The organism is Streptomyces sp. WAC03905 (genome assembly GCF_057371075.1).
Map to the genome: position 1 here is coordinate 1 of NZ_JBXYDZ010000005.1, position 45,834 is coordinate 45,834.

The 45,834-nt window shown below is 71.8% G+C and carries 54 protein-coding genes and 1 pseudogene; 17 read left to right on the top strand and 38 right to left on the bottom strand.

Annotated elements, in window-relative coordinates:
- The 3 genes from AC2RP6_RS38140 to AC2RP6_RS38150 form a co-directional block, all read left to right on the top strand.
- A partial coding sequence (locus AC2RP6_RS38140) for a ParA family protein (RefSeq protein ID WP_392630134.1) occupies positions 1 to 819 on the top strand: 819 nt, incomplete at its 5' end.
- Positions 816 to 1,184 carry a hypothetical protein gene (locus tag AC2RP6_RS38145; RefSeq protein WP_392630132.1) on the top strand — a complete coding sequence of 123 codons (369 nt, stop codon included), beginning with the start codon at positions 816 to 818 and terminating at the stop codon, positions 1,182 to 1,184. The genes AC2RP6_RS38140 and AC2RP6_RS38145, both read left to right, overlap by 4 nt.
- Before the next feature lie 266 nt (positions 1,185 to 1,450).
- A complete protein-coding gene (locus AC2RP6_RS38150) occupies positions 1,451 to 2,974 on the top strand; it encodes a hypothetical protein (protein WP_486450717.1) in 1,524 nt (507 codons plus the stop codon).
- Between the two features lie 190 nt (positions 2,975 to 3,164).
- Here the strand turns inward: AC2RP6_RS38150 and AC2RP6_RS38155 are convergent, their stop codons facing one another.
- The 3 genes from AC2RP6_RS38155 to AC2RP6_RS38165 form a co-directional block, all read right to left on the bottom strand.
- Positions 3,165 to 4,184 (bottom strand): hypothetical protein, encoded by a 1,020-nt coding sequence (locus AC2RP6_RS38155; RefSeq protein ID WP_486450718.1) that lies wholly within the window; start codon positions 4,182 to 4,184, stop codon positions 3,165 to 3,167.
- 401 nt (positions 4,185 to 4,585) lie between these two features.
- A complete protein-coding gene (locus AC2RP6_RS38160; protein ID WP_392630127.1) occupies positions 4,586 to 4,948 on the bottom strand; it encodes a hypothetical protein in 363 nt (120 codons plus the stop codon).
- A 73-nt stretch (positions 4,949 to 5,021) separates the two neighbouring features.
- A complete protein-coding gene (locus tag AC2RP6_RS38165; RefSeq protein WP_392630126.1) occupies positions 5,022 to 5,225 on the bottom strand; it encodes a hypothetical protein in 204 nt (67 codons plus the stop codon).
- A 130-nt stretch (positions 5,226 to 5,355) separates the two neighbouring features.
- Here AC2RP6_RS38165 and AC2RP6_RS38170 point away from each other — a divergent pair, with 130 nt between their 5' ends.
- Together AC2RP6_RS38170 and AC2RP6_RS38175 are read left to right on the top strand one after the other, a co-directional pair.
- Positions 5,356 to 6,147, top strand: a complete 792-nt coding sequence (locus tag AC2RP6_RS38170; RefSeq protein WP_486450719.1) for a replication-relaxation family protein — start codon at positions 5,356 to 5,358, stop codon at positions 6,145 to 6,147.
- Positions 6,148 to 6,207: 60 nt separating this feature from the next.
- Positions 6,208 to 6,393, top strand: a complete 186-nt coding sequence (locus AC2RP6_RS38175) for a hypothetical protein (RefSeq protein WP_362614570.1) — start codon at positions 6,208 to 6,210, stop codon at positions 6,391 to 6,393.
- A 101-nt stretch (positions 6,394 to 6,494) separates the two neighbouring features.
- Here the strand turns inward: AC2RP6_RS38175 and AC2RP6_RS38180 are convergent, their stop codons facing one another.
- Positions 6,495 to 6,899 (bottom strand): hypothetical protein, encoded by a 405-nt coding sequence (locus AC2RP6_RS38180; protein ID WP_486450720.1) that lies wholly within the window; start codon positions 6,897 to 6,899, stop codon positions 6,495 to 6,497.
- Positions 6,900 to 6,994: 95 nt separating this feature from the next.
- Between AC2RP6_RS38180 and AC2RP6_RS38185 the strand changes: the two genes are divergently transcribed.
- Complete coding sequence (locus AC2RP6_RS38185) at positions 6,995 to 7,180, top strand: hypothetical protein (protein ID WP_392630122.1); 186 nt, start codon at positions 6,995 to 6,997, stop codon at positions 7,178 to 7,180.
- Positions 7,181 to 7,237: 57 nt separating this feature from the next.
- Here AC2RP6_RS38185 and AC2RP6_RS38190 read toward each other — a convergent pair whose 3' ends face one another.
- Complete coding sequence (locus AC2RP6_RS38190) at positions 7,238 to 8,212, bottom strand: tyrosine-type recombinase/integrase (RefSeq protein WP_486450721.1); 975 nt, start codon at positions 8,210 to 8,212, stop codon at positions 7,238 to 7,240.
- Positions 8,213 to 8,400: 188 nt separating this feature from the next.
- Here AC2RP6_RS38190 and AC2RP6_RS38195 point away from each other — a divergent pair, with 188 nt between their 5' ends.
- Complete coding sequence (locus AC2RP6_RS38195; RefSeq protein WP_486450722.1) at positions 8,401 to 8,670, top strand: hypothetical protein; 270 nt, start codon at positions 8,401 to 8,403, stop codon at positions 8,668 to 8,670.
- An 83-nt stretch (positions 8,671 to 8,753) separates the two neighbouring features.
- Here the strand turns inward: AC2RP6_RS38195 and AC2RP6_RS38200 are convergent, their stop codons facing one another.
- From AC2RP6_RS38200 to AC2RP6_RS38215, 4 genes are all read right to left on the bottom strand, one after another.
- Positions 8,754 to 9,368 carry a hypothetical protein gene (locus AC2RP6_RS38200; RefSeq protein ID WP_486450723.1) on the bottom strand — a complete coding sequence of 205 codons (615 nt, stop codon included), beginning with the start codon at positions 9,366 to 9,368 and terminating at the stop codon, positions 8,754 to 8,756.
- An 89-nt stretch (positions 9,369 to 9,457) separates the two neighbouring features.
- Positions 9,458 to 10,285 (bottom strand): IS5 family transposase, encoded by an 828-nt coding sequence (locus AC2RP6_RS38205; RefSeq protein WP_486450724.1) that lies wholly within the window; start codon positions 10,283 to 10,285, stop codon positions 9,458 to 9,460.
- 79 nt (positions 10,286 to 10,364) lie between these two features.
- Positions 10,365 to 10,784, bottom strand: a complete 420-nt coding sequence (locus tag AC2RP6_RS38210; RefSeq protein WP_486450725.1) for a RacP protein — start codon at positions 10,782 to 10,784, stop codon at positions 10,365 to 10,367.
- A gap of 2 nt (positions 10,785 to 10,786) precedes the next feature.
- Positions 10,787 to 11,788 (bottom strand): DUF6192 family protein, encoded by a 1,002-nt coding sequence (locus tag AC2RP6_RS38215; RefSeq protein ID WP_486450726.1) that lies wholly within the window; start codon positions 11,786 to 11,788, stop codon positions 10,787 to 10,789.
- Between the two features lie 547 nt (positions 11,789 to 12,335).
- Between AC2RP6_RS38215 and AC2RP6_RS38220 the strand changes: the two genes are divergently transcribed.
- Positions 12,336 to 12,518, top strand: a complete 183-nt coding sequence (locus tag AC2RP6_RS38220; RefSeq protein WP_486450727.1) for a hypothetical protein — start codon at positions 12,336 to 12,338, stop codon at positions 12,516 to 12,518.
- Positions 12,519 to 12,801: 283 nt separating this feature from the next.
- On the opposite strand, the gene AC2RP6_RS38225 is transcribed toward AC2RP6_RS38220, so the two are convergent.
- The 27 genes and pseudogenes from AC2RP6_RS38225 to AC2RP6_RS38355 form a co-directional block, all read right to left on the bottom strand.
- On the bottom strand, positions 12,802 to 13,011 hold the full coding sequence (locus tag AC2RP6_RS38225; RefSeq protein WP_392630116.1) for a hypothetical protein: 210 nt from the start codon (positions 13,009 to 13,011) through the stop codon (positions 12,802 to 12,804).
- Positions 13,012 to 13,446: 435 nt separating this feature from the next.
- Positions 13,447 to 14,337, bottom strand: coding sequence for a hypothetical protein (locus AC2RP6_RS38230; protein ID WP_486450728.1), 891 nt, complete (start codon positions 14,335 to 14,337; stop codon positions 13,447 to 13,449).
- A 233-nt stretch (positions 14,338 to 14,570) separates the two neighbouring features.
- Positions 14,571 to 18,815, bottom strand: coding sequence for a MobF family relaxase (gene mobF, locus AC2RP6_RS38235; RefSeq protein ID WP_486450729.1), 4,245 nt, complete (start codon positions 18,813 to 18,815; stop codon positions 14,571 to 14,573).
- Between the two features lie 337 nt (positions 18,816 to 19,152).
- Positions 19,153 to 19,617 (bottom strand): hypothetical protein, encoded by a 465-nt coding sequence (locus tag AC2RP6_RS38240; protein ID WP_486450730.1) that lies wholly within the window; start codon positions 19,615 to 19,617, stop codon positions 19,153 to 19,155.
- 247 nt (positions 19,618 to 19,864) lie between these two features.
- Complete coding sequence (locus AC2RP6_RS38245; protein WP_362614815.1) at positions 19,865 to 20,428, bottom strand: Uma2 family endonuclease; 564 nt, start codon at positions 20,426 to 20,428, stop codon at positions 19,865 to 19,867.
- A 117-nt stretch (positions 20,429 to 20,545) separates the two neighbouring features.
- Positions 20,546 to 21,094, bottom strand: a complete 549-nt coding sequence (locus tag AC2RP6_RS38250) for a hypothetical protein (protein ID WP_486450731.1) — start codon at positions 21,092 to 21,094, stop codon at positions 20,546 to 20,548.
- Between the two features lie 92 nt (positions 21,095 to 21,186).
- The gene (locus AC2RP6_RS38255) at positions 21,187 to 21,747 is read right to left on the bottom strand and encodes a hypothetical protein (protein WP_486450732.1); all 561 of its coding nucleotides are present in this window, start codon (positions 21,745 to 21,747) and stop codon (positions 21,187 to 21,189) included.
- 11 nt (positions 21,748 to 21,758) lie between these two features.
- Complete coding sequence (locus tag AC2RP6_RS38260; RefSeq protein ID WP_486450733.1) at positions 21,759 to 22,037, bottom strand: hypothetical protein; 279 nt, start codon at positions 22,035 to 22,037, stop codon at positions 21,759 to 21,761.
- A 232-nt stretch (positions 22,038 to 22,269) separates the two neighbouring features.
- Complete coding sequence (locus AC2RP6_RS38265; protein WP_486450734.1) at positions 22,270 to 22,716, bottom strand: transcriptional regulator; 447 nt, start codon at positions 22,714 to 22,716, stop codon at positions 22,270 to 22,272.
- Positions 22,717 to 22,802: 86 nt separating this feature from the next.
- Positions 22,803 to 23,030, bottom strand: coding sequence for a hypothetical protein (locus AC2RP6_RS38270; RefSeq protein ID WP_392630104.1), 228 nt, complete (start codon positions 23,028 to 23,030; stop codon positions 22,803 to 22,805).
- Positions 23,031 to 23,132: 102 nt separating this feature from the next.
- Positions 23,133 to 23,915, bottom strand: a complete 783-nt coding sequence (locus AC2RP6_RS38275; RefSeq protein ID WP_486450735.1) for a DUF6919 domain-containing protein — start codon at positions 23,913 to 23,915, stop codon at positions 23,133 to 23,135.
- Between the two features lie 20 nt (positions 23,916 to 23,935).
- Positions 23,936 to 24,127 (bottom strand): hypothetical protein, encoded by a 192-nt coding sequence (locus AC2RP6_RS38280; protein WP_486450736.1) that lies wholly within the window; start codon positions 24,125 to 24,127, stop codon positions 23,936 to 23,938.
- Between the two features lie 44 nt (positions 24,128 to 24,171).
- Positions 24,172 to 24,711, bottom strand: coding sequence for a hypothetical protein (locus AC2RP6_RS38285; protein WP_486450737.1), 540 nt, complete (start codon positions 24,709 to 24,711; stop codon positions 24,172 to 24,174).
- Between the two features lie 17 nt (positions 24,712 to 24,728).
- Positions 24,729 to 25,367, bottom strand: coding sequence for a hypothetical protein (locus tag AC2RP6_RS38290; RefSeq protein WP_486450738.1), 639 nt, complete (start codon positions 25,365 to 25,367; stop codon positions 24,729 to 24,731).
- A gap of 71 nt (positions 25,368 to 25,438) precedes the next feature.
- Entirely contained in the window at positions 25,439 to 25,681 is a 243-nt protein-coding gene (locus tag AC2RP6_RS38295) for a hypothetical protein (protein ID WP_486450739.1), read from the bottom strand.
- Positions 25,682 to 25,799: 118 nt separating this feature from the next.
- A complete protein-coding gene (locus AC2RP6_RS38300) occupies positions 25,800 to 26,750 on the bottom strand; it encodes a DUF4097 family beta strand repeat-containing protein (RefSeq protein WP_486450740.1) in 951 nt (316 codons plus the stop codon).
- 95 nt (positions 26,751 to 26,845) lie between these two features.
- Complete coding sequence (locus AC2RP6_RS38305; protein WP_392630094.1) at positions 26,846 to 27,376, bottom strand: hypothetical protein; 531 nt, start codon at positions 27,374 to 27,376, stop codon at positions 26,846 to 26,848.
- A gap of 125 nt (positions 27,377 to 27,501) precedes the next feature.
- Positions 27,502 to 27,879, bottom strand: a complete 378-nt coding sequence (locus AC2RP6_RS38310) for a hypothetical protein (protein ID WP_362612241.1) — start codon at positions 27,877 to 27,879, stop codon at positions 27,502 to 27,504.
- A gap of 103 nt (positions 27,880 to 27,982) precedes the next feature.
- On the bottom strand, positions 27,983 to 28,162 hold the full coding sequence (locus AC2RP6_RS38315) for a hypothetical protein (protein WP_486450741.1): 180 nt from the start codon (positions 28,160 to 28,162) through the stop codon (positions 27,983 to 27,985).
- A 92-nt stretch (positions 28,163 to 28,254) separates the two neighbouring features.
- Positions 28,255 to 28,479, bottom strand: coding sequence for a hypothetical protein (locus AC2RP6_RS38320; protein WP_486450742.1), 225 nt, complete (start codon positions 28,477 to 28,479; stop codon positions 28,255 to 28,257).
- A 96-nt stretch (positions 28,480 to 28,575) separates the two neighbouring features.
- Complete coding sequence (locus AC2RP6_RS38325; protein ID WP_362612234.1) at positions 28,576 to 28,767, bottom strand: hypothetical protein; 192 nt, start codon at positions 28,765 to 28,767, stop codon at positions 28,576 to 28,578.
- A 25-nt stretch (positions 28,768 to 28,792) separates the two neighbouring features.
- Entirely contained in the window at positions 28,793 to 29,413 is a 621-nt protein-coding gene (locus tag AC2RP6_RS38330; RefSeq protein WP_486450743.1) for a hypothetical protein, read from the bottom strand.
- Positions 29,414 to 29,633: 220 nt separating this feature from the next.
- Positions 29,634 to 31,046: an FtsK/SpoIIIE domain-containing protein gene (locus AC2RP6_RS38335; RefSeq protein ID WP_486450744.1), complete on the bottom strand. Its 1,413-nt coding sequence runs from the start codon at positions 31,044 to 31,046 to the stop codon at positions 29,634 to 29,636.
- Between the two features lie 862 nt (positions 31,047 to 31,908).
- Positions 31,909 to 32,130: pseudogene (locus AC2RP6_RS38340) on the bottom strand (DNA translocase FtsK); the annotation flags it as partial.
- A gap of 255 nt (positions 32,131 to 32,385) precedes the next feature.
- On the bottom strand, positions 32,386 to 33,744 hold the full coding sequence (locus tag AC2RP6_RS38345; protein WP_486450745.1) for a DUF2637 domain-containing protein: 1,359 nt from the start codon (positions 33,742 to 33,744) through the stop codon (positions 32,386 to 32,388).
- Entirely contained in the window at positions 33,744 to 34,148 is a 405-nt protein-coding gene (locus tag AC2RP6_RS38350) for a hypothetical protein (RefSeq protein WP_486450746.1), read from the bottom strand. The genes AC2RP6_RS38345 and AC2RP6_RS38350 overlap by 1 nt, the downstream gene beginning before the upstream one ends.
- On the bottom strand, positions 34,145 to 34,408 hold the full coding sequence (locus AC2RP6_RS38355) for a hypothetical protein (protein ID WP_486450747.1): 264 nt from the start codon (positions 34,406 to 34,408) through the stop codon (positions 34,145 to 34,147). Before AC2RP6_RS38355 ends, AC2RP6_RS38350 begins: the two co-directional genes overlap by 4 nt.
- 463 nt (positions 34,409 to 34,871) lie before the next feature.
- Here AC2RP6_RS38355 and AC2RP6_RS38360 point away from each other — a divergent pair, with 463 nt between their 5' ends.
- From AC2RP6_RS38360 to AC2RP6_RS38400, 9 genes are all read left to right on the top strand, one after another.
- Positions 34,872 to 35,648: a GntR family transcriptional regulator gene (locus AC2RP6_RS38360; protein ID WP_392017000.1), complete on the top strand. Its 777-nt coding sequence runs from the start codon at positions 34,872 to 34,874 to the stop codon at positions 35,646 to 35,648.
- A complete protein-coding gene (locus tag AC2RP6_RS38365) occupies positions 35,645 to 36,208 on the top strand; it encodes a GNAT family N-acetyltransferase (protein ID WP_486450748.1) in 564 nt (187 codons plus the stop codon). The genes AC2RP6_RS38360 and AC2RP6_RS38365 overlap by 4 nt, the downstream gene beginning before the upstream one ends.
- 103 nt (positions 36,209 to 36,311) lie before the next feature.
- Complete coding sequence (locus AC2RP6_RS38370) at positions 36,312 to 37,682, top strand: NsdA family TPR-like regulatory protein (protein WP_486450749.1); 1,371 nt, start codon at positions 36,312 to 36,314, stop codon at positions 37,680 to 37,682.
- 260 nt (positions 37,683 to 37,942) lie between these two features.
- Entirely contained in the window at positions 37,943 to 38,185 is a 243-nt protein-coding gene (locus tag AC2RP6_RS38375) for a hypothetical protein (protein ID WP_392016992.1), read from the top strand.
- The gene (locus tag AC2RP6_RS38380) at positions 38,182 to 39,678 is read left to right on the top strand and encodes a hypothetical protein (protein ID WP_486450750.1); all 1,497 of its coding nucleotides are present in this window, start codon (positions 38,182 to 38,184) and stop codon (positions 39,676 to 39,678) included. The genes AC2RP6_RS38375 and AC2RP6_RS38380 overlap by 4 nt, the downstream gene beginning before the upstream one ends.
- A 267-nt stretch (positions 39,679 to 39,945) precedes the next feature.
- Entirely contained in the window at positions 39,946 to 40,440 is a 495-nt protein-coding gene (locus AC2RP6_RS38385) for a hypothetical protein (protein WP_392016986.1), read from the top strand.
- 1,387 nt (positions 40,441 to 41,827) lie between these two features.
- Positions 41,828 to 42,661 carry a hypothetical protein gene (locus tag AC2RP6_RS38390; RefSeq protein ID WP_392630143.1) on the top strand — a complete coding sequence of 278 codons (834 nt, stop codon included), beginning with the start codon at positions 41,828 to 41,830 and terminating at the stop codon, positions 42,659 to 42,661.
- A complete protein-coding gene (locus AC2RP6_RS38395) occupies positions 42,658 to 42,822 on the top strand; it encodes a hypothetical protein (protein WP_392630141.1) in 165 nt (54 codons plus the stop codon). Before AC2RP6_RS38390 ends, AC2RP6_RS38395 begins: the two co-directional genes overlap by 4 nt.
- On the top strand, positions 42,819 to 43,316 hold the full coding sequence (locus AC2RP6_RS38400; protein WP_486450751.1) for a DUF6420 family protein: 498 nt from the start codon (positions 42,819 to 42,821) through the stop codon (positions 43,314 to 43,316). Before AC2RP6_RS38395 ends, AC2RP6_RS38400 begins: the two co-directional genes overlap by 4 nt.
- Positions 43,317 to 43,468: 152 nt before the next feature.
- On the opposite strand, the gene AC2RP6_RS38405 is transcribed toward AC2RP6_RS38400, so the two are convergent.
- The gene (locus AC2RP6_RS38405) at positions 43,469 to 44,728 is read right to left on the bottom strand and encodes a hypothetical protein (protein WP_486450752.1); all 1,260 of its coding nucleotides are present in this window, start codon (positions 44,726 to 44,728) and stop codon (positions 43,469 to 43,471) included.
- Complete coding sequence (locus AC2RP6_RS38410) at positions 44,725 to 45,504, bottom strand: hypothetical protein (RefSeq protein WP_486450753.1); 780 nt, start codon at positions 45,502 to 45,504, stop codon at positions 44,725 to 44,727. The genes AC2RP6_RS38405 and AC2RP6_RS38410 overlap by 4 nt, the downstream gene beginning before the upstream one ends.
- Positions 45,505 to 45,834 lie beyond the last annotated feature (330 nt).

The following is a 45,834-nucleotide window of genomic DNA, read 5'->3' on the forward strand; positions in this document are numbered from 1 at the left end:
ATGGCCCGACGGGTAGCCATGCTCAACAACAAGGGAGGGGTCGGGAAATCCGGCACCACCATCCGCCTCGCCGAGGGCCTGGCGAAGGCGGGCAAGAGGGTGTTCGTGGTGGACATGGACCCGCAGGGCAACAGCTCGCAGATGCTCGGGTGGCACTACGACCCGCAGCTGAAGCAGCCGACGATCAGCCAGGCCATCAAGGCCAACACGGGGGAGGACGAAGCCCTCGGCTGCGCCCGCGACGTCTTCCAGCCGATCGCCTGGAACTGCGGCTACGCCGAGCGCATCTCGATCGCCCCGGCCCGGCTCCCCCTGGAGAACCGGATGTCGGAAGCCGGGATCGGCGGCGCCTGGCGGCGACTCGACCAGGCCCTGGAGGGCGCCGACGACCACGTCGACTACACGCTGATCGACTGCCCGCCGTCGCTGTTCCACCTCACCCAGCTCGGCCTCGCCGCGGCGCACGACGCGGTGATCGTGACCACCGCGGACTTCTACGCCGTCGAGGGCGCGCAGCGCGCACGGGACTTCATCAGGAACAAGGTGGCCAAGGACCTCGGCAACCCGGGCCTGGAGCTGCGCGGCGTGATCCTCAACCAGTACAAGGACACCGTTCGCCAAAGCGAGCAGCGCGACTCGATCCGGCAGATCTTCGGCCCGCTGATGTGGGACCCGACAGTGAAGTTCATCGAGTCCCTGGCGACCGCCAACAACAACGGCGTCTCCCTCGAGGAGTCCAAGGGAGACCGACTCTCCGAGATCCGCGCCACGTACGAACTGCTCACCCAGACCTTCCTGAAGGAGATCCCGCAGCCGTGACCCGCACCCGTACCGCGAGCGACACTCCTCTGCCGGACGACGACGAGGACGTCAAGGTCGGTGACGACGTCAAGCCGCCGAAGAAGCCGCGCGCGGCCGTCACGCCGAACAGCCGCAAGCAGCTCGGCCGCCCGGAGCGCCGGCGCGGCCGCAAGCCCGGCCCGACCCGCGTGATGATGAACGTGCGCGTCCTGCTGGAGACCGATGACCTCGTCACCGAGATCGGCGAGGAGACCGGCATGGGCCCGCAGGACGTCACTGACGCCGCGATTGCCCACTACGCCGCCTACCTGCGGCGGACCGGGAAGCTCCCCAAGGTCCCCAAGAAGCAGGCGGACCAGGAGGAGCAGACCGAAGCGTCCTGACCTTCCCCTCCTTCGTGAGCGGCCCCGTGGAACTGTCCACGGGGCCGCTCGCTGTTTCCTGGCGCCCTGTCAGTGGCGGGCGCTACCGTTTCCGTACGGCTAGACGCGTACTGCCGTCCACCGCTGTCCTGGCGCCCACGCCGCCCGGGACGTCGTCGGTCAAGGTCTCTCGGGGCCCGCGAAGTTCAGCACTGCTCTGTCCTGGATCGGCCCCGACGTACACACGGCCGGCGGGAGCGTGGGAGACCGCTGGGTCTGGAGTACGCATGTCGCCGAAGAAGCAGAGCACCGCGGCCCGCAAGGCCCGCGCCGCCGCCCGGGAGGGCGCGAAGTACACCGAGGCGCTGCGCAGCGCCTCCCCCGATCCCACCGCCCCGGACTGGGACGACCTGGTGGTGTCTGCACTGTCCGCCGTCGTCGCCGAGCACGGCGTCGTGCCCATCACGGAGATCTGGGACGAAGACGCCCGCCACACGATGGTCCAGCGCGACAACGGCGTGCGGTGGGGCGTCGCCAAGCCCGCCGCCGACGGCATCGTCATCCGCGAGGTGCGAGGCGACGTCGGGGTGGTGCCCAAGGGCACGCGGGTGCCCGTACCGCACCGCCTGGACGACGGCCGGGTGGAGGTCGCCGCCCTGTGGCCGGTGGTCTGGTGCTCGAACGACCAGCCGTTCTGGCGCTACGTCCACAACGGCTGGTCGGTGGAGCAGCCCGGCACCTTCCCGGCCGCCCTCGATCCGGTGTGCCCCAGCCCGGACCTGCCGTACGAGGTGCGGATCTACTACGTGCCGGACGGGATCGTGGGCGAGGACCACACGGGCGGCGCACCGAGCTGGTGGACGCGGGCCTGGTGCGACCGCCTCGACAAGGCCGTCCTCCTGGCCGACGCCCTGGTCGCCCACCGGCTGAGCAGCCCGTCCCGTCCGGCCGGCGGGGACTGCGGGAACTTGCGCGCCGAGGTCTGGGAGCACTCCACCACCGACCTGGGCACCCTGCCCGCCCGCGTCCACCAGGTCGACGCCGACCCGGACCGCCCCGAGGTGCCCCACCTGCCGTTCAACACGTGGCCCAAGGGCCGCCCGGCCTCCACCGAGCCGACTCCGGAGCCGACCTGGTTCCAGGGGGAGAAGCACCCTCCGACGTACGACCTGCGGGTCTGGTCCGAGCCGGACGGCTGGACGACGCTCGCCTGGTTCGTCGGCGGCCGCAGCCCGGCGGGCATCGCCGCGACCCTGCTGCGGGTCGGCACCGGCGGCCCGTACGCGTGGGCCGAGACCTGGGGGCCGCACTTCCCGGGCGCCGCTGCCCACGACTGGACGACGCAGGAAGGCCGGGCCCTGATGGACCGCCACCCTGATGAGTCGTACGCCGAGGGGACCGCCCGCTACGAGGAGCAGCGCCGCCAGGAGACGGCCGACCTGGCGGCCGCGCTCGCCGGTCGCAGCGGCGGCGCGCTCACCACTGAGCAGGCCGCCGCCCGCATCGAGGCCGGCGGGCAGGAGTACCGCGACTTCCTGCGCGTCGGGCAGATCTGCATCATGGACGCCCTCCACGAGCAGCGGCGGGCCGCCGAAGGAGACGAACGGCTGCGGATCCGCAAGGCGCTGGACGCTCTGGAGAAGCACCACCAGGTCGACGACTGGGTCATCGAACTGACCCGGGCGCACATGGCCACCAACCGGCGCGATGCGCACTACACGGAGGGCGCGAAGCGGTGGCGGGAGCGGGCGCTGCAGGAGTACCTGGAGCCCGGCGAGGACGTCGACGGAGTTGACGGCCTGACCGCCTGACCGCGGGGCGCCGGGGCCGGCACCGCGGTGCCGGCCCCGGCGCCCCGCAGAATCCGCCGTACGCCCCGCACACGCGACCCCGGTGTTTCGCAGCGCGCGCGGCGCCCGCCCCGGCGATACCGGTTCGCGCTGCGGAATGCCGGGGCAGCGGGGGTCTGGGGGCCGGCGAAGGCCCCCAGCGGCCGCCGGGCTACGCCACGTCGTTCAGTTCTCCCGCGACCAGGTCGCGGGGCACCAGCTCGTCGCTGGTGAGCGACGGCACGAGTTTCCCGATGTTGCCGTGACGGCCGGGTTCGAGTTCGCGGATGCGGTAGGCCACGGGCGCCCCAGCCTCGCTCCACTCCGCCGCGTACACGATGGCGGGACGCCCGTCGGTGAGGCGAACCCGGGCGCCGTCGCCGTGACCGCCGTGCTGCTCGACCAGGAGGTCGTCCAGCCAGCCCTTCGGGGCGAGCCACAGCACGCCGGGCGCATCCATGTAGCCGTTGTAGTTCCGGACCGGCGTCCACGCCCGACGCCACTGGTCGACCAGGCGGCCGACGTGGTGCCGGTCGTCGATGTCCTGCCACGTGCGGAGTTCCCGGTCGTCGGTCTCGATGAAGTCGGCGTACGCGTCCAGGCGCGGCTTCACCTCGCCCCACCACTGCTCCGGCACCTTCGTCAGCAGCCGGGCCGCGGCGCGGTCCAGCGGCTCCATCACCGCGTCGACGGCGGCCTGGTCATCCGTCTCGACGGCCGCCCACAGCTCTGCCCGGCCGGGACGGAGCTCGGGGTACTGGTCGGTGAGCATCGCGTAGACCAGGGCGAGCAGCCACGTGGCCTCCCGCCCGAAGAAGGACCCGTTCGCGTAGCCGGACGCCGGCGGCTCGAACCGGTGGCAGAGCTCCCCGGCCCGGCCGTTCGGCAGCTGCGCCGCTCGCCGCACCTCGTGCCGGACGTGCTTGGAGTCCTGCGGGCGCCACAGCCAGCACACCGCGTTCGGGTGCGCGGTGCCGTCGCAGTCGACCGGGCACGGGGCGCCGGCGGTCGGGTAGATGCGCGGGGGAGTCGACTCCTGGTCGTCCTCGGCAGCCGCCGAAGCGGCCGTCAGCGGAGCGCTGACACCGGCCTCCGGGTCGGTGGCAAGGCAGCGACGGGCTGCGGTGTACGAGATTCCCTCGCGCTCGGCGAGCTCCCGTGCGGCGCGCTTGAACTGCTTGTCGGTGGTCACAGTCGTCTCCAGATCGGCGGGAGATCCCACGCGTCTCCGCCGGTGGAAGACCACGGACAGCGGGACGATGCGGCACGTGAAGCGGAGCCCCTTGTCCTCGTTGCCGCTCCCGGCGTGGGCGGGATGCGGCTCGGAGTCGGGCCGACGTGTGGCGGCCGACTCTCAAGGTAGCGGCTGGGCGCCCGGCAGGACGGGAGATCTCCCCACCGCTTCCCCCGGGATCTCCCGGAGATCAAAACAGGGAGCGGATCACGTACCCGCACAGCTTGCATTTTAGCTAGCGGAATTGATCGCAATTTGGCGACTAAATCAACTGGGCTGAACAGCTCGCCTTGCAAAAGACACAGAAGCATGCATTCGGCTCTGCGATTTGGCTACTTTCCGGAGTAGCGCACAGCATGTCAGCGTTTCGCTGACGCGTCCGTGAGACCCTGCCACCCGGGCCCGAGACCGCGCCGACGCGGCTTCGGGAGCCGAGAGGACCGGGCGGCGGTTGCGGGCCCGGCGGCATCGGTCTCCTGCTCCTGCCCGAAGTGGCGCAGCAGGGCCTTGGTCGCGGCGGGGATCGCCGCCAGGAGCCGGGCGGCCTCGGGGTCGACGTCGGAGAGCGCCGCGGCGATCGTGTCGATGGCCTCCGCCGCGTCCTCGGCGGCCGCGAGGTTCCATCCGGCGGGGCCGGCCGCGTCGGCCAGCGCACAGGCCGCGTCGGCGGCCGCCGAGGCGAGGGTCTCGACTCCGGGCGCGGCCCGGTCGGGGAGTTCCATGTCCGGCTCAACGGGGCCGATCGGAAAAAGTACGGCGCGAGATGTCACACGAGCATGATCATCCATACCTGTATCAGGTGACAGCGGATCTCTGTCCGGAGGTCCGCGCCACGCTGATGAGGAGCGCCGACATGTCGTACGACGACACCGGCCGCCGTGCGCCTGCGACCGCACAGAAGGCGATCTGGACCTGGACCAGGGACGATCCGAGGGCACGGCGCCGCCCGATTTCCAGTGCCGTGTCCAGTGCCGTGAAGGATTCGGCGGCCGCGCCCATCGCCGCAGGCCACGCCCCTTGTCCAGGGGTCGGCGGCGACGCTGACACCTCTCTCCCTGCCCCTCCTGCGTCTGGAGGGCAGAGGTCTTCAACCCCCACGGCTCCCCGGGTCAGGGGAGACGCGCTGCGGATGCTGGCCTGCGTGCGCGTCGCGACCGTCCGCCAGATGGCGCGGGTGATCACGGCTGAGAACGCGGACGGCCGCTCGTACGTGCGCCGGGCGATGCGGAAGCTGACGGAGCAGGGCCTGGCGGAGACGAACGGCAAGCAGGGCAAGGAGCTGATCTGGAACCTGACCCGGGCGGGGCTGAAGGCGGTGGCCGACGGCAACGAGCTGCCCGCACGGCCGCGCGCCGGCACCGGAGCGAAGGCGGTCCGCGCCGGACTCGGCCCGCACGCCCTGGCGGTGACGGAGACGATCCTCGCCTTCGGCGGCCGCCAGCATCTGACCGACTGGCAGGTGGAGGTCAACCACGCGATCAAGGAGACCGGGCTGACGTTCAACACCGACGCCGTGCTCGCCGCGCCGGGCAAGTCGTTCGAGGTCCGCCTCTTCGAGATAGACAACGGCACGATGTCGCGGGCCAAGCTCGCCCGCGAGGTCTGGGACTACGAGCGGTACGCCGGACACCGCGTCTGGGAAGGAGCGCGCGGCACCATCGGCGGCACGTTCCCGTTCTGGTCGCGCTACCGGTACACCCGCAGTGAGCGGTTCCCGCCTCTGCACGTCGTCCTGGCGGGCATGGAGGAGCACCTGCTGCAGCGGCGCCTGGAGGCGCTCGCCGAGGCGGTCGACGGCATCGCGGTCTCGGTGTTCGCCACCACGCTGCCCGCCCTGCAGCGCCGCGAGAAGTGGGTGCGGCTCGGCACCGACGACCCCGGACGCCGGCGGGAGCGGTACCCGGAGCCGGTCGGCCGGTGACCCGTACCGGAGCCCTCGGGCATTCTTGATCAACCAGCATCTGCAACGGAGGGGGAGAACATGCCCAAGGACGAACACCTCGCCAAGGCGAAGAACTTCGCGTCGGCAGCAGAGCAGCTGCTGCCCCAGCTCGTCGACCCGGCGGAGAAGGCACAGACGTACGCCCTGCTCGCGATCGCCCACGCGGTCATCGAGACCGGCTACGACCTCGACAACGTCCGAGCCGCCATCGAGGAACACGAGTGACGGCGTTGGACACCCCTCGTTGATCCAGGTGTCCGCGTGCACAGCGAAGCCCCGGGGCGTCATGGCGTTGCCCCGGGGCTCCGCTGTGCAGATGGGTCAGGTCAGGAAGGCTTCGGCTCGGGCTCGGAGGTCCGGAACATCTTCCAGACCCAGTTCCCCTCCTCGAGCTGCGCCATCAGGATGCGGTCCTCTTCGTCCCCGTCGTCGGTCGCATCCCGCGCGTCGCGCCGCGCCACGGCGACCGCGAACAGCAAGTCGGTGTGGAAGTCCTCCGGCAGCCCGGGGGCGCCATGACCGCCGTCCTCGGTGTCGGCCAGCACCACGATCTCGTCGGAGCCGGGTGCGGAGGACGCCCGGACCTGGTTCTCGCGCATGCTCAGGTAGCTGATGGCGTCGGCCCGCACCAGGGACGACTTGGGGGCGCCGACGGCCGGCCGGTACCTCTTCCTCATGATCCAGACGTGCTTCACGCTGTTCCCCTCCCGGAGATCGTTGGTGATGGTCATCTTTGCCGGGCGTACCGACAACCACCGGGGCGAGCCGGACCCGGCCCGGCAGAACCGGCGGTCGGCGGCTGGTCGGTGGGGGTATGAATCGCCGCATGAATCAGCTCACCCTGAACCGCTGGATCCTGGCCCCCGTCATCTCGTGGCGGGCCTGGCGGCTTTCCCGCAAGACGGGCATCCCCTTCGACGCCGCGTGGGTGAAGATCCGCACCGCCACCTATCCCGAGGAAGCCTTCTACATCCGCCAATTACGGGGCGGCCAGGACGTCTCGGACCGATAGGCGCAGCGAAGCCCCGGCAGGCCGCCGTCATGGACGGCCCACCGGGGCTTCGTGCTGTCAGCGTCGGGTGTCGCGGGGTGCGAGCAGGCTAGTGAGTTCGGCGATGGCTTCGGGGGTCGGTTTGAAGTACCGGCGGACGTTCTCCGGCTTCTTGTGCCGGGACTTGGCCATGAGCAGCAGCAGGCTCGCCCCGGCCTCGCCGAGGTGCGACAGGCTGGAGTGGCGCCACTCGTGCAGGTCCCAGCCCGTGCCGGGGCCGTGCTCGGCGGTGTGTGCGTCCAGGAGCGCGCGTGCCTGGCCGTACGAGAGGCGGGCCAGTCCGGTGTCCGGGCAGACGTCGCGGGCGCTGACGACCTTGCCGGGGCCGGGCTTGCGGTGGGTGGTGAACACCGGGCCGCTGGTCCGCCCCTTGAGCAGGCGGGGCAGAAGGCGGGCGGTGCCGGCGTCCCAGTAGACGGTCTCCAGCACGAAGTCCTCGCGCGCGTTGCCCCGGCGCCGGGACTTCGGCTTGGCGCCCTTGGCCTTGACCTGGCAGCGGCGGCCGGCGAGGTCCAGGTCCTCGATGTTCACGCCGAGGATCTCGTCGGAGCGCGCGGCGGTCTCGTAGAGCATCCGGTACAGCGTCTTCTCCCGCAGGTGGACGTCGCGGCGGGCGATGAGCCGCTCGATCGCGGCCTTCGAGCGGGCCGGGGTCTCGGAGTCGGGCGGGGTGAGCCGCTTGGCCCAGGCCGGGACCGACGGGCCCTCGTAGCCGCGCTGGGCGCACCAGCCGAGCCAGGAGAGTACGGCGGCGCGTCGGGTGTTCCAGGTGTTGACGGAGGCCTGCCCCCAGAGCAGTTCGAGGGTCTGGCCGATCTCGTCGTCGGCGACCGCCGCCAGGGGCCGGCTCTCGCCGAGCTGTTCGGCCACCTTGCCGACGGCGGTGGCGTAGCCGCGGGCGGTGTTGGGGTTGTCGATCGAGTCGAGGAAGCGGTCGGCCGCCGCGTGGACGGTGAGCGCCTTGCCGGTCGGCAGCTGGACGACAGTGGGCACCACAGCTCCTTGCTACAGATAACGGGGTCGCTTCGTGCAGCGGCTCCGGGGCTCCGCCGCAGGTGGCGCAGCCCAGTAGCACAGATATTAGGGCGTTATCTGGATCAACGCGGCGACCTTGGCGAGGGCCGGGAAGGGCGAGAGGATCAAGGGGCGCGGCGGGTGCCCCGCACTCGAAGGGGGATCAGATGGCCGTGCCACCGCCGGGCTTCACCGAACAGCTCTGGAGGCTCACGACGGCCCTGCGGCCGCGCACCACGGCCTTCTGGCTGTACTACGCGCCGAGGAACGACGGCGGCCCTCACCAGCTCCGGGTCTGCGACCGCACCGGCTACGACTTCGCCCGGCTCACCTGGCGGTCCTGCGCCAAGTGCCGTCGCGGCCATGTCATGAAGATCCGGGTGACGGACGAGTGGCAGCGCCAGGGCTACGGCACTCTCCTGAGAACCTGTTTCTGAAGGTGCCTGGAAGATCGCGTTGGACGATAACTCGCTGTGATGAGTCCAGGGGTATGGAGGTATTCGCGGGCTGGTTGGCCGGGTCAGGTCATCCAGTTCATGGGGTGGTAGGTGATTCCTTTGACGCCGGATTGTTCGAGTGCTGCCCGGGCCGCAGCTGATACTTGAAGATGTTTCGGTGCAGCAGAGAGACGGAACAGAGGAGGAAGTGCTACGTCCTTCAACACAAGTTTCCGAATCTTACGAGCCTCTTGGGGTAGATCTTCGTCCCTGGTGTATTCCGACTTTTCCCAGTCGAAAGCGTCGCTGTGTTCCAGCAGGTGTGCGGCGGCGTAGCCGGTGGTGGCCACTCCTTCTCGGACTCTGCCCTGTTCGTCGAATCTGGCCGATGACGGGATGGTGTCGTCGATCATCGTGACAGGGATGAGCCGCCAATCGATGGGACCCACCCCCAGTAGCACATCCTGCATTCTTTTCGAGATGATGGGCCAGGCCACATTGTTATCCGGGTAGTCGACCTTCGCCAGTGTTTCGATGTTGGTGTCGAAGTAGATCACGTCAGGGACGGGGATCACTTTTTTCATCATCCACCCCACTGCGTTCTCACATCCCTGATATTTGACAAGGTGTGCGGTATTCGGATCGTCGGGGTGCATGTATGAGGTGTCCCAGAAGATTTTGAAGGCCGGCTCGTTCATCGCTGTTCCTTCGGTTCGGGGATGTCTCCGGTTCTCCAATTGTGTCGCACGAGTGGTGGAGTGGGTGGGTTCCGTGGTGCGGTGGTCGCTCAGGAGGGGGATGTGGCCGGGGTTGATGCCTTGGTGATTCGGCGGGTCATGAGGGTGATGGCTGCCCAGGTGATGAGGGTTTCGGAGTGCTGGATGAGGCGTTCGTAGTCGCGTGCGTGTCGGCGGGCGTGCATCATCCAGGCGATGCTGCGTTCGACGACCCAGCGGCGGGGCAGGATCACGAAGCCGGAGGTGTCCTTGGGGCGGCTGACGGGTTTGACCGTCAGGTTGAGGCGACGTTTTGCCCAGGTCACGAGCTTGCCCGCGTAGGCGGAGTCGGCCCAGACGATGGTGATCTCGGGGTGGGTGAGGCGGAGGCGGAAGAGGATTTCCTTGGCCGCGTCGCGGTCGCTGAGGGAGGCGGGGGTGACCATCACCATCAGCGGCAAACCGCGGGTGTCCACGACCAGGTGGCGTTTGCGGCCGTTGATCTTCTTGCCCGCGTCGTAGCCGCGGGTAGCCCTGGAGACGGTTTCGGCTGCCTTGACGGACTGGGAGTCGATCACAGTGGCCACTGCCCGGGGGCCTTTGCCTATGGTGCGGCGGATGCGTGAGGCGAGGTCGTCGCGGATGTGGCCGACGATGCCGGCGGCGGCCCAGCGGGCCATGAATCCCCAGACGGTTCGCCAGGGCGGGAAGTCCGCTGGCAGGGACCGCCACTTGCAGCCGCTGTCGACGACGTAGCGGATCGCGTCGACGATCTCGCGCCGCGGGTGCTTCTCCGGTCGCCCGCCGAGGCTGGTCTCACAGGCCGGGATGGGCAGCAGCGGCTCGATCAAGGCCCACTCGGCGTCGGTGGTGTCGGTGGGATAGCGGCGGGGACGCATGGCACTCGGGTTCCTCCAAACAGGGGTGCGGGGTCCGGAGGGCGAAGCCGTCCGGACCCCGCGGGGTGGATGGGGCGGGTCAGGCTGAGGCGATCAGGTCGAGGGTGGATTCGATGGAGTTGAGCTGGGCGACGATGTGGCGGACCCACTTGTCGCCCGGGTGGGCGGCCGCGTGCGGGGCGACGGTACCGGTGATGAACCGCCGGAACTGGGTCAGCTTCTCCCTGACCACCGCCCGCTCGTATGCCTCCAGCGCGGCCCGTTCGGCTCCGAGCTGATAGCCGTCGCTGCGGGTCCAGATGAGCGGGGGCCAGCCCTTGTTGGCGGCTTCGTCCTTCAGCGCGGCGAGCCCGTCGCGGACCTGGTGCTCGGAGAGTGCGCTGGCGCGGACGAGCTGGTGCAGGACCAGGCCGGCGGGGCGGGCTTCGAACAGGACGAAGCGGACGATGTCGGCATGCCGCCGGGCGGCGTCGCCCTTGCGCCGGGAGGTGCGGGGCACGACTACTCGCCCCGCAGCAGGGCTGCGAGCGCGTCGTCCATGTCGACCTTGCCGGTGTCGACGGCGGTCTCGATCCAGTCGAGCGTCGCCCGCACCTTGGCCACGTTCGAGTGCACGACCCCGGCTTCGTCCTCGCTCAGGGTGCGGCCGCGCAGGCCAGGAACGGCCCGGCCGGCCGCGGCGACGAGGGAGTGGCAGGCGGTGACCAGGTCGAGGAACTCCACCGTCCGGTCGATCTTCTTCACCGCCGAAGCGACAGGGCTGGCGGTCTCGAAGTGCTCGCGTGCTTGCCGGGACCTCTCGTTCTGGGCATGGTTGACCTGGAAACGGGCGGTGTCGTCGCTCATCGCCTTGAACGCGACCTCCGGCCGCCGCAGCAGGCTTCTCGCTGTGGTGGTGGCCACCTGCTCGTCGCGGGTGAACTCCTCCACCACCCGGGCCTTGTCCACCTGTGTGACCTTCGCCGTCACCTCCGGCCGCTTGAGGAAATCGCTGGTCACCGCCGCTGCGACCCGATGGTCCTGCGCGAGGGAATGGATCGCGGTGACCTTTTCCTGAGGTGTCACCGGCGTCTCGACCTGGTTGCCGACCCGGCGTTTGGCGTCGTCGGTGTTCCAGCGGGACTTGCCCTCCGGCAGCTCCAGGATCGCCGCGAACCGTTCCTCCGGGTTCTCGATGTGGGCCAGGATCCGGTGAACCGAGTGGGAGACGTCCTTCTGTCTGCGGGCAGCCGGCCAGCGCGAGGCGGTCCACCGGGCCGACTTCACCGTGCTCACCTTCAGGCCGATGTCCTCGGCCAGCCGCGTCAGCGACGCGTTCACCGACCACTGCGGATCCACCGGGCCCTGGCCGCCCGGCTCCCTCATCGGCTCGATCTCCAGGGCGCGGTCCCCGATCGTGAACTGCCCGCGACTCTGCTGTTCGACCACGTCCCGCAGCTCGGCCACGATCTGCTCATAGCGGGAGAGGGTCACTTCTCCGACGTTGTCGATCTCCTCCGGCATGGCGATACCACCACCAAACACGAGACCAGGCACGGCACTTGCGGCCATGACGGGACAGGCCCCGCTTCCACTACGGAGAGTCGAACCACCACACCGAAGATCACAACGAATGTACGCAAATGACCAGCCTTTGACCGGACCCGGTCCGCGGAAGCGTTCGCCTCACCGTCACTGTGACCGTGTCCCGAACCTTTCCTTCCGCGACCGCCAGGCAGCCACCTTGCACCGGCCCGAGCAGTAGACCGCCCGCACGCTCCGGTCGATCCCGGGCGTCCAGGCCGTCCCGCAGACCGGGCACTGTCTGCCGCCGGCCTCGCTCTGCACAGCCGCCAGACGCTGCCGCAGCCGGCGCCGAACCCGCCACTGCCTGGAACGACACGCTGCCGAGCAGAACACCGCGTGAGGCCGGGCATCCGGCCTCAGCCGATCACCACAGCCCTCACAGACCCTCTCCCCGACCCGGCCGACGTCCTCGGACACCGGACCAGCGTAGAGCCCAGGCTACTCGGCGACGGGGGATCAGAAACGGGTTCTGATGCTGCGTGCGATGCGTGGGGGCGAGTCCTACTCGTGGACCACTACGCCGCAGTTCGAGGACGGGCAGCGGTTCTTCCCGGCCCTGAGCGCCGTGGTGGGCACCGGTTTCCCGGTGGCCTCGGCGTGTGCGCACGCCGCTCCCGGCGGCGGGTTCGCGCGGCCGCGGCTCGAGGGCCGGCCCGACGCTCCCTGAGCTCCGGGGACCGATCCGGACAGCGCCCCGCCTGACGGCCGGACAGCCGTCCCCCACGGGAGAACGATGATCGCACCGGGTACCCGGGGTACCCGCCTCGCCGTTCTTCTCCCCGCACCCCTCATCCACCCCAGACGCCCCTGATCGACTTCTGTGAGAGCGGTCCTGCGGGTGGATACGGCGGTGGATATGGATTGCCACCCCTGGATACGGCGTAGTCGGCCGTATCCGGTCCGGCCGCGCACGCTGCGGCCGGACCGGCGGGCTCCTGGCGGTGCCGGGGTTACCGGCGGGCGTTGCGGAGGTTCGCCGTGCCGCCGATGGCTGTCACCGCGCCGCCGATGGCGCCGACGGCGGTCGCGGCTTCCGCGTGGTGCGTCAGCGCCAATACGACCACCGCGACGATGGAGACGAGCGGCGTGAGGGTGGTCACCCACACGAGCAGCGAGGGGTGGCGCGGTAAGTCGTTTGGGGTACGGTCAATGGTCGTCAAGGTTTCCGGTCTCCTCACAGTGAGCGGGCACCCGACAGCACGCGAGTGGGAGATCCCAGCGGAGCCAGGCCGCCAAGCATCGGCTCCGCGAGGTGGGTCTCCCTTCGTCGTTCTGAAGGGCGTTTGGTGCCCAACCACGTTACTGGCGGCTGTGTGGTGCTCCGGTCCAGCGTTGTGACGGCCCTCGTCTCTGCGCCGTCCGCCGGGAACGCGATTCCCCGTCCGCCTAACACGCGCGCGGCAGATGCGAGCTGACTTGCCCTCAGAGGAAAGACCAGCTCAGGGCCGGTTCTGTGGATAACCCGCCCGCAGACCACCCCATTGGCGCGACGTGATGCAGGTCACACAAATTCCCGCCGCCGGAGTGCGCTCAACACCCTTCCTTGGCCCCGTAGATGCCTGGCAGGGCAGCCCCTCCGGCGAACAGATCGACCATCAGCGGCGCTGCGCGTGCCGCGCGGCCTGGCGGTCGACGGCGGGGTCGATCGCGGCGAACGGCCGGACGCGCAGGAGTCCTCCGGTGCCCGGGTCGGGCCCTCCGGGCGGGAGCAGCCCGACGTCCTGGGCGACGCCGTCGGTCCACTGCCCGTCGGGGCCGGGGCGGCCCTGCAGCTGGCGGACGACCGGCTCGGTGGCCAGGTACAGCACCCGGCGTCGCGCTTGCCCGTACGCCCGCAGGATCTGCCGGAGGGAGCTTGGAGTCTTCGCGGTGAGCTCGACCTCGACGGCGGCGACGCCGTCGCCGGGCAGCACCAGGAGCAGGTCCGGCCAGTGCACCGCGCGGGCGCCGGCGCGGACGGCGAGCAGAGGTTCGCGCCGGGCGCCCTCGTGCACGACGGGCACACCGAGGTCCGCCAGGAGTTCCGCCGCCCGGCCCGGCGTGGCTTCGGCGGTGCGTACCTCCCGCTCGGTGAGCACGGTGTGCCCCTGCGCCTCCAGGCGGAGCCCGACGTCGGCGAGGGCCAGGCGGTGCAGCAGCCGCTCGCCCGGCGGGTGCGGAGCGCCCAGGCCCACCCCGGCGACCCGCGCTCCGCGCTCGGTGGTCCACACAATGGGGCCCGCCCACCGCACCTCCGCGGAGCGGTTCAGCAGCCCGGCCTCGGTCATCAGCCGGACGCGGGCGCGAGCGGTCTCCTCCCGGCCGTTCCAGAACGCCGCGGCCGCCTGGCGCAGGGTCAGCGTCCCGTACCGCGTCGCGGCCGCCAGGAGCCTCTCGTCCGCCTCCGTGCGCACCCAGCCGTCCCCGCGGGCCTCGCCCGCTCCCCGGCCCCGCCGCCGGCGCTCCGCCCGCACCCTGTACGCACTCGCCGACTCCCTCGTCTCCACCCTGATCTCTCCCTGTAGTTGGCGCGCGGGACCTGCGTTTCCGGTGCCGCGAAACGCACCCTGACCTGCGAAGCGGACACCTCCTCCGACAGGGGACGTCCACCGCCTGGCGGTGGAGGCGGCGGGCTACGTCGCGGTGGACCTGGTGGCGTCCGTGCGCAGCGAGGTGCCCCCGGACCGGGCGGGTCCGAGGGCACCGAAGGGGTGTCAGCGGGGCGCTGACGCGGGGTGGTTCAGCGTCCGAGGGAGGGGCCGGAGCGCCCCTGGGTCGGCGGCTGGTACCGGTACTCGCTCTGTGCACGCCGGGCGTTCTCGCGGGTCCGCTCGGCGGCCTGCTGCCGGGCCTGCTTGATGTACGCGGCGCGCTGCCGGGTCTCGGTGGCGTGCTGAGTGGGGGCCTGGGTCGCCATGCGCGAGCGCAGCGACTTCTCCTCCTGCAGCTTGCCCGCCTTGGCGGCGTGCTTCTGCGCGCTCCCGCGCTGCTCCTCGGCCTGGCGCTCGGCGACGTCGGCCTTGCGGGCGACCGAGCGGTCGGTGAGCCGTGCGATCTCCGGGAGGCGTTCGCGCATCACGGCGAGCCGGCTGCGGAGCTCGTCGACGTCGCGCGGTCCTTCGCGGCGCGAGCCCTGCTCCTCGAACAGGCCGATCGTCTCCGGGCTGCGGATCGCGGCCCACGCCTGGCGTACGGCGTCGTCGGCGGCCCGGGCGGCCCGGAGGGTCTCGTGGTACGCCGCGCTTTCCTTCTGCGCGTACTCCCGGGCGATCTCCAGCGTCTCCTTGCGGCTGGTGCCGGCCAGCCGCAGCGCGAGGCGTGACTTGGTCTTGGCCTCCTCGACCTTCCGGTTGACTTCCTGCGCGTGTCGCAGCGCCTCGTGCGCCTGCTGCTGGTTGGCGCGCTCGGTCGCGGCGAGGGCGGCGAGCTCGTCGGCGCGGTCCAGTACCGCGCCGGCCTCGCGGGCCCGCTCCTGGCCGGGGGTGACGGGCGCGGCCAGGGCCTCGCGCTTGGTCTCGGCCTGGCGGGTGTAGTCGGCGGCCAGGCGCTCGGCGCGGTTGCCTTCGGCGGTGTGCTGGGCGATCAGCGAGGTGAGCCGCTGCGCGGACAGGTGTCCGTACGTGCGGTCGCCCCACGGCTCGAACTCCGGCTCCGGCTGCTTCTCCGGCTGGGGTTCGGGACGGGAGGCGAACCCGGCGGCGAGCAGCTGCTCCAGGCGTGCCTTCTGGCCGCCGGTCATTTGCGGGACGTCGCCGTCCTGCAGGCGCTCGCGGGCGGCGTCCAGATGGGCCTGGCGGGCCGCTGCGCGCTCGGCGGCCGCGTCGGGCTCCGCCGGGGCGGGGACGGCCTGCGCGACGTCCTCAGCGGGCTCCTGGCGCTGCTGGACCGTCTCGGCGGGCTGCTGCTCGGCGTGACGGCGGGCGGGGTCCTCGACGGCCTGCTGCTGCTCGGGCTGCGCCTGGTGCGGGATCGGTGCGGCGGGCCGGGCCTCGGGCGCGGGCGCGAGCTCGTCGGAGACCATCCGGTCGTCGCTGTCCTGCTCCAGGGAGTCGGCGTACGCGGCGACCGTCCGCTCCAGGCGCTCCTGCTCGCTGCGGGCCTCGCCGAGACGGAGACGGGTCTCCTCGCTCTCGACGACGTCGGCGGGCAGCCACAGGTGGGTGGCGATCCGGTCGCGGGAGATCGCCGGGTACAGGTCGTTCGCGGACGCGCCCACGCCGTAGGCCAGGGTGTAGTCGCAGGTGAGTCCCTGGGCGGCGGCAATGGTCATCGCGTATCCGTGCTGCAGGGTGCCGTCGGCGATCTGGTCGGCGGTGATCCAGGCCCGCTCGATGGCGTGTCCGCCGTCGTCGGCGGGGCGGCGCCATTCGACGGCGACCCCGCCCTTGGCGGCGTAGGTGACCTGGCCGCGGTAGCCGTTGAGGACGTCGACGTCGCCGCCGCGGCGGGTGCGGTAGTCGTTGCGCTTGATCCGGATGACGTCGCCGGCGGCGAGCTCCAGGCGCTCGCCGCTGGCGAGTGCGTAGGTGTGGCCGCCGGTGAGTTCGCCGTCCTTCTTGCGCAGCTCGCGGGCGCCGAGGTTGAGGACCTCGACGTCGGCGTTGCGGGCGGCGAGGACGACCAGGTCCTCGATCTGGTCGTGGACGTCGCCCTCCAGTCGGCCGACGAGGTCCTTCCACGCGCCGAGCATCTCGGCGTACGCGTCGTCGGGCGTCGCCACGGCGTGGACGCGGCCGTGCTCGGCGAGCATCGACAGTGCGGTGCGCCGCCCGCCGTCCAGCCACGCCTCCAGCGCGGCCCGCTCCACCGCGTCCGTCTGGCGGCGGTTCTCGCTGAGCTCCAGGCCATCGACGATCTCGTGGGCGCGCTTGAATCCGCCGCCCACTCCGATTGCCTTCAGCTGTGCCCAGTCGCCGATCTCGACGACCTTCACGCCGTGCTCGGCGGCCGCCGTGAGGAGCTCGGCGACGTCGCGGTCGTCGACCATCGCGGCCTCTTCGAGGACCAGGACGTCGGTGGTCGCCATGCGGCGGCCGCCGTCGCGGATGTCCATCAGCCACGTCGCGACCGTGGCGCTCTTGATGCCGGACTCGGCCTGCAGCTTGGACGCGGCGACCGCCGCGGTGGCCGCTCCCGAGACGCGAAGGCCGGCGGCCTCCCAGCCCATCCGGGCCGCGCTCATGATGGTCGTCTTGCCGGTGCCCGCCTTGCCGCGCAGCACGTCGACGCCGTGCCCGGCGGTGAGGAAGCGCAAGGTCGCGGCACGCTGTTCGGCGGACATGACGAACGGGCGGAACGGGTCGGAGGTGCGCTGCGCCTCGAACGCGGCGATGGCGAGCTCGGCGGCCCGAACGGTGAGCTGGGCCGCGCCCTCGTTCAGCCGGTCGGCGCTCGTCTCGCTGATGGTCTGCTCGGCGGCCAGGATCGAGGCGTGGGTGTAGCGCTGGGGGTTGGTCAAGTGCGCCATGCCCTTCGTCGGCAGGGCGACCGCCTCGCCGTCGACGGCGAGCACCGCGTCGGTCAGGGCCTCGGCGGCCGCGATGTCGGGCACGCCGAACGGGCAGGCGTCGATCACGTGGGCCAGGACGTCGGCGCGGGTGACGGTCTTCCGTGACTCGCTCAGGCCGCCCTCGCGCCGCCAGATGTACGCGGCGATCTCCTCGGGGGAGGGCATGACCGGTCCGCCGCCCGGGCCCGCGACGGACGGGCCGTCGGGCCCTTCGGGGCCGGGGATCGCGCGGCGGATCATCGCATCGACGTCGGCGCCGACACCCTCGGCGCGGGCCCGCCAGGCGGCGCGGACGTCGGACTGGGTGATGGTGGTGTCCTTGCCCTCGGCGAGCTGGCGGGCGATCAGCTTCTGCTCGCCGGTCGTCGCCTCCTCGGCGGCCGCCTCGGTGATCTGGGCGTTGCGACGGGAGAACGCCTTGCGCACCTTCTCCTCGATGCCGACGACCTCCCACGCGCCGGTCTCGGCGTGACGCTCCCAGCGCATCCCGAACCGCTCGCCGGTCACCTGCCGCAGGCGGGCCTTGACCATCGCGTCGGCGGCGTGGGCGTGGCGCATGATGTCGCGGCCGCCGGCCCCGACCGTGCGCCACTTGCCGTCCTCGGCGTGCGCCATGTTCGCCAGGTTGCCGTGGACGTGCAGGTGCGGGTCGCCGACCTCGCCGCCGACCGGGCGGGCGGAGTAGTGCACGGTCATCCAGCCGAGGAACCCGGAGGTGTCGACGCGGTCGGCGGTCTTGCCGTTGCCGTGCTCGCCCGCCATCGCGTACGCGGCCCAGCCCTCCAGCGCGCCGAACGTTTCGCGGGCCACCTCGAGGAACGCAGCCCGCAGTTCCTCGGACTTCTCCTCGCCGGCGAGCGCCACGGCGGCGCTGTAGGTCTTCGACAGATCCAGCGTCACGTCGTAGCCGCGGTTCCCGACGCGGATCCGGGCGTCGGCGTACTCGCGGGCCTCCGCCACACCGCCGCGTCCGTACAGCTCAGCGAGGTCGACGCCGGTCGCCTCGGCGAGGTCCTCCGCCGCACGGAAGGGGACGCGGTGGCGGTCGCCCTCGCGGTGCACGCCGCGCTGCAGCCGGGCGAGGCGCTTCACCAGTTTCTCGTCGTCGTCGAGCAGCTGCTCGACGCTCACGCCGCGCTCGGCGGCCGCCGCCTCGATCGCCTCGGCGAGCGGCCGCGCCTGCACCTTGCCGCGCGGGTCGACGGCCACCTTCGGCGTCACGAGCAGCTCGCCGGTCAGCGGGTGCCGGCCGTCCATCAGCAGGCGCGCCTGGTCCTTATCGACGGGCGTCCCGGCGACAAGGCCGACGTCGGCGAGGCCGCCGCCGATCCACTCCAGATCACGCGCTTCACCGAGGCGGTAGTCAACCTGCGCGTCGCTCTCCTCGACCTCCTGCTCCTGGTGCTCCAGGTCGCATCCGCACTGCCCGGTCAGCCGGTACTCCACCTGCTGCATGTCCGGGCCCAATGTGGTCACCCACGCCATCGCTACTCACCCCCTCCCGCGTCGATGATCTTGAAGTCCTTTGACGTATGGCGACGCCATACCTTGGTACTTCCGCTGTTGATCTTTGGGTCCATGACAGTACCTCCGGATTGGCGGTTGACCAAAGAGGTCATTCGGGAGTCGGGTATTGCACTGCTGACCTGCGCTGAAAGCGCGGTACAGCAGTGCGGGAAATCGGTCTGGTCAAGGCGAAATCGGACACCATGAATGCGGTCGTCAGACCGCGGACAAGGGGGGCTGTGATAGAGGGCTGCGGCCGCCGTGCACCGCGCTGAGGGCGTGGTGCACGGCGCGGGCCGGCGGGCGTTCACCGGGGCCGCCAGACCGACAGGGCGCGGCCCTCGCCGCACAGCTGGCACAGGCCGCGGGCGACCGTCGACTGGTCCTCGGTGTGCCAGAGATCCATCACCAGGCGGGTGAGGATCCTGATGATCCCGGCGGGCAGCTGCACCGCGTACGGGCTGCCCTCGCGGATGACGCCGACGGCGCCGTCATCGAGCCGGTACGCCTCCTCGCCGACGGACCGGGTCACCTCGATACGGGTGGATTCCGCGTCGACGGAGACGGTCACGGTGGGCGTCGCGACAGGGAGCGGGGCGTCGTCCTGGTCGTCGTCGGCGGGCCGGAGGACGAGCCACCAGGAGGCGTGCTCGCCGCCGTCGGCGTCGTGCTCGGGCGCCGCCGAGACGAACGTGGCGAGCAGCTCACGCAGCGCCCGTCCGAGGGTGGCGACGGCGAAGTCGGGGTCGGGATTGCTGTAGGGGTCCGACATCGGGGTGGGTTCCTTCCGCAGGGGTGGGCGGCTGCGTGATCACGCAGCCTTCCCCGGCCTACGGCATCCTGGGCGGCCCCGGCGCGAGGAACTTCGTCCCCTCCCGCCTGGCGGGCAACGATCTTGTTTTCGGATCCGCCCGGCGGGCACGGTGCCCGGCGGCGGCCCGGGCCCGGAACGCAAAAAGGCCCTCGGGCTCCCCGTGAAGACGGGGAGCCCGAGGGCCTTAGAGTGCGGGTGCGGGCGGTTACCTGCGGGACAGGGACGCCGGGTCGAAGGACACCGGGAACGGCTCCTCGATGTCGGCGACGGCGCCCGCCAGGAGCGGCGGCAGGTCGGCGTAGGAGCCGTTCTGCAGGCGGCCGATCAGGAGCCGGGGCGCGGGCTCCAGCTCGATGCGCCAGTAGTGCTCGATGCCCGCCGCCGCGTACAGCGCGGGCTTGAGCTTGCGGTCGGTGACCCTCGTCGACGGCGAGGCGATCTCCACCACGGCGAGCACGTCGTGCGCGTGGACGGCCACGGGCGAGGCGTCGGCGGCCGCCGCGTCGATGACGGCCAGGTCCGGGATGAGCAGTCCGTCGGGGACGATGACGTTGATCCCCTCGAACACCTCGACGTCGGCGCCGGCCGCCTCGGCGGCCTGCTCCAGCAGGTTGTGCAGCCGGTGCGACGCGCGCTGGTGCGGCAGGCCCGGCGCGGGGCTCATCATCAGCTGCCCTCCGACCAGCTCGACGCGCTGGCTCGTGTCCTCGGGCAGCGCCAGGACGGCGTCCAGCGTCCAGGGTCCGGCGTGGCTGTAGGCGACACTCACGGTCCTCTCACCTCCTCCCGGACGGTCTCCAGTGTGACCCGGCGCGGTGGCCGCTGTCTTCCCTGGGACCGTCCGGCGCGGTCACATGTCATCGGGCGGCGTACGGGCCGGGCGCCTTCACCGGTTGCGGCGGAACGGGTCGGCGATGTCGCCGCGCAGCACGCCGTGGACGAGCTGGGCGACCTCGGCGGCCCCGGCCTCGGTGACCGGGGCGTGGATCGAGTGGGACGTGGTGCGGGTGGCGTTGAGCATCAGCTCCCATCCGCTGTCCGAGTACAGGGCGACCGCCAGGCCGCCGGCCATGCCCCAGGTGGGCCCGCCGGGGAGCGGGGCGACGCCGACGCCCATGCGGACGGGCGTGGGGACGACCTCCAGGCCCTCGGCGGTCAGCGCGGCGTGCAGGGCGGTGGACAGCCGGCTCAGGTCGGCGGAGGTCCGCTCGGTCTCCGGGCGGCGGTACTTCCGGGCGATCGCCTCGGCAGCGGAGACGGCGAGCCAGCCCTCGTCGTCGGCGGCCTTGCGGTCCAGGCCGTGCTGCTCGGCGGTGGCGAGGTAGGCGTCCAGCAGGGCAGCGGCCTCGGTGACGAGGCTGTCGGCGTACAGCCCGGCGTGACGGTCGTAGATCCGGCGGATCCGGGCGGGCGAGTCGGTGGTCGGGGTGCTCATCTGGTTCCCTTCATGGGTGAAGCCCGGGGCCGGTTCCGACGGCCCCGGGCTTCACTGTGTCGTGCGGCTGTGACAGTGCGGGAGCGAACCGGTCAGATGCCCTCGCCCGGGGCGAGCGGGACGTGCCAGGCGTCGTACTCCTGGCGGACGTAGGCGCGCGCTCCGCCGGCCGCGTCGGTCTCGGCACAGTCCGGGCCGACCGGCCCGCGGCCGGTGCGGTGGGCGACGTCGAAGACCATCAGCGCGTGCGCCTCGCGTAAGGCGGTGCGCTGGCTGGTGGTGTCGGCGGGCGCCGCGAGCGCGAGCCGGTCGGCGAGCGCCGCCCGCTTGAGCAGCAGCACCCGCTCGTCCGCGAGCGGCACCCGGGTGCCGGTGCGGGCGGTCTGCAGCAGGGCGGTGGACAGCCGCAGGACGTCGGCGAGCTCCTCGGTGACGGGCAGCGCCGCCGCGTACGCCGCGTCCGGCAGCGGGGCACCGAACGGTTCGGCGACCGGGGCCGGGAAGGTGAAGCGCAGCGTGCTGCCGCGTTCGGTGAGCAGCGCGTTCAGCGCGACGACGTGCTTGTCGGCCTCCCGCTTCCAGGACCGCTCCCGCAGCGTGAAGCCGTCCGGGCCGACCGGCTCGGTGCGCGGGGTGAGCATCGCTCGGGCCATGGTCGGCGCGCTCACTTCGACGCCGCGATGGCGGCCGCGGCCGTCTCGAACAGGTGGTGGAATGCCTGGTCAAGCGCATAGTTTCCGCCGAGCGGCCCGCCGAGCCCGTAGAAGTTCTCCTTGCCGGTGGCGGCGGCCAGGGCCTTGAGGTGGATGCGCCTGTCGGCCCACCAGTGGGTGCCGGCCGACAGCGCCAGGGCGGCGGCGACGCGGCCGGGGCTGAGCTTGAAGCCCATCGCCCGGGAGCCCGCCACCAGCACCAGGGCCTGCGTCGCGGTGTACGTCGCCACATGTGCCGAGCAGGCGATCCGCCCGGCGCGGCTGGACTGGCCCTCGTTCTCGTCGTGCTGGCCCTTGGTGACGGCCTGGTGGTCGGACTGGACCCAGTGGTGAGCAGCGCGTTCAGCGCGACGACGTGCTTGTCGGCCTCCCGCTTCCAGGACCGCTCCCGCAGCGTGAAGCCGTCCGGGCCGACCGGCTCGGTGCGCGGGGTGAGCATCGCTCGGGCCATGGTCGGCGCGCTCACTTCGACGCCGCGATGGCGGCCGCGGCCGTCTCGAACAGGTGGTGGAATGCCTGGTCAAGCGCATAGTTTCCGCCGAGCGGCCCGCCGAGCCCGTAGAAGTTCTCCTTGCCGGTGGCGGCGGCCAGGGCCTTGAGGTGGATGCGCCTGTCGGCCCACCAGTGGGTGCCGGCCGACAGCGCCAGGGCGGCGGCGACGCGGCCGGGGCTGAGCTTGAAGCCCATCGCCCGGGAGCCCGCCACCAGCACCAGGGCCTGCGTCGCGGTGTACGTCGCCACATGTGCCGAGCAGGCGATCCGCCCGGCGCGGCTGGACTGGCCCTCGTTCTCGTCGTGCTGGCCCTTGGTGACGGCCTGGTGGTCGGACTGGACCCAGTGGTCGCCCAGGTCCGCCGCCATGCGCATCAGCGCGTACACGGCGGCGAACTTCGCGGTGCGATCGGTCATTCTGGAACTCTCCTGTTCCTGCGTGGGACGGGGTGGCCCGGGGCGGCCGGTCTGCTTGGCCGTAGGACGGCCGCCCCGGGGCGAACTCAGAACTCGCGGTTCTCGTACGTCTCGTGCCAGATGGCCCTTATGGCCTCGGGCCTGGCGACGGCACCTCGGCGGTGCCGGATCGCGTCCGCGCTGTCGACGTCCTGGCGGGCCTGGCTCCGGGCCTGGCTCTCCATGGGCCACCGCTCCGCGGGGTACGTGAACACCTGGACGCCGGGCCGCTGGTCTGCGGTGACGGTCGGGATCTTGATCTCCCAGTGCGCCATGGCGTCCACCTCCTCTGTCTGATCTCGTCGGGGTACCGGGCTGTCCGGTCCCCCGCACCGCCCGGCCCGTGAGGGCGCCGGTCGGCACGGGGGAGGGGCAGATCAGGACGCCTGGGTGACCAGCTCGATCTCGTCGTCGGTGCAGCCGCTGAGCTTCGCCGCGGCGATCGCGTCGTCCAGCGCGGCGCCGTGCAGCTGCGCGACGGCGGTGCGGGCCAGGTCCGGGAAGGCGTAGCGGCGGCGGAGGTACTCGGGGGAGAGCGCTGCGCGTGCCGTGCGGGCCTTCTGCTCGACGGCGTCGAGCCGGTAGCGGCGGACGACGCTGGCCAGCACCTCCCACAGCCGGCCGCTGGGGCCCCACTCAGGGTCGACGAGGGTGAGCTGCCACGCCTGGGTGACGCGGGTGAAGGCGGTGCGGCCGATGATGCGCTCGGGCCAGGTCACACGCAGGGCCTCGGGGGTCATCGGCCTGCCGTAGGTCGTGTAGTCCTTGCCGTCGACCTGGGTGACGACGATCCCGTCGAGGTTGCCGTCGAAGGCCAGTCCGCGGTTGAGGACGAGCAGTCCGGCCTCCTCGGCGGCGGCGGCGAGGCGGCCCGCAAGAACGGTGTCGTCGACCAGGCCGGTGACGGCGGCGCGCTGCAGCCACTTCTCGCCGCCGATGCCGGTCGCGTCGCAGCCGGGCTGGGAGTCGTCGGTGAGGAAGCCCAGCCGGTTGACGGCGACGAGGATCGGCACGAGGGGGCCGGTCTCCTCGTCAGGGCCGCAGTTTGGGGTGTAGCCGGCCTGGCTGGCAATGTCGCCGAGCAGCCAGGACGCGGTGAGGGAGCCGAGGTCGGTGAGGGTGTTGGCGGCGCGCCAGCGGCGCATGTCCGCGGAACTCATCCAGGGCAGCTTCACCATTGTCAGCCGACCTTCCTGATCTCGTGGGAGTGGACCAGGACCGGGGCGATCCAGATGCTGATGCGGTCGACCGTCCAGCGGCCGCCCGTGAGCGGGCCCGGGGGGACCTCGTCGAGGACGCGGCCCGTCTTGCCGACCGCGCGCGGGTCGTCCTCGCACGAGACGATCAGGACCTTGTCGCCTGCCTGGAACATCGGGTTCTCCTGTTCGGTGGTGGGTGACGTGCGGGCGGTGCCGGTCAGAGGGGGAGGCCGGCGGCGAGGCGCTCGGCGGCGTGCGCCTGGTCCTCGCGCCGGTCCATCAGAGACTCGTAGGCGCGGACCTTCCGGCGCGGAAGGCGCTCGGTGCCGAGGCCGTAGCGCACGTAGCCGATGTGCTGCTCGCGGGCGGGGCGGTCGCGGAGCTGGCACGCGTGCACCAGCTCGTGCGTCAGCGTTTCGTTGACGTCCTGGGTGGTGCGGGCGACGCGGAGGTTGATCAGGACCAGGACTCCGTCGGTGGACAGGACGGTGACCCCGTACTTGTCGCGCAGGTGCCGGCGGTGGTGGCGCAGGGCCTTGGCGACGGCGCGCGGGTCGGCGCCGGGGGCCAGCTCGTGCTCGGCGTCGGTGGCGAGCTCGGCCATCAGGCCGGGGTCGCTGGTGACGATGACCTGGGTGGCGGGCAGGGTGCCGAACTCGCGGGCCACCAGGCGCTCGGCGCCGGGCGCGATCTTCTTCGCGTGCCGGGCGAGGCCTCGCTTGAGGAAGGTGACGTTCTGGTCGGTGACGCTGATCATCGGCTCGTCCTTCCCGTTCAGGCGGTGCGGCGGTCGGCGGTGTGGTCGGGCACGGCGGTGAGCTGGGGGAGCTGGCCGGTGGCGCGGAGCATCGCGATCGGGTCGACGGTGCCGCCGCTGCTGAGCGCGGCGCGGTGGGCCATGGCGGCCTCGATGGCGGCGACGGCGGCGGACTGCTCGCGGGCGACGTCGATGCGGGCCTGCGCCTCGACCTGGGCGATGGAGAGGTCGACGCCGCGCTCCAGGCGGCGGGCCTCCATGTCGTGCCGGTGGGCGGTCTCGACGCGGTGGTCCTCGCGGTGCGAGCGGCCGATGAGGATGCAGGAGGCGATCAGGGCGACGGCCCAGATGATCAGGGACGGGGCGATGGGGTCGGAGTAGACGGCGACGGCCAGGGCGCCGAAGGTGAGGGCGCCGCCGGCGGCGACGGCCTGGGCGGTGTCGTCGTCCAGGCGGAACGCGAGGGCGCCGGCGGCGGCTCCGAAGGCCAGCATCAGGGCGGCGGCCCCGGCGTCGTGCTGGGCGCCCTGGGCGTTCCAGATCCGGGCCAGGATCAGCAGGGTTCCGGCGGAGACGCCGGTGGTGATGTACGCGGAGTGGGTGCGCAGGAACTCGGCGGGGGTCTGGGGCTTGGGCATCTCGCCGGGCTGGTGCATCGGGCTCTCCCTCGGGGCTTGGCCCGGGGTCCGCCCGCCCCGGCAAGGTGCCGGGGCGGAGCGGAGCCGGGTCAGTCGGTGGCGGTCTGGGCCGCGGACCGGAACTCGAGAAGCTGGCGGCGGACGTACTCGCGCTTGTAGCCGATCGCCTCGCACGCGTCGGTCTGCAGCAGTTCGCCGCTGTCGATGGCGGCGGCTACGGCGGACCAGAACTCGCGGTCGGCGGCGGCCTTCGTCTCGTCGCGCTTCGTCTTCGCGGCCGCCAGGTGCTTCTTGGCGGCGGCGACGGTCTGCGGGTCGGGCTTGGCGGGCATCGGGTGCTCCTTCGGATCGGGGAGGATGGGATCTCCTCCTGCTCCGGTTGTGGAGCGGTTCGGAGGCCCGGGGCGGCCGGAGTTCCTTGGCCGGGATGGCGGCCGCCCCGGGGCGAAGTCAGCGGCGGCGGCGCGGCTGGGAGCCGCCCATGCGGCGCTGGGGGGCGCGGACGGAGCCGGAGACCGTGCTGGTGATGACGTCCAGGTCGTCGGCGAGGGCGGCCTCGGTGGCGGTGATGTCGATGTCGCCGGACATCGTGCTGGCGCTGAGGTCGCCGCCGGTGGTGGCGTGGGCGCGGATGTCGCCGGACATGGTCTTGAGCCGGGCGGAGCCGCCGAAGTCGGCGATGGCGATGTCGCCGCTCATGGTGGTGCCCTCGACGACGTCGGTGCTGCCCAGCCGGATGTCGCCGCTCATCGTCTTGGCGTCGATGAACGCGGCCTTGTCGACCCGGACGTCGCCGGACTGGGTGCTGGCGGCGACCTTGCTGACGTGGCCGGCGCGGACGTCGCCGGACTGGGTGTTGCCGCTGACGTTGAGCAGCGCGCCCTCGGCGACGATGTCGGCGGACTGCGTACCGCCGATGACCGAGCTGCCCTCGGGCACGATGGCGGTGATCTCGATGGGCGAGCTGCCCTGGATGATCGTGGCGCCGCCGCCTCCGGTGAAGCGGACGCCGTTGATGACGACGTCGCCGACGACGTTGCCGCCGCTGACGCCGACGAAGTTGCCGCCGATGACGCTGCCGCCGACCTGGACGACGGAGCCGTGGTTGTTGCTGACGACGGACTGGACGACGCGGCGGCCGCCGCCGGTGATGATCGTGGTGCCGCCGCCGGCGCCGCCCTTGCCCTGGACGCTGGCGTACAGGGTGGTGCTGGCCTGGCGGAGCGTCGCCGCGCGGACCGCGTCGGCGGCCTCGCCCTCCTCGTCGGCGGTGTGGATGGTCAGGGTGGCTCGCTCGCAGCCGGCTTCGGCGCGGACGGTGACGATGCCGCCGTGGCCCGTGAGGGTGGCGTCGATGGTGACGGGTCCGGTGGTCTCGGCGGTGAGCTTGCGGGTGGTCACTGAGGTTCTCCTCGAATCGTCGGTTGGGTGGTGCGGTGCGAAGGCCCGGGGCGGCCGGAGTTCCTGGCCGGGATGGCGGCCGCCCCGGGGCGGGGTCAGAACTGCTTGTCGCCGAGGGCTTCGGCGGCGTACTGGACCTGGCGGGCGGCGGTGCTGAGGTCGTCGGCCTCGTCCTGCTCGTCGTCCGCCGCGTAGGCGGCCTGGAGGTCCTTGAGGGTGCTGCTCAGGGCGGGAAGGACCCGGGTGGCCTGGAGGGCGGCGAGGACGTCGTCCTTGTCGGCGCCGTTCTGGACGTCGAAGCCGAGCTGCTTGAACAGCTCCGCGGCCATCCAGAGGGTGTCGCCGTCCGTGGCGTCGGGGTCGATCCAGTCGGCGACGTCGGCGGCCATCTCGCCGACCAGCTTGGCCGCGCCCCACAGGGCGACGATGGCGATCATCAGGGCGGTGTCGCCGAGCTGCATGGCCGCCGGGCCGAAGTCGAACAGCGAGGTGGCGGCGACGGCGAACGCGGCGGTGATGGCGACGCCGTCGATCCGGTCGCTGATCTCGCGCAGGGCGCGGGTGGTGATGCGCCGGGCCTTGAGGCCGGGGCCGGGGGTGCTGCGGAGCGAGTAGGTCTCGGTCATGAGCGGGTGTCCTCCCCTGGACTTCCGCGGCTCCCGTTCGGGGCCGCATCACTAGAATGCCCACACTTTGTAGGCATGTCTAGAGTGTGCCTACATTTTGTAGGCGTGACTTTTGTTTCCGCAGGTCAGGCGGCGCGGGTGAGCGGGATCTCGGGCGCCGGAATGGTGGCGTGGACGGCGCGGGCGAGCTTGCCGGTGGCCTCGTGCATCAGCTCGGCGAGCTCCGCCAGGTCCTCGGCGAGGTCATCCAGGCCCTGGCTGCGGGCGTTGGTGACCAGCGCCTCGAGGTACAGCGCGCTGTCGTACGTCTCGCCGCGCAGGGCGAGCAGGCCGGGCTGGTAGCCGAGGCGCTCGGTGATGGCGGTGACGCCGCGCAGGTGGGCCGGGAGCCGCTCGTCATGGACGCGGGCGGCCTGCTCGTCCAGGAGCTCGACGACCTCCTCGGTGGTGTCGTACGCGCGCTTCTTGCCCTGCAGGCGGGCGATCAGGTCGTGGACGGACACGGTGCTCTCCTTCGTCGACGGGAGGCGCGGTCGGGCTGACCGGGCGTCCCCGCCTGGTCCCGGGGCGGTGAGAGTCGCCCCGGGGCCGGCGGGATCGGCCGGGCTAGCGGGTGGCGCTGACGCTGGGCGTCGGGGTAGGACGCGGCGGGCCGTCGTCGGCCGCGCCGTTGCCGTCGCGCAGGTAGAGCACGGCGACGACAGCGCAGGCGATGACGACCTTGGTCTTGTTGCGGACCCACCAGCTCGGCGGATCCGGCTCGACGAGCACGTACTTGACGCCCACGGGAAGCGGACTCCTTCGGGAAGGGGACGGGTGGAGTGGGGGAAGGGGCCGGACGGCCGGCCCTGCACGGAGCGCCGTCCGGCCCGCGCCGGTCAGGCGCCGAAGCGGTGCGCCGTGACGCCGCCGGGGGCCGGAACCGCGCCGGCCCTGACCGCCCAGTCGGTCATCTCCTCGACGACCTGGGCGACGGCGGCGGCGGTGTCGAGGTCGGCGGGCTTCTGGACGTAGCCGCCGTAGCCGGTGATGTCGCGGTCACCGGGCAGGGGCTTGGTGACCTTGACGTCCCAGCGGTAGGTGACGGTCTTCGGGCGCTTCATGGCTGGTCTCCCTGGAATGGATGAAAGGGCGGGCGGCGCGCTGTTCCCTCGGGGCCGGGGCCGCCGGGCGGTGGGCCAGCGGCCCCGGCCGGGCTGTCAGAAGCGGATGCGGCTGACCATCTCGGCGGCCGACTCCAGGCCGCCGTAGACGCTGGGGCCGGCGGCCGTCGCGGCGAAGTACAGGGCGGCGATGTTGCAGATGGCGGCGTGCCACCACTTCAGGCCGCCCTTCCAGATCAGTCCGGCCTCGGCGGCGAGGAAGACGACGACGGCGGAGACGGTGAGCATGAGTCCTCCTTGGGATCGGGTCGGGTCAGGGCTCGTACTCGCCGGAGCCGGAGCACAGCGAGCACACGACGCGCGGCGAGCCGTGGATGTGGCTTTCGAGGTCGAACCAGCCGGCGTCGCATCCGGCGGGGCAGGGGTTCTCGATCCCGCCGTCGCCCGTCGGCTCCCAGCCGCCCGCCTGGGCGCCCCAGGCGGCCTTGAGGACGGCGGCGGTCGGCGCGGCGACCGTCTTCTTCGCGGTGCCGACGACTGCCCTCTTGGCGGCGTTCTTCGCCTTGTTCTTCTTCTGCCGGATCACCCGCTTGAGCAGCGGCTTGTACGCCTTCTTCCAGACGACGCGCAGGTCGTCGACGGTGATCTCGGGGACGAGCTCGCCCTCCAGGTACTGGCCGGGGGCGGCGACGGCGAAGGTGTCGCTGTCGGTCGCCTTGACGCGGCCGGTGGACTCGGCGGCGATCTGCCGCACGAGGGCGTTGGTGATCAGCACGTCCTCCCAGTTGTGCGAGCAGACGGTGCACCAGCCCCGCGCGGGCCATCCGTCGAACGGCTGGGTGGTCATGAACTGGACGGCGCCGGTGGAGCACTCCGGACAGCCGGTCGGAGCGCCGTTGCGGGTCATCCAGAGGACTTTGATCGTGACGCGCACGATTCCTCCCGTGATCGCTTTGACCTGGTTTGCGACTCGGACCGAACCCGGACGCGAGTCGCGTTTACGCAGGTCAGGACGGTGATGGACTCAGACGGGACCCGGACGACCCGGCCGGGGGGCCAGTCCGAGTCGGAGGGGGCGGCGTCCGGGTCGGACACCGCCCCGTCCGGGTCATATCAGGACAGACCGGAACGGTGTCCGAGTCGTGTCCGAGTCATCAGCCCTGGTCAGAGACCAGTTCGTCGATCGCGGCGGTCACCGCGTCGTGGGTGTAGCCGGCGATCCGGCGGCCCTCCCACTCGCGCTTGCCGCGGTTCTCCTCGAAGCGTCCGAGGATCGCCGCGAGCTTCTCGCGGGTGATCTTCTGGCCCTGCTCCTCGAGCCCGGGCAGCAGCACCTCGGTGGTCGGCAGCCAGGCCGCGGGCTTGCCGTCCTCGCTCCCGTTGGCCTCGAACAGGGCGACCAGGGCGGCGAGGATCGGGCCGTTGGGCTTGATGCTCGCGAGGTCGGCGGCGCTGACCTGCTCGGCCGCCTCCGGCTGCTCGCCGTCCTTGTTCTTGGCGGGCTGGTAGGCGGGCAGCCGCCCGTTGCCCTTGACGCCGCCTCCGGCCGAGGAGTGGCCGGTGACCTTCTTCAGGTAGGCCTCGACCGGGTCGTCCCACTGGCCCGGCAGGCGGCCCGCCTCGCGGCGGAACTCGATGCCGCGCGCCACGATCGCCGCGCGGTCGTCGTCGTCCGGGTAGAAGGAGCGGGCCCGCTCGATGCCCACGCCCGGCATGATCAGCCAGCCCAGACCGCGCAACGAGGCGTCGATCTTCGAGGCGTCGTAGCCGTCGCCGGCCTTTCCGTCGCCGAGGATGACGTTGGAGTCGGCCGGGCCCTCGGTCCTCATGCCCCAGCGGCCCACCAGGTTGGCGCGCAGCCGCTTGGGCACGACCGCGACCTCGGGCACCTGCGTGGCCAGGACCAGCAGCACGCCCGCGCCCGCGCCCTGCGAGGCGATGTGGATGAGGAGTTCCACGATGACCGGGCCGTAGATCGGGTGCGTGGTGTACGGGTACAGCTCGTCGACGACGATGAGCTCGATTCCGCCGAGCCGGTCGATGAGCTTCTCGGTCAGCTTGGACTCGCCGAGGTCGTCGAGGATTTCGTAGCGCCGCTCCATTTCGGCGACTTCGGCCTGCAGCAGAGCCACCAGGCGGCCGGGGTTGAGCTTGAAGAACGACGCGGCGAACGGGGCGTACACGTTGTGCTCGCCGCTGCCCTTTCCGTCGACGTCGCGCAGGTTGACCTTGACGTCCAGTGACACCGCGCAGTTGATGTTCGAGATCGCGACGCCCTTTCCGGAGCGGGTGGCGCCGGCGATCAGCAGCATGACGTCGCGCAGCTGGAAGTCGACCGTCTGGCCCTTGGCGACGAAGGCGAGCGGGATGCCCTCCTTCCAGGTGTCCAGCGGCTTCTTGCGCTTGGCCAGCGGCGAGGGCCGGGAGGCCTTGAACGGGTCGCGGCGAGCCATCCACATCACGATGCGTCCGGCGTGGCCCTCGTCGCTGGAGTCGTCCTCGATGACCAGCTGGCTGGGCTTGATGCCGAGCGCGGAGGCGATCTTCTCCAGCCTGGCGACGGCCATGCCGGCGGTGATGCCGCCGGGGAAGCTCGACCGTGCACTGCACGCCCCGGTCCGCCTTGTGCGGGAGGTCGACGATCTGGATCTCCTCGGCGCGCTCCTTGCCGACGACCCCGGCCTCCACCAGGACCCGGCGCACCGACTCCTCACCGAGCTGGACCTTGCGCGACGAAGCCGCCACGGGCTCCCCCTCCGAGTTGAGCGGGCGGCCGGCGGCCGACCCGAGGATGACGGCACCGAGCCCGATCGCGGCGTCGGTCAGGGTCGGGCCGAGCAGGACGCCCGCGGTCAGCGCCCCGGCTCCGACGCCTCCCCCGATGGCGGACTTGATCCGGTAGCCCTTCTTGTGGGCCTTGTACTCGGCCTTGCGGGCGTCGCGGAGCGCCTTGGCCTTGGCCTCGGCGGTCGGGTTACCCTTCGCCTTCTTGATCTCGGCCTTCGCCGTCTTGATCATCTGCGGGAAGTCGGCGCGGTAGCCCTCGCCCCACTTCCTGATCAGGCGGCCGTAGCCGCGCGGGGTCTGGCCGATGTAGCGCGGGGTGTTCCACGCCTGGTACTGCAGCCAGTCCAGGCCGTTGAGGGCGAGGAAGGAGGTGCGGGCCTTGAAGCCCTCGACGCTCGCCCAGCCCGGCCGGGGCCGCTTGACGAACCCCTCGGCGTCGACCTTCTCCGGGGCCTGGTCGGCCTCCTCCTGGTCCTCGTCGTGCTCCTGGTCCTCGTCGGCGGCCGGGGCCGGCGGGAAGACGGGCGGGGCGGTCGGCTGGGGCGGGAGCTTGGCGAAGTCGACCGGCTCACCCACGGCGGGCAGGATCACGGTCGGCTCGACGGCCACGCGGTAGTCGGCCAGCGGGATCACGTCGCCGAGCGGTTCCGCCTCGTCCTCCAGGCGGCGCAGCAGCTCGTCGATCTGGTCGGGCTTGACCAGGACGTCACGGGCCTTGGAGCCCTCCGGCTCGCCGACCACGCCGAGCTCCTGGAGGCGGTCCATCAGGGCGCCCGCCTCGGAGAAGCCGACGCGCATCTTGCGCTGGAGCATCGAGGTGGAGCCGAACTGGGTGGAGACCACCAGCTCGGCGGCTTCGGCGATCTTGTTGCGCTGGCCCGTCGTGTTCGGGCGCTCGTCGATCTCGGTCATGCTGGAACTCGCCTCCTATGCGAGGTGGGCGAGACGGGGTCGGCCATCGCTTGGCCGTGGAGGTCCGACCCCGTCTCGTATCTGTGTGGTTGAGGTAGCTGTGAAGCGATCTATTCGGCTAGCGGAAAAGATCGCGTAGAGGTCCGCTTTCGCGTCGTCGTTCATGTCTTCTGGCGCGCTCGCCAGGTTGCTCGCTGAGCCGCTCGGCTACTCGCCGACGACCCGCAGCTTGCGCTCGGCGATGACCCGGTCGCGCAGCCACATCCCGTCCTCGCGCCGGATCTGCATCCGCTTCGCGAGGCTCGCGGCGCTGATCTGCTTGCCCTCCGCGACGAGGTCCGCGGCGTGCTCGTGCGCCTGGGGGAGAAGCTGTTCCAGCTCCTCGTCCGAGCGGCGCTTGGGGGAGGCGCCGGCACTGTCTCCGGAGCCGTCCGCGGAACCGTTCTTCGCCCCCTCCGGGGAGGGGCCGCCAGACGCGAACGACCCAATTCCCGCTTGGGCTGTAGCCCCCTGGCGACCCGCCGGGAGAGCGGGGAGCGGAACACTCGGACCCATCACCGGGAGGCCGTCAGACAGGCGCCTGGGGACGGGAGAGAGCAGCCCCGTCATGAGCCCCGCCCGGATCATCTCCGGACGCTTCTCCTCGGCGACCTCGAACGCCTCCCCGACCCTCAGCCGGGACGCCGTGGCGATCTTGTAGAGCTCCGGCGTCATGCCCGGCTCGGTGCCGTGGATGATCCGCCACGCGGCCGCGAACGCCTCCTCCGCCGTGATCGAGTCGAACGTCGCGGCGGACAGCAGCCGGTCGGCTTCCTTGGCGACCTTCGGATGGTGGCGGCGGCGCTGCTTGAGGTGCCGCGCCTTCTCCTTGGCCTCCTCCCGGCGCCGCTTCTCCTCGGCGATCTCCGCCTTGGTCCGCTTGGCCTTCTGCGAGTGCCGCCCGGCCATCACCATGTGCCACAGCGCGACCGGCGCGATCGAGGAGGCGGCGAGCACGAGCGCGCCGCCGACCCCGCCGAAGTCCTTGTAGCCGTGGATCGCGTTGACCGTGGCGGCCAGCGCGGTGAACGTCCACACCGTGATCCGGTACGGGGTGACGCTGCGCTTCTCGCGCAGGGCCTTCGCCTCGCCGGCCGTCGCCGCCCACGCGCCCAGCTCCAGCAGGAACGGCAGCAGACCGGCGAGCAGCAGGCCCATGCCCATGGACCGAAGCGCCCCGAACTGGGCGACCAGCGCGGGCAGCATTCCGCAGAACATGACCGCGAGGACGGCGGCGACGTCGCCGTTGTCCCGCACCCACCGGATCCGCTTCTCCCACGCGGCCTTGCGCTGCGCCTTGGCCTGCCGCTTGAGCCGCTGCTTCTCGGCGTCAGCCTTCCGCTGACGCTCGGCGGCGGCATCGGCGGCCTTCTGCTTGCGCTCGGCGGCCGCGTCGGCGGCCTTGCGCTTCTCCTCGGCGGCGATCCGCTGGGCCTCGAGCTGCTTGTCCATCCGCAGCGCGGTGTCCTGGCGGTCCTGCTCGCGCCGCTGGGCGTCGTCCGCCCGCTTCTCCTCGCGGTACCCCATCAGTGCGCACCTCCCGCAGCCGCGGCGCTCGCCGGGCCGACTCGTTCCATCAGCGCCACCGCCACGACCGCGGCCGCCAAGGCGACCCGGCCGGATGCCGGAAGCGTCAGTACGTCGATCAGCCACGCGGCGCCCATGACGGCCAGCGGGATCCGCAGCCAGCTCAGGCGCTCCAGCGCGGCGGTCATCAGCTCGTGGGCCCCGCCGCCGAGGCGGCCGCTGGTGTCGAGCAGCGCCAGGGTCAGGCCGGCGGCCGCCATCAGGGCGCGCTGCCACCAGGCGGTCTCGAACCCGAGCGTCCAGGCGATGCCCGCGAGGGTCAGCCCGGTCCGCAGCCACAGGGCCAGCAGCGCTATCCCGGCCGGGGCCGGCGCCTTCGTCTTCGTGGTGGTCTCGGCACTCATGCGGCTCGGCCTCCCTTCCGGGCCCGGGCCGTGGTGCGGGCGACGCCGCGCGGCAGGGAGACGACGTTGGAGGTGAGGGAGCCGTAGTAGACGGTGTTCTCGACGTCGACCTCGTTCCGGGAGGAGACGGAGTCGTAGGTGTCCGAGACGAACTCGGCGAACGCCTTCAGGTCCTGGGCGGTGGGGACGAAGTCGCCCAGGGCGGCCTCGACGTACTCGGTCTCGCTGATCACGATTCGGCCTGCGACGATGCTCTTCACGGGGTCGGTCCTCTCTTGGGTAACGGCCCTGCGCGGCTCCCCGGTGGTCCTGGACAGACAAGGCCGGGGAGCCGCTTTCTCGGGACTGGGCAGGGATGGTGCGGTTGGCGGCCAGACCGCCACGGCCACGGCACATCCCGTACAGGCGATGCGCCGGGCCGAATCCGTCTGGACACCTTTCGCTGACGGGGCCTTTGAGGCCCTCTGAGCAGCGGAAAGGGTTGCGCTGTTCTCTCAGTCGCTCTGTTGAGTTCTTCTCGGTACACCGGGCTCGGTACAGCTCCGAGGCGGTCCGGTGTCGCCGTTTTTGGGCGCAAGAATCCCCAAAGAAATCCCTGCTAGCCCTCTTGCCCCGCTTGTTGGGACAAGCTGTAAGGTGATCCTGCACCCACCCCGAGTGACGAGTCAAGAGGGAAGCGTCTACATGTACCGACAAGCCCGTTCAGTGGGGCAAGATGGCCCCATGACGACGCCTTTGTATCGCCGAGTGGCCGACATCCTGCGGTCGGAAATCGCCGCAGGGATCTACGCGCCCGGCACCGATCTGCCTTCGGAGCGTGAGCTGCGGGAGCGTTTCGACGCCTCGCGCAACACGATCCGGCAGGGACTGCAGACCCTCGTCGCTGAGGGCTTGGTGATCTCCTCCCAGGGGCGTCCGTACCAGGTCCGCAAGCACGACGTCTTCACTCTCAATGCCTCGCGGTTCGAGAACCTGCAGTGGACGACCGCTGAGGACGGCGACTCCTACGACAACGAGGTCCTGCAGGCCGGACGGCGCCCGCACCAGACCTTCCGCGTGCAGATGGTGCCGGCCCCGGCGGAGATCGCCGCCCGTCTCTGGATCGAGCCGGGTGACACCACGGTCCTGCGCTACTGCCACCGGTTCGTGGATGACACCCCCTGGTCGACGCAGGCCACGTACTACCCGAAGTGGCTGGTCGACGAGCGGCCGCGCCTGGCGGAGCCGAACGACATCGAGGAAGGGACGACCCGGTACCTCGCGGATCGCGACGTCGTCCAGGTCGGCATGGTCGATGAGTGGGAGTCCCGGCCCCCGACGCCGGAGGAATCCCGAGAGCTGCAGATCGGCGCCGGCGTCTCCGTCCTGGTCTGGACGCGGACCGGATACACCCCTGAGCGGCCGGTCCGCTGCACCATCTCGACGTTTCGAGGAGACCTCAACCGGATCAAGTACGAGATCGGCGACCTGAGCGCCCTCAAGCAGAAGGACGTTCATTGATCATCACCCGTGCCACGCCGGACGACCTGCCGCGCCTCCTGCAGTACCGCAACGAGGCGTCGAACTGGCTCGCGGACCGTGGCATCGACCAGTGGCGTAACGCCTTCCCGCCGGACCACATCCTGGCGAGCATCAAGGCCGGCGCCGTCTTCATGGTGCGCGACGGGGTGCGTACGGCGGCCACGGTCACCCTCGACACCGAGCCGGAGCCGGATCTGTGGTCCGCCGCCGAGCTGTCGGAGCCGTGCCTGCACCTGCACAAGCTGATCGTGCTGCGAGAGTTCAGCGGCTCCGGTCTCGGCCGCCGGATCCTCGACTGGGCGAGCGACCGCACCGCCAGGAGCGGCGGGCGCTGGATCCGCATCAACGTCAACACGCAGAACCGCGGCCTGCAGCGCTACTACCTGGAGAACGGCTTCGAGTACGTGCGCACAGCCGAAGGCGGGGGAGTGGGCGGCGCGGGCGTCGCCGGATGGCTGGCCCAGCGCCCCGCCCGCCGGAGCGACGACCACGGCCTGGTCGACGATACGGACGGAGGTGAAGCCGATGTTCTCGCCTAAGACCGTCGCTCGCACAACTCGCCTCCCTCGTTTCCCTGTTGAGGGGGATCACGGTGCTCTGGCGTGCGCACGGCCGAAAGTGACGAACGCCGGTGATATTGAAATGTCCCCGTCGTTTGTCACCACCGCTGGCCGGTGCGCGCGTGCCAAACTCGCGATCAGGACCCGCCGCTGGACGCAGGGCACCTCCAGGCCGGACCGCATTCGCTGCGGGTACCGCACGGGAGGAGAGGGGACCTCAATGTCTGACGATCGTCCGGACTGGGCCCGCCGCATGGTGGCGGAGCGTGTGGCCCGCGGCTGGAGCCAGGTGGAAGCCGTTCGCGCGCTGATGCTGCGCCTCGATGCCGACGCGCCTGCCGAGCACGACATGCTGCGGCAGTGGAAGCGGTGGGAGGCCGGAGAGGCCTTCCCCCGGAAGTACGCCCCGGTGATCGCAGCGACCTTCGGTACCGCGACGTACGCCCTGTTCCCGGCAGCGGGCAAGCGGGACGGGCGGGCGGAGATCCGGGCCGTCAGCGGCATGGACACGGTCGACATCGTGTCCCGTCTGCGGGCGAGCGACGTCGACACCGCCACGCTCGACGCGCTGCGGATCACCACGGACCGGCTCTGCACTGAGTACGCGTACATGCCCGCCGAGCAGCTGCTCATCGAGGGCAAGGCGTGGCTCGGGCGGGTCGCGAACCTGCAGCACCAGCGGCTGACGCTGTCCCAGCACCGCGAGGTGATCGCCCTCGCCGGGCAGCTCGCGCTCCTGGTCGGCTGTGTCGAGTACGACTCCGGTCTCAGCCGGGCTGCCGAGGCGACCCGGCGGGCCGCGCTGGACCTCGGAGGCGAGGCCGGCACCCCGCACGTCATCGGCTGGGCGCACGAAATGCGGGCGTGGTTCGCCCTGACGGCCGGGGACTATCGCGGTGTCATCGCGGCCGCCGACGCGGGGATCGCGGCGGCGCCGAACGAGTCGGTGGCGGTCCAGCTGTACGCGCAGAAGGCGAAGGCGTGGGCGCGGATCGGGGACCGGCAGCAGACGGAGGTCGCCCTCGACGCGGGCCGCCGGCTCCTCGAGGGGATGCCCTACCCGGAGAACGTGGAGCACCACTTCGTCGTGGACCCGGCGAAGTTCGACTTCTACCGGATGGACGCCTACCGCCGGGTCGCCGAGGACCGGCTCGCCGAGCAGATCGCGAGCGAGGTGATCCGGGTGAACACCGACTTCGACGGCACGGAGCGGGCGCCGATGCGGATCTCCGAGGCGCGGGTGACGCTCGGCGTGGTCGCCGCGCGTGCCGGCGACCTCGACACGGCGCTGTCGTACGGCGAGCAGGCCCTGGGCAGCAACCGCCGCTCGGTGCCCTCGCTCGCGATGGTCGCCAGCGATCTCGGCGGCGTGCTGCACCAGCGGTACGGCGGCGTCCCCGAGGCACAGGAGTTCCTCGCGCACCTGCGCGAGCTCCGGGGCCGTCCCGCCTGACGGGAAGCAAACCGAAGTTCCTGCCCGCCGGGCGGGAGATCGGGGGCCAGAGCAACGAAAACGTGTGTTCCGGCGTTGGGCCCCGATGTAGGAAGAGGAAGATGAACTGATCGCGTGTCGCAGCTAGCCCTCCGGGGCGTCTCTCACTGGCGGCGACATGTAAGAAGCCCCGCCTTGCGGCGGGGCCCCTGTAAGGACTGCCCGGGCTCTCACACCCGCAGTCGTGGAAGCTCTCCAACGTGCATTGGAGGACGCTCTCTATGAGCGTACGCAAGACCGTCGTGGCTAACCAGCCCGACGCTTCATCCGTCAAGGTCACTACGGCGCGTTTTGACCGGTTCGGCCGACGTTTCTTCGTGGGGAGCCTCACCCCGGCCGGGGCCGAAGTCCGCGCTCGCGGGGGTGTCCGCTTTGGCGAGTACACCCAGCTCATGACGAACGTGACCCCGCTCGCGCGCACCGCCCGCACCGCCACCGCCCTGGTCTCGGGGGTGGCCCGATGAACGACTTCGACGAGCCGTACGACGACGGGTACGACGGCGACCAGGGCGACGAGCTGGTCGCCGAGGACTGGCCGACCGTCCACACGCCGGTGCCGGTGTGGGTGATGCTGTCCGGCGTGTCGGCGAAGGCGTACCTGATGTACGCCTTCCTCGCCGAGCACATCAACGCGAACATCCAGAACCCGAACCGGCGGATCGCCTGCCCGAAGCAGAAGGCCATCGCGGTGGTCCTGGAGCTCGCGGACGACCGGCAGGTGGCCACCTACCGCAAGGAGCTGGAGGCGCTCGGCGCGATCCGCACCGAGAAGTACCGGTACGCGGGCGGGATGCGCCAGGGCTACAAGTACTTCGTCCGCTTCAATCCTCCGGCCGGCTACCAGGGCCAGATGCGGCTGCGGGACTTCTACAACGCGCACCCGGAGTTCAGGTCGGCCGCGAAGTGGGAGGGCCGTACGGAGGCCGCGAAGAAGTCGCCGGCCACGACGGTCCCGGCGCAGGCCAAGCCCGCGGCGAAGCCGAAGCCCGCTCCGGCGCGGGAGGCGCGGAAGAAGGCGCGTGAGGTGCCGCTGGCGCCGGAGGTGCTGCAGGTCCTCGAGGCGTTCCGGCCGGAGCTGCGGGAGGCGATGCGCGAGACCGCGCACACCGACGCGCCGAAGACGCTGGTGACGGCGGTGACGAAGGCCCTGAAGGAGCGGACCGCCGAACAGCTGGTCTCCCGGGTGCTGCGGCGCTGGACGACGCACGGGTACGCCGAGAAGTTCGAGACGGGCCGTCTGGAGCGTCCGGTGGGCGCGGCGGTGGCCATGCTGCGGCACGGCGAGTGCCCGGATGCGGGCTGCGAGGACGGCGAGCTCCTGGCGGACGGCGCCCCGTGCGTGCTGTGCATCGAGCGCGGCAAGAACTACAAGGCCGACCACAAGGCCGCGCGCGAGGCGGAGAAGGCGGCACGGGCCGCGGTCGCGGCCGGGCTGCTGTGCCCCGGGTGCGAGCAGGACCGGGGGACCGAGGGCGCGCTGTGCCCGCGGTGCGTGACCGGGTTCGAGAACGACATCGCGGGGGCGGCGGAGAAGGCGGCCGCCGACATCACCGCCCTGTCGTCGGCCCCGGCGGAGGGGGAGAAGGCGCGGGAGTGGGCGCTGTCGCAGGCGGCGGAGGCCCGGGAGGCTGCGCGGCAGAGCGGGGCCGATCTCCTCGGTCAGCTCCTGGCGGCGCAGCTCGCGGCCCGGGCCGCTGCCCGGGAAGCCCACCAGATGCGCCTGAACGCCCTGGGCGGCGACCAGCACGAGCGTCCCCAGGAGCCGGCCGCCGGGCCGGACGCGGCTGCGGCCGTGCCGTCGATGCCGGTCATGCACGGCGCGGACCCGGCGCCCTGCTCGGGGGTCCGCTGGGACGGCTCGCCGTGCGGCCGTACGACGGAGGCCGAGGACGGACTGTGCGGCGTCTGCCGTGGTGCGCAGATGGCGCAGCACGAGGACCTGGCCGCAGCGCGCTGACGGGACGGGGAGGGCCCGTCGGGCTCTCCCCTCCGCCGCTTCACCTGATCACCCGGTTCGCCCGGACCTCCCGGGGCCGGACCGGGGTTTTGGCGTGCCCGGCACCGGGCCACACCCCCGTCAGCGGATCGCTGACGCGACTGCAGGCGCCTCGAAGTGAGAGCCAGGTCACGCCCGCCGTGCACAGTGCAGTGCGCACGGCGGGCGCGGCCGCGGCCGCGGCCATGCTCGGTCCGGTCATCTGCCGAGAGAAGGGGAGGGGCTGCCATGCCGGTGCTCCGTCAGATCGCTACGTGCACCGCGCCGTCGACGATGGTCGTCGTGCGCCGGTCGCGCCGGAAGGAGCGGGACGTCGACTACCGGGTGGAGGTGTGCGCGCGGCACCGGTGGCTGGCGGAGGAAGGCTGGGGCAAGTCGTTCACGGGAGAGGGTGCCGGCGGGAGGTGCGGCACGGTCGTCGACTACCGCGACTACGACCAGGTCGTGCAGTCCCACTCCGATCTGTGGCTGCGGCCGCTGGCGATGAACGGCCCGGAGGACCACGGCGGGGACGTCGCGCTCGCCCTGGCGGCCGCCGTCGAGTTCCTGGCGGAGGCGAGGGCGGGCCGGGAGGCGGGCGGGGTGCCGGCTGCGCTCGGGCACGCGGCGCGGGTGGCCGAGGCGCTCGCCGCCGGTGTGCTGGGCGTCGAGGAGGGCCAGGCGCAGGTGCTGGCGGCGCTGAGCGCGGCCGAGACCGTGGCCGTCGCCGATCGGGGCGCGTAAAGACCTCTGTCAGCGGATCGCTGACGTGGGCCGCCATGATGCCGCGGCCTCGGTTCAGGCGCCGCACGCATCACCCAGCCCGAGGGCCGTCGCTCGCCCAGGAGCTCCTCGACGAGCGGGGAAGCCGGACCGCCGGCACCACCCGGAGGTGGCTGGTGGGCCCTGGATCGGAGCTGCGGGCGGCCGCGCGACCGGGGTGAAAACCGGGCCCGGAAACCGGTGGTCGGCGAACCGCGAATCCGGGGCGAAAACCGGGGGTCCTGGGCCCCGATTTCAGCCCCGATTTTCACCCCGATTTCGGGCTCTGAGGCCGTAAAACCGCAGGTCACTCCGGAGGTGGTACTGGTACCACCTCCGGAGGTTGCATGGATGCCACCTCGCGGGGTGGTGTGAACGCCACCTCGCGAGGTGGTGGAAACGCCACCGCAGAACGAAACCAAGCTCATCGACACCAACTTCATCGAAACCAAGATCGGGGTTGCGCCTTGCGGCGCGTTGCGCCGCTGAACGCCGTAGGCCATCTACAGGTAGTGGCGCGCGAGGGCGCGTTGGCGGCTCCGCCGCGCTCGCCGGCGCCGAGGCGCCGGAGGATTCCGCCCCCCATTTCCCCTAACAGGCCCTTGCGCGGCTCTCTCAGGTGGGTCCAGTCCTCCCGGTACTGGACCCACCGCCACTTCGCAGGCCGACCTCCTCACGCTGAAAGCCCAGGCTGGAACCGCAACCGCAGTGCGGCCGCAGGGGATCGAGCAGCGGAGCGACCGACCGGCCCGCCCAAGGGCGCGAGGGCCTGTTAGGGGTCAGAGGAGAGGGGCGCGGGGCCCGTCACCCGTTCGGGTGAGGGCCGGTGCGGGGCTGACCGCATCGTCGTGGTCGGCGTAGTGACGGGCCCCGCGCCGTGGGGGCTGGCCTGAGTGCGTACGTACAGGTCAACCCGTAGAAAGGACGGGCTTCGCCCGGCAACTGGAAGAAGCAGGGGCGGCGCGTCCGTAGATCGCCGCCTGACGGCCGTTCGTGGGCCGGGGGTGGAACGGGGCCTCCGGCTTGTGATCGGCGCTCTCCGGGCCGCACAGGGGTCTTCTCGGGGCTCCCTCGGCCTGTGGGTCCGTCCGGGAGTGGGGGCGGTGGGGCGGATGGTGCACCGGGCGGTCGACGGCGGGGGCCCGGGAGGCGGCCTGTGCTGCTGCGTGCTGGGCGATCGTCCGCCGGAGGTCCACCGGGAGGGGGTGGGGCCCGTTCGCCGCTCCAGCGGCCGCAGGCGGCTTCGGGTGCTGGCGGCCGACGAGCTGAGCGGCCGGCGCGATCAGACCGCGGTCGACGTCGGAAACCGGCGATGGCTGGCGGCCCGGCCCGGCAGAATCAGCGGTTCGTTCACGCCCTTGGGGGAGCCATGCAGGAACTCCGCTTCGACGACATCCGGTTCACCACGGCGGTCGACAGTGCCCAGACATGGCTGCGCCCCGCGCTGGGCGGCCACGAGCTGAGTGTCCAGCTCGCCGTCGGGGTGTCGCCGTTCGCGGAGGCAGGGAAGATTCTCGCCCTGGAGGCGGAGCTGTTCGGCTTCGGCACCGCGCCGGCGCAGCGGTCCCGGCTCGGCCGGATCACGGCGAACCTCGCGTACACCCCCGTCGTGACGGTCCACCGGGTGAACCTGGTGTTCCCGCTGACGTCGCTGCAGGTCCACGCGATCGAGGAGGCCCGCAACGGTGACGTGCGGTTCGAGGTCGACCTCAACGCCACCCTGCCGCAGGCGCCCGGGTACCCGGGGTGTGCCCAGGCCACGGAGAACATCACCCTCGCCAAGAGCACCTGGGAGCAGCAGATCGCGCAGCTCGGGCCGTCCGCGGCCTTCGAGATGGCCGTGCCCTACCCGCTCGGCGACCCCGAGCGCGCCGAGGTCGGCCGACTGCTGCGGGAAGCCCAGCGGCTGCTGACCACGGGGGAGATCCGGGCGTCGATCCTGGAGGTCCGGCGGGCGCTGGAGTGGATCCAGCACCACGTGGACTGGGACAGGCCCGGGTCGAAGAAGCTCGCCAGCCAGTGCAACCAGACCGAGCGCTGGTGGCGCATCCAGGACGCCCTGTACAGCCAGACGTCCGGCGCCATGCACAACGACCCGGTCACCAAGGACTTCCTCTACGACCGGGCCGAGGCGGAGACCCTCCTGGCGATGACCGCCGCGCTGCTGCGCAACGTGCCCGCCCTCCCGGAGCCCCGCCCGTGATCCGGGACCACCACCGCACCAAGGGCGGCGCCGCCCAGCTCGGCGCCGCCGGCCCCGGCCGGACCGGGCCGTTCGGCGTCTGGCCCGCCGACGGCCACCAGGACGACGAGGACCAGGACCACGAGCCCGCCGACGAGGCGGGGGAGACGAGGACCGCATGACCATCGAGGACCGTGGCGCCGCCGGCCCGTACATCGAGTACGACGGGCTGCCCGTCCTGCACGGGACGGAGGTGAAGCTGCCGCTGATCCACCCGTACGCCCCGGTGCCCGCCTCCGGCCGCTACGTCACGCCGGGCGGCGGGCGGCTGACCATCCGGAAGGCGGAGAAGAACGCCGCCCATCTGCGGATCACGCTGGACCACCTCGGCTGTCCCGCGCAGTGCACCGAGGAGAAGGACGCCGCCTACCGGCGCCTCGCCCTGGCCGTCGAGGGCTACTGCGTCGCCGCAGGTTGCCGCCACCACCCCGCGTTCTCGGACGGGGTGCTGCGCTGCTTCGAGGTGCGTACCGGCGCTGTCCCGCTCGCCGTCTTCGTGCGCGCCGTGCTCGCGGTCGAACTGGGCGACCTCAGCCTCGCCGACCGGCTCGTCGAGGAGGCCGAGGCTCGGTTCGGGCCCGTCCGCCGGGCACAGGAGCCGGACACGGCGACGTGAGCGATCTCGCGAGCGGATACGCGGTTCTCTTCGCTATGCGTCATTGGTAGCCAGGCACTTCTGTCGGGACTACTGGAAAAACTCGCTGATCAGCGATCTATTTCGCTTCTATTTCAGCTAGCGGAATTGATCGCTTTGCCGTGGGTGCGAGGTCAGTGGGCGGCGGCTGCTTTCGAGGGGCGTCCCCAGCCCCGACCTCGGTCGATCGCGGTGAGCAGGACCGGTTCCCAGCCGCTGGCCGCGAGGGCGGCCTCGTCTGTCAGGCCCGCCTCGGCGAGGACGGACAGCTGCACCGTGTGCTCGATGCCCTCGGCCCACGCGTCGCGCACGGCCTGGCGGGCGGCGATGCGGGCCTGCAGCTCGGCGGTGGAGTTCTCCTCGCCCGCGCGGCGCAGTTCGGCGAGCGCGCGGCCGCGGGCGGCGACGTCGTCCAGGAGCACGGCGGCCTTCTCCGCGTCGGGCTGCCTGGGGGCCGCCACGGCCTTGGGCTTCACGCCCCGGCGCAGCTGTTCCATGCGGGTGGGCAGCGGCTCCCAGGACGGCTGTCCGGCCATCTCGATGTTCGTCTCGGTGACCGCCCTGGTCCACGCCCGGGCGAGGCCCCGGGGCATGAGCGGCGTCCCGGCCGGGACGGCCTGGCCGTCGTGGTGGTTGCCGTGGAGGGAGACCCACAGGGCGGTCGCGGTGCCGCCGATCCGGGTCAGCAGCAGCTGGCGTTCGGGCAGCCACCGCTTGAGCGCGGCCCGGGACAGGCCGGACAGGGGAAGCAGTTCGGTGTACGCCTCGGACTCGCTCCAGCCCTGGGGCCGGCGCACGGCGCGGAGCTCCTCCAGGGTCGGCGAGAGGTCTTCGGTGGTGAGGGCGCACATCTCGCCGGCCCGGATGCCGGTGTCGGAGACGACCGCGCCGACGGCGAGCATCCGCAGCTGGCCGGTGCGGGCGTCCGGGGCGTCGGCGAGCTCGGTGAGCTGGGCCCGCAGCAGGGCCCGGGGGCGCTTGGCGACGGGCTGCTTGCTCGGCGGGTCGGGCTGGGGCGGCAGGTCGGCGAAGTCCTCGGCGCCGCAGGCGGTGACGAGCAGCCGGAGGACCTCGAGGCGGATCTGCTCGGAGTTGTCGGAGGCCTTCGACGGGTCGGCAGCCTGGCGCACGCGAAGCCGGCCGGTGCGGGCCAGGCGCAGGTACGCCTCGACCGGGCCGCGGGTGAACACCTCCTCGACGGCGGCCTTCTCGCCCAGCGGGTGCTCGGCGAGGGCCAGGGCCCGGCTGTACTCGCCGGCCACCCACTTCACCTGGCGGGCGCGGGAGGGGGAGATGAACGGCCAGGACGCCACCTCGGCGGCCGCCGCGGCGAGCAGCTCGGGGCCGGTCAGGCTGCTGTCGACGACGTCGACGACCGTCTCCTCGGCGCTCACGACGTCGTCTCGCGGCGTGCGGAGGTGACGCGGTTGCGGGCGGCCGACTGCTCGGCGAGCAGCGCTCCGAGGTCGGTCAGGGCCTGCGCGGCGTCGGCGGCCCGCTTGCCGGTCGGCTTCGGCGCCTCGGCGTCGTACGGGGCGAGGTGGAACCGCACGCTTCCCAGGAGGCCGGCCAGCCTCGCCGGGCTCCCGTCGGTGGCCAGCAGCTCCCCGATCCCGTGGACGGTGGCCCGGATGTCGATGTCGTTCAGGTTCTGCAGGTCCCAGGCGCCGGACGTGTCGTAGAAGCGCTCGGCGACCTCCCGGAGTCGCTCGGCGTTCTCCTCGCACCACGCCTGTTCGGCGCGGTCGCGGGCCTTGTCCAGGCGCTGAGAGGCGACGTCGCGGCCGCGGTAGGCGTGCGTGCCGCGTTCCAGGCGCAGGGCGCGGGTCTCGGCGGACTGCCGGGTGGCAAGCCCCAGCGCGTCGGCGATCTTCTGCCAGGACGCATCACGGGTGCGTGCGGCGCGGATGAGCTTGAGCTCCATGGCGTCCAGGTGCTTGCGGGCCTCGTCGACCTGCGAGAGGGCGGCGAGGACGTCCTCCGTCGGCACCTCGGGCTTCTCCTGGCCGCGCGGGGCGTAGCCGCCGAGGGCGACCAGGACGGCGAGGATCGCCTTCTCCGGGGACAGCGAGCCGCCGTACCGGGCGTCGTCCTCGTCGCCGTAGCGCTCCGTCAGGAGCTTCTCGGCGGCCCGCTTCGTCTCGTGATGTTTCACGTAGTCCTTCGGCATGGGCGTCAGCATTCCACTGACACTCGCCAAGCGTCAGCATTCCGCTGACAGTGCTAACGGGTGTGCGATCCAAACCGGTCACTGAAAATGCGACTCAAATCGCGATCCATGTCGCTAGCGAAAATGCCAGGCACTGCCGCTGATCGGCTCCGATCGCCATCTGTCGAGCTTGTCGGCGAGAGGAGTCGAGAGCCGTCATGATGACCGGTAACGCTCGCTGACTCGCGGGCGCTCCGGTGCGAGCCGGACGCCGGAACCGGCCTTGCCGCCGTGCCGGCACCGAGCCCTACGAGCTGGCCTGCGACGCCGGGCGAGCGGATTGGAGGACTG

What these genes read in the sequence shown, in the direction of transcription:
- AC2RP6_RS38150 (WP_486450717.1), top strand. Translation starts at nt 1,451, where the DNA reads ATGTCGCCGAAGAAGCAGAGCACCGCGGCCCGCAAGGCCCGCGCCGCC.
- AC2RP6_RS38160 (WP_392630127.1), bottom strand. Translation starts at nt 4,948, where the DNA reads ATGGAACTCCCCGACCGGGCCGCGCCCGGAGTCGAGACCCTCGCCTCG.
- AC2RP6_RS38165 (WP_392630126.1), bottom strand. Translation starts at nt 5,225, where the DNA reads ATGGGCGCGGCCGCCGAATCCTTCACGGCACTGGACACGGCACTGGAA.
- AC2RP6_RS38170 (WP_486450719.1), top strand. Translation starts at nt 5,356, where the DNA reads ATGCTGGCCTGCGTGCGCGTCGCGACCGTCCGCCAGATGGCGCGGGTG.
- AC2RP6_RS38175 (WP_362614570.1), top strand. Translation starts at nt 6,208, where the DNA reads ATGCCCAAGGACGAACACCTCGCCAAGGCGAAGAACTTCGCGTCGGCA.
- AC2RP6_RS38180 (WP_486450720.1), bottom strand. Translation starts at nt 6,899, where the DNA reads ATGACCATCACCAACGATCTCCGGGAGGGGAACAGCGTGAAGCACGTC.
- AC2RP6_RS38185 (WP_392630122.1), top strand. Translation starts at nt 6,995, where the DNA reads ATGAATCAGCTCACCCTGAACCGCTGGATCCTGGCCCCCGTCATCTCG.
- AC2RP6_RS38195 (WP_486450722.1), top strand. Translation starts at nt 8,401, where the DNA reads ATGGCCGTGCCACCGCCGGGCTTCACCGAACAGCTCTGGAGGCTCACG.
- AC2RP6_RS38200 (WP_486450723.1), bottom strand. Translation starts at nt 9,368, where the DNA reads ATGAACGAGCCGGCCTTCAAAATCTTCTGGGACACCTCATACATGCAC.
- AC2RP6_RS38205 (WP_486450724.1), bottom strand. Translation starts at nt 10,285, where the DNA reads ATGCGTCCCCGCCGCTATCCCACCGACACCACCGACGCCGAGTGGGCC.
- AC2RP6_RS38215 (WP_486450726.1), bottom strand. Translation starts at nt 11,788, where the DNA reads ATGCCGGAGGAGATCGACAACGTCGGAGAAGTGACCCTCTCCCGCTAT.
- AC2RP6_RS38220 (WP_486450727.1), top strand. Translation starts at nt 12,336, where the DNA reads ATGCGTGGGGGCGAGTCCTACTCGTGGACCACTACGCCGCAGTTCGAG.
- AC2RP6_RS38240 (WP_486450730.1), bottom strand. Translation starts at nt 19,617, where the DNA reads ATGTCGGACCCCTACAGCAATCCCGACCCCGACTTCGCCGTCGCCACC.
- AC2RP6_RS38250 (WP_486450731.1), bottom strand. Translation starts at nt 21,094, where the DNA reads ATGAGCACCCCGACCACCGACTCGCCCGCCCGGATCCGCCGGATCTAC.
- AC2RP6_RS38255 (WP_486450732.1), bottom strand. Translation starts at nt 21,747, where the DNA reads ATGGCCCGAGCGATGCTCACCCCGCGCACCGAGCCGGTCGGCCCGGAC.
- AC2RP6_RS38265 (WP_486450734.1), bottom strand. Translation starts at nt 22,716, where the DNA reads ATGACCGATCGCACCGCGAAGTTCGCCGCCGTGTACGCGCTGATGCGC.
- AC2RP6_RS38270 (WP_392630104.1), bottom strand. Translation starts at nt 23,030, where the DNA reads ATGGCGCACTGGGAGATCAAGATCCCGACCGTCACCGCAGACCAGCGG.
- AC2RP6_RS38275 (WP_486450735.1), bottom strand. Translation starts at nt 23,915, where the DNA reads ATGAGTTCCGCGGACATGCGCCGCTGGCGCGCCGCCAACACCCTCACC.
- AC2RP6_RS38280 (WP_486450736.1), bottom strand. Translation starts at nt 24,127, where the DNA reads ATGTTCCAGGCAGGCGACAAGGTCCTGATCGTCTCGTGCGAGGACGAC.
- AC2RP6_RS38285 (WP_486450737.1), bottom strand. Translation starts at nt 24,711, where the DNA reads ATGATCAGCGTCACCGACCAGAACGTCACCTTCCTCAAGCGAGGCCTC.
- AC2RP6_RS38290 (WP_486450738.1), bottom strand. Translation starts at nt 25,367, where the DNA reads ATGCACCAGCCCGGCGAGATGCCCAAGCCCCAGACCCCCGCCGAGTTC.
- AC2RP6_RS38295 (WP_486450739.1), bottom strand. Translation starts at nt 25,681, where the DNA reads ATGCCCGCCAAGCCCGACCCGCAGACCGTCGCCGCCGCCAAGAAGCAC.
- AC2RP6_RS38305 (WP_392630094.1), bottom strand. Translation starts at nt 27,376, where the DNA reads ATGACCGAGACCTACTCGCTCCGCAGCACCCCCGGCCCCGGCCTCAAG.
- AC2RP6_RS38320 (WP_486450742.1), bottom strand. Translation starts at nt 28,479, where the DNA reads ATGAAGCGCCCGAAGACCGTCACCTACCGCTGGGACGTCAAGGTCACC.
- AC2RP6_RS38325 (WP_362612234.1), bottom strand. Translation starts at nt 28,767, where the DNA reads ATGCTCACCGTCTCCGCCGTCGTCGTCTTCCTCGCCGCCGAGGCCGGA.
- AC2RP6_RS38335 (WP_486450744.1), bottom strand. Translation starts at nt 31,046, where the DNA reads ATGGCCGTCGCCAGGCTGGAGAAGATCGCCTCCGCGCTCGGCATCAAG.
- AC2RP6_RS38345 (WP_486450745.1), bottom strand. Translation starts at nt 33,744, where the DNA reads ATGGGGTACCGCGAGGAGAAGCGGGCGGACGACGCCCAGCGGCGCGAG.
- AC2RP6_RS38350 (WP_486450746.1), bottom strand. Translation starts at nt 34,148, where the DNA reads ATGAGTGCCGAGACCACCACGAAGACGAAGGCGCCGGCCCCGGCCGGG.
- AC2RP6_RS38360 (WP_392017000.1), top strand. Translation starts at nt 34,872, where the DNA reads ATGACGACGCCTTTGTATCGCCGAGTGGCCGACATCCTGCGGTCGGAA.
- AC2RP6_RS38370 (WP_486450749.1), top strand. Translation starts at nt 36,312, where the DNA reads ATGTCCCCGTCGTTTGTCACCACCGCTGGCCGGTGCGCGCGTGCCAAA.
- AC2RP6_RS38375 (WP_392016992.1), top strand. Translation starts at nt 37,943, where the DNA reads ATGAGCGTACGCAAGACCGTCGTGGCTAACCAGCCCGACGCTTCATCC.
- AC2RP6_RS38380 (WP_486450750.1), top strand. Translation starts at nt 38,182, where the DNA reads ATGAACGACTTCGACGAGCCGTACGACGACGGGTACGACGGCGACCAG.
- AC2RP6_RS38385 (WP_392016986.1), top strand. Translation starts at nt 39,946, where the DNA reads ATGCCGGTGCTCCGTCAGATCGCTACGTGCACCGCGCCGTCGACGATG.
- AC2RP6_RS38390 (WP_392630143.1), top strand. Translation starts at nt 41,828, where the DNA reads ATGCAGGAACTCCGCTTCGACGACATCCGGTTCACCACGGCGGTCGAC.
- AC2RP6_RS38400 (WP_486450751.1), top strand. Translation starts at nt 42,819, where the DNA reads ATGACCATCGAGGACCGTGGCGCCGCCGGCCCGTACATCGAGTACGAC.
- AC2RP6_RS38410 (WP_486450753.1), bottom strand. Translation starts at nt 45,504, where the DNA reads ATGCCGAAGGACTACGTGAAACATCACGAGACGAAGCGGGCCGCCGAG.